We start from the raw sequence: 57671 nt of genomic DNA, 5'->3' as shown, positions 1-57671 counted from the left end.
GCGTTGGCATTGACGGAGGCTGTTACGCTGATCGCGAACCATCATGTGCCGGACGAGGTGTACCAAGAAGCTGCGAAGCACTTTGACGATAAATCATTGTCCGAGCTCATCATAGCCATCATTACCATTAACGGCTGGAACCGGATCGCAATTACAACGAGTCTAATGCCGGAGTAGATTCTGCATCATCCCTGCGACTAACACAAACAGAACCTTCACTGCCATGCGGGCAGTGAAGGTTCTTGCGGTTGCACACCAGTTATGGCGATAGCTGTCTATTGATTGCGCTCTGAATCAACCAAATCACGACTTCTTTGGCTTAGTACGGAGAGAGCTAAGATTACGCAAAATTGCTTTGCCGGTAGGCGTCTGAGCCAGGCCTCCACCCGCTGTCTCCCGATGCTTGTCCGGCATCGCAGAGCCCACTTCCAGCATCACCTGTATTACTTCATCCGTAGGGATCGCGCTTCGCACACCTGCGAGCGCCATATCAGCCGCAGCCAACGCTGTCACCGCACCAAAGCCGTTGCGTACAATACAAGGCACCTCAACTAATCCGCCAACTGGATCGCAAATAAGGCCGAGCGTATTTTTCAGCGCCAACCCGACCGCATGAACGGCTTGCGCCGGGTTGCCGCCCTGCAGCTCTGTTAGCGCGCCTGCCGCCATTCCAATGGCGGAACCGATTTCTGCCTGACAGCCGCCCTCGGCGCCAGATACAAATGAGTTATTCGCAATGACATAACCGATTGCGCCCGCTGCGAATAATCCGTACGTCATATGCTCATTCGACCAGCCGTACCGCTCCTGGCAGCTAACGAACACACCGGGAATAATGCCGCAAGAGCCTGCCGTCGGTGTCGCAATGATGCGGCCCATGGACGCATTCACTTCCGAAACCGCAAGCGCATAGGCCATAGCATCTCCTGCAACGCCTAGATTGGAAGGAAAGCTCTTATTATAAGCGTCTACCCGCTGTGCATCCAGACCCGACAGCCCGCTGCGAGAGGTTGTATCCTCTGTCAGCCCCCGCTGAACAGCGTCTTTCATCACTGTGTAATAATCGGCCATCTTCACAAATTCCTCTTCCGGCGATTGACCGGACTCGGCCGCTTGCTCCGCGAGCATCAACTCGCCGATGCTCATCCCTTCATCGGCGCATAGCCTCGCTAGCTCATTCAGATGGCGAAACCTCATCCTCCTCCACTCCCTTCGGATACTCCCCCGGACTTTGCGACTTTTTAGCCATTGTACATTTATCCGTAATATCGACTACTCGGATCGATTGAACGGCGCTAATTCGCCTCAGATGACTCAGCATAACCTCCGTAATTTCCGTATCCAGTTCGATGACGGTCAATGCATCTCCACTGCGGCTTTTCCGATCAACAGACATATAGCCAATATTGGAATGCTCCTCCTTCAGTTCGCCCGTAATGTCGGCAACAACGCCCGGATGATCGGCATGAAAAAGAACTAGGGTCGGATAGATAGCTGTCATTTTCACCCGAAAGCCATTAATCTCCACGATCTCGATGTTGCCCCCACCGATAGAAGTGCCAAGCACCTCCACACTCTCTCCCGCTGCGCTTACAAGCTTCACGCGGGCTGTATTGGGATGAGGATAAAGCCCCTTTCCTTCATGGAAGGTTACCTGTATGCCCCGCTCCTCCTCAGCCAGACGAATGGCATCCGGGATACGGGAATCATCAGTCTGAAAATCAAGTATACCGCCTATTATAGCCACATCTGTCCCATGCCCGGCATAGGTAGCGGCGAATGATCCATAGAACGCAATGTCTGCCTGGACTGGCGCATCCGCTAACAAATGTCTAGCCGAACGTCCAATACGGGCAGCTCCGGCCGTATGCGAGCTTGATGGCCCGACCATGGCCGGACCGATGATGGAGAACACATCCTTAAATCTCATCCTATACCCGCTCCCGTTGCGAAAAGTTCAATCATAAGCTACTGCCCACTATCTCATAAGCAGGAGCAAGACGATCCGGCACTACAGCACATTGCCTCATATCCTCACAGCTGGTTTTTACTGTAGTGTATGCCGACAGGAATCAGTTCAACCAAGGCGATCAAAAAAGACGGAATGGCCGCTTCCAACTGGCATAGCCAATCGGTCATCAGCGACCATTCCTTCCCTATCACCCCTCGTTGCCCTCTACAACGGCAATTATTTATATGGAAGATTGGACTGCGACAATATGCCGTTCAATCCCATTGTAATCGGTAATGATGCGAATATCGTCCCAAGCCCCCAGCTCGCGCATCAACTCCGCAACGATGACAGGCTGGCCCATGCCGAGCTCGAAGGCCACGATGCGTGGCATGGACGTGAGCAGCGACAGCTGCTCCAGCATTCGGCGGTACGGATCAAGCCCGTCCGCCCCGCCCTCCAGCGCGAGGTGCGGCTCATAATCCCGCACCTCGCGCTGCAAGCCCGGCATATCCGCCGCCGGTATATACGGCGGATTGGACACAAGCACGTCGATGCGTATGCCTCCATCGACGGCAGTGCCCCCGCGCCCTGAAGCAATGAAGGGCGCGAGCAGGTCGCCCTGCGCGAATGAAATGCGGCCCGATACCTCGTGACGGGCCGCATTCGCGCGGGCGACTTCCAGCGCGTCCGGCGACAGATCGGACGCGCATACGCGCCAGTCGTGACGCTCTGCTGACAGCGTCACGGCAATGGCGCCGCTGCCGGTGCCGACGTCGACCACCGTCGGCACCGCGGCGCCAGTCTCGGCAGCCGGAGGCCAGAGCCGATCGGCGGCCGCCAATACCGCTTCCACGAGCAGCTCCGTCTCGGGGCGCGGAATCAATACGGCGGACGTCACCGCAAAGGGACGTCCGTAGAACCACTCTTCGCCGATCACATACTGCAGCGGCTCACCTGTCGCTCTGCGGCGCACCAGCGACTCCCACGTCTCAGCTTGATCGGCAGGGAATGAATTATGCCAGGCCATGAGCAAAGCCGCGCGGTCAATCCCAAGCATATGCAGAAGCAGGCGTTCTGCATGGCTGCGGCCATCCTCCACGCCTTGTCCCTCCAGCCATACGCCGGCGCGGTCGCGCGCTTCCCTGAGCGTCATCGGCAGACTATGCCAACTTACGTCTGCCCTAATAGGATCTACCATTTTCTCTTCTCCCTCGTCCAGCCCAATATAAGCAGAAAGCCGGATCACCGCCGCTTGCACAAGGCAAAGCGCACGACAGTCCGGCATCTCTGGGACATGCAAATGCTGCATGGTTATATCCTTTTATTTCTTTACATCGACTCGCGTTCCATCATATCCGCTTGCTCTGCAATCGTGAGCGACGAAATAATGTCGGCAATATCGCCGTTCATGACAGAATCCAAGCGATGCAACGTTAGGTTAATGCGATGGTCCGTTACACGGCTTTGCGGGAAGTTGTACGTGCGAATCCGCTCACTACGGTCGCCAGTACCCACTTTGCTCTTACGCTCACCCGCATACTTCGCTTCCTCTTCTTGACGACGGATGTCGTAGATACGAGCGCGAAGCACTTGAAGCGCCTTAGCCTTATTGTCATTCTGTGATTTGCCGTCTTGGCAAGTCGCCATAATACCAGTTGGCACGTGCAGCACGCGAACAGCGGATTTCGTCGTATTGACGGATTGTCCGCCTGCGCCGCTGGAGCAGAAGGTATCGATTCGAATATCTTTGTCCGATATTTCAATTTCGACTTCTTCCACTTCCGGCATAACTGCAACGGTCGAGGTAGACGTATGAATACGTCCGCCGGACTCCGTTACCGGGATACGCTGTACACGATGCGCGCCGCTCTCGTATTTCAGCTTGCTGTAAGCGCCCTTGCCGTTGATGGAGAAGATCACCTCTTTGAACCCGCCAAGGTCATTCTCCGTAAATTCCATCAGCTCTACACGCCAGCCTTGGGAATCTGCGAACTTCGTATACATGCGATACAATTCATAAGCGAACAAAGCCGCTTCATCGCCGCCTGCCGCTCCGCGAATTTCCACGATAACGTTCTTGTCATCATTCGGGTCCTTCGGCAGTAACAGAATACGCATGATTTCTTCCAACTCAGCCTTGCGCGCAGATAGCTCGTCAATCTCCATCTTCACCATCTCGCGCATCTCATCATCCATCTTCTCGCCTTGCATGAGCTTGGCGTCTTCCAGTTGCTCCGTTACCTGCTTATATTCCGTATAGGCGTCATGCGCCTCTTGTAGATCGGACTGCTCCTTGGACAGATCTCTAAGCCGCTTCGGATCGCTGGATACGTCCGGATCGCATAGAAGCTCGCTTAGCTTCTCATATCGGTCGGCGAGTGCTTGTAATCGGTCAAACACGTTTATTCACCTCTGTTTTATTCCATTAAGATATACAATATTATAACACAACCGTAAAGGTGTATCGATATGAGGTTTTAACCACCTCACACTATTTTATCCACAGTTCATCCACATACTGTGCACATCTTGTCCACATCGTGGAAAATGTATTCAAATAAAGCGCGTGAGCGCCTAACTTTAGGTTCATCTCACGCGCTCTTTGTATGACATTAACAGCGATTTCCTTGGCCTACTTAATGCCTAAGTAAGACTCTATACATTGAAGCGGAAGTGCATCACGTCACCGTCGCGCACCACATATTCTTTGCCTTCCAGACGAAGCTGTCCTCGCTCGCGAGCCACGCCCATCGAACCCGCCGCTGCCAAATCATCGAACGATACCACTTCCGCACGGATAAAGCCGCGCTCGAAGTCGGTGTGGATGACGCCTGCCGCTTGCGGCGCTTTCGTCCCTTGGCGAATCGTCCAAGCGCGCACTTCTTGTACCCCAGCTGTGAAATACGTATACAAGCCAAGAAGCTTGTACGCACCGCGGATCAGACGATTAAGACCCGATTCCGCCATGCCCAGCTCTTGCAGGAACATTTCCTTGTCTTCGCCTTCCAGCTCTGCAATCTCCGATTCCACTTTCGCACTGATTGGTACGACTTCCGCACCTTCTTCAGCAGCGAATTTGCGCACGATCTGTACGTATTCGTTATCGTCCGTGCCGCCTGCTTCTTCTTCGCTCACATTTGTTGCATACAATACCGGTTTCATCGTCAGCAGATGAAGATCGCGCAGGAGCAGTTTCTCGTCATCAGTCAGCTCGAGGCTGCGAGCCGGCTTATCGTTAAATAGCGATTCTTTCAGACGCTCCAGTATTTCAACTTCCTGAGCAACCTTCTTGTCGCCGCCCTTCAAGTTTTTGCGCGAGCGCTCGATCCGCTTCTCTACCGTATCCAGATCGGCAAGAATCAGCTCCAGATTAATTGTTGTAATGTCGCTGATTGGATCTACTTTTCCTGCAACATGCGTAATGTTCTCATCCTGGAAGCAGCGTACAACATGCACGATGGCATCTACTTCACGGATGTGTGCAAGGAACTTGTTGCCAAGTCCTTCGCCTTTACTTGCGCCAGCTACAAGTCCGGCAATATCTACAAATTCAAATGCTGTAGGCACGATGCTCTTCGGCACGACCAGTTCCACCAGTTTATCCAGACGCTCGTCCGGCACTTCAACAACGCCTACGTTGGGATCGATCGTACAGAACGGATAGTTTGCCGACTCCGCTCCCGCTTGTGTAATCGCATTAAACAAAGTCGACTTGCCGACATTGGGCAAACCTACAATTCCAGCTTTCAAAGCCATGTATGAGACACTCCTTATTATCCGAAAAGTAAACAACTCCCGTCATTATACCCTAGCGACTTCCACTTTGAAAGGGCTAAGGCCAATCCGGGCTCCCTCGCCGCTGCACGGGACCTCAAATGCACAAAGAAGCAGGAGAATCGCAGCGCTTTCTTCCATTGGAATGCTCCTCTCCGCAAAGGCCATACTATTCATATGAAGCAACAGGAGGTGACAACCATGGAAAACCAATCCCACAAGAACAACTACAAAGGCACAACGAACATGAAAGCCAAAAATCAGGATATGGCATTTGTTAATGACACCGTAAAAGATACCAAGTCCACATCCAACTTCTCCTCTAATAAGAAGAAAACCGACTGACCATTGACTATGCCTCTCTAACCAATTCATGCCAACTCATACAGCCACGTCATAACCGGTCCTTACCGGTTACAACGTGGCTGTAGAGTTACTTATTGTTCAAGCAGACCTTTAGAGAGTAAGGAATATTGAAGATTACCCTTTTACTGCGCCTTCTGTCAGGCCCTTCTCAATGTACTTCGAAATAAACAGGTACACCAGCAATACCGGAACGACGGTCAGCGAGACTGCCGTTGCCATCAAGCCAAAGTCCGTGCCGTATTGTGAGCTGATCTCACTCAGCAACAATACGATTGGGCGAACCGCTTCTTTGTTAACAAAGATCAGCGCCGAGAACAAATCATTATACGACCACAGGAATACGAAGATCGCTGCGGACGCAAACGCGGGTCTGGAGATAGGCAATAATATTTTCACAAACAATGAGAAGCGATTACATCCGTCAATAAAGGCAGCTTCCTCCAGTTCCTTCGGGATGGTAGCCATATAGCCAGCCAAAACCAAAATGGCGAACGTAAGGTTGCCTGCTGTATGAGGGAACATCAAACCAAAATAAGTGTTGACCAATTTTGTTTTGATCAGCAGCTCGTAGACAGGAACGACCGTCGCAAATGCAGGAATAAGCAAGCTTGCATATAGGATAGAGAACAGTACTCTTCTGCCGCGGAAATTAAACCTCGACAGAACATAGGCAGCCAGACCGCCGAACAGAAGCACAAGCAACACCGTTCCGCCTGACATGATCAAGCTGTTTAAGTACCCTTTGCCGATGTTGACACGGTCGAAAGCATTTGTATAGTTAACCATGACAGGATCAAATGCGATTTTAAAAGAGTTGTTCATAACGTCGCGGGATACTTTGAACGAGTTGTTCACAATCCAGAACATCGCGTATATGGTCGATAAGGACCATCCGAACAACACTAGGTAGGAAAGAAAGGAGCCGAGGCTAATGTTGATTTTTCTCCTTGTTTTCACAGTGTTAATTTTTTGGTCTCCTCTTGCTAATTGTTGCATAAACGTACACCCCTAATACCAGCTTAGTATGTGATTTCATCTCTTTTCAGAAGTCGGTTCGCGAGCAGTGACAAAAGTACGCCGAACACTACGATATAGATTGCAATCGTCGAACCATATCCAAAGTTCCGGTCTACAATCGCTTTCTTAAATATGTAAGTACCGAGTACTTCCGTTCCATTCGCGCCTCTTGTCAAGATGTAAATGAATTCGAACACTTTCATCGTGCCCGTAATCGCCAGCGTAATGACCACCTTGATATCACTCATAATAAGCGGAATGGTCAACAGGAATGTCTTTTTCACACCTGTAATCCCTTCCAGCTTGGCCGCTTCATAAAAGTCAGATGGAATTTTGGACATAGCCGTTAGGAAGAGTACGAAATAGAAGCCGACGTAATGCCATACCGTTGGAATGGCTACAGCTTTTAGGGCCATGCTTTCGCTCAGCCAGTTAACCTTGGAGAAACCGAAATTTTGCAAAATCGTGTTAAGCAAGCCGAATTGAAAGTTGTAGAACAATACAAACAGTAATGCAATAGCTGTACCCGAAATAACAACCGGGAAGAAAAATACCGTTCGGAAGAAGCCTTTGCCCCAAGTAATGTTGTCGACCAAGACTGCCAGAAACAGCGCAATACCCACCTGGAACACGATAACATAAAACATTAATTCCAATGTATGAAGGGTGGCGGCGCCAAGTAAATTGTCTGAAAACATGCGGACATAGTTATCCAGGCCGACATACGTTTTTGTCGAAAAGCCTTGTGTTCGGAAGAAACTTAGAAATAAGCTCTTAAAGAACGGATAGTACAGGAACACTGACATAAATGCTGCCGCCGGCAACAGAAACATCACGATATACTTGCGATCGCCCTTCATCATTTATCACCTTTGATGTTTATTTTTCGTCTGCACGGTTCGGAAATGATGACGCCGCCCTTGAATCAGAGGGGCGGCGGCTATCATTTTTCCCTTGCACTACTTACAAGTTAGAAACGCTCTTATTTAGCTGAGTCTTCGACTTTCTTAGCCGCATCAATCGCTTCAGTTCCTGTTTTCTTGCCTGTTACGACAGGCTGAACATTAGCACGAAGCTCGGAGAATGTTTCAGGTGTCACTTTGGAGTCAATTGGCGAGTTAACGGAAGTTGCTTCCGATACCATTTTGAATCCGTCAAGTACAGCTTGTGTTACGCCTTCTGGCTCAACACCCGCTGCTGCTGGCGTACCGCCGTTAGCTGTAGCGATGTTTTTAATTGTTGCTGGGGAAGTCAGGTGTTTCAGCAATGCGATTGTTGCGTCTTTCTTAGCAGCGTTGTCATAAGTTGCTTTCGATACGTAGAAACCAGTACCGAAGCCGCCTACCACGTCTTTGCCAGTGCCTGCTCCGCCTGGAACTGCAGGGAAAGGAAGAACAGTTGTGTTCGCTTTTGTCTCGTCGGACAGACCGCCGATTGCCCACGATCCTTCTAGAACCATAGCTGCCAGACCTTCGGAGTAGTAGTTCGCCGCCATACCAAGATCGATTGTTGCAGCGTCCTCTGGGAATGCGCCTAGATCATATAGTTCTTTCATAGCATCCAGGCCTTTAGCCCAGTTTGGATCTACTGCGTCTTTCAGACCTTTGTTTTGGCTCTCGGAACCAGCCGCTGCCAGAATGAAGTGCTCGAGCAGGTAATGGGATTGGTCGAATGGACCGGACAAAGGAATGATGCCTTTTGCTTTCAGGCCAGAAACCGCTGCTTTCATTTTTTCCCAATCAGTAGGAAGCTCAACGCCGTTATCAGCGAAGATCTTTTTGTTAACAAGCAAACCCTCGAAGAAACCTGTCAAAGGAATTGCATATGTTTTGCCATCTTCGTGTTTAGCGAATTCTAGAGCTGCAGGAGCGAAACCGTTTTTCCACTCTGGGTCAGCATCCAGAACTTCGTCCAAAGGAACGACTTTTTCGGATTTGATAATTTCGGAAGCGTCAGTGCCGATGAAGTAGAACAGAAGGTCAGGCTCGTTGCCATTTGTCATGTCTGTATTTACTTTTGTTCTGAAACCGTCATCGTTTGCGGACATGGTGTCGTTTTCAATTTTCACATGCGGGTTAGCAGATGTGAACTCGTCAAGCGCTTTTTGGAAAGCTTCGCGAGCTGCATCAGTGCCGCCGAATGTGGAGAATACACGAAGATTAACAGGGTCTGGCTCTTTGGATGGTTCTTGTGTTTCTGTCGGTGTGCTGGAAGGCGTGTTACTTGCCTTGCCGCCATCGGTAGGCTTATTACCGCCGCAAGCAGCTAGGAACATTGTCATCACGAGTAGCAAGCTTACGATAGTCAATGCTGATTTCTTCACTTCGAAAATCCCCCTTAGTATTATTAGGACCTCAGCCGGATCATTTCACCGGTTTTGTTTGGCCTACACTCAAAATGTTAGGACATATCTACTGGGTCGTCAACGGCTTGGAGGGCGTTTTCGGGGGGACATTCCTCTAATTACAGGGGGGACATTCCTATGACCTTTAGGGGTACATTTCTCTAAAATAGGGGGAAAATTTGAGAGACCGCAAAAGAGGCGACTCGCCTAAGCGAATCGCCTTCTCTGTTGCTTGTATTCTCCTTACATCCGAAGCGGCGCTTCCTGCAGCTCCGCCCTTTTTTGCAAATAGCGAAAGAAGGCAATGGATGCTTCGGCTCTTGTCACCTGCTTCTTCGGCAGGAATTTGCCGTCCGTCAAGTTCATAATACGCAAGCCCACGACAATAGCAGCCTGCCCTGTATTGGCGATATCCTTGCTGTCTTTGAAGCTCGCCTTGAAGATATGATCGTAATTGGCCAGCGAATTATATCCCAGCGCCCTTACGATCAGCTCTGCCATCTCATCGCGAGATACGGCAGCGTTCGGATTGAACGAACCGTCTCCCAGATCAATCAGGTTTTGCTGCAGAGCGCTTTCCACGTAGGCGAAGTAGGCCGAACCCGCCGCCACATCTTTGAAGGAAGCCTTGCTCATTGCAGTGACAGAAGCCGTTTCATAGGCATACTGGCGACCTTCGCTTCTGGCCAGCACCAGCATTTTGATCAGCTCGCCCCGGGTTATTGCTGCATTCGGACGCACCTTGCCGTCAATTAGGTCTAAAGCCTTATAAGCAACCATAAGACCAAGCGACTCCTCTGCCCAATGACCTTCTGCATCTGTCGGCTTCGGTATGACCAGCTGTGTCGGCTCGCCTGTCTCTCTGTTATGCCAGTTCCCCGTCACCGCATCAAGCATAACGTTCTCCGAGCGCGGCTTAGGCACAAGACGATAGACGAGTTCCACTCTTGATTGCTGCTTGATCTCTTCAGCGCCGCTCTCGCCTGCTGCCAACAGCGTCTGGTATTTCTGAATTGAAATCGCTTGATCCTTAAAGCGGTATTCCGAGAACAATCGGTACGTCAGCTGAATGGTGTAATAATCCAGGAAACGATCCAAAACTACACTATTGTTAATCGTTGAAGGAGCTTGCTCCGGATACTTATATTCTGTTAGATTGGCGCTATAGTTCTCCACGGTTCCCGATAAAGCATTAATTCCAACCGAAATATGATCATATGTTACGACGGCACCATGAACCTTGCGAAGGAACGTGATATAGTAGGAGCCAATTTCTTCAGGCTTACGATCCTTGTAGCGTTCCTCGGAAGGCTTCTGGAGATATAGCTCATGCGTCTGCCAAGGCAACTGCCCCTTAATGACTTCAGTTGCACGCTCCACCGCCTTATCGAGCGTAATTCCGCCTCCCGCCGCTTCCCCGCCTTTGACATTCTGATAGGAATAGAACTCCGTGATGGCCCCTGTACGACCATCAACGCTCGCATGGGCGAATCCGGCAGCTTTGCCATCCTTCTTCGCGCTCCACTCCAGACTCCATCTTGCACTCGACTTATCTGCTTCATCGACATATTCGCTGAAGCTTGCGTTCTCCAGCTTGTATTCCTGCGGAAGATCAAATGCCTTCTCTACGGAAGCAGCAGCCTCCGCTTGGGTGATTGAGAGAGGTGCAGGGCGCTTAGCGGACGGCTCCGCCGTCAAAGGCACATTCGATAACTCCTGACGGCTGAACGACATATAGTCGTTGGCGGGCAAGAGCTCCCCTGTCTCTGCGTTAATGACTACGGGCTGCAATTGATATTGCAGGAAAGGCTCTTTCTTCTGTCCCGAGTAAGGAATATAGTAGGACAGTTCTGGCAAAGCATGCTTGCGGATGCTCACCGACGCGTCCTCCAGGGAGATGGGCTTGGATGATGCCGGGAATACAATCGTGTCGTCCCACTCCAGCCTGAATTGCAACACATGGCCTTCACTGTCGATCGACAATTGAATGTAGTTATCCGTATAAGGAATCCCGTTCACGATCCGGTCATAAAGAAGCTCATGACGCACCTCTCCGGATAAAGGCGGCAGTACGCGAACGCCGGCATCCTCATTAAATTTTACTTTGGAGACATAATCAGAAGCGATTTCACCGATGAAATCGGCGGCCAGCTTCTGCGCTGCATCGCGATTCACTTTAAGTGGATATACAGGCTTTACGTTCGTCCCATCAGTAGAGGATTCAAAGCTTAGCAGTTGTCCGCTGTTGGCGTCCAAGGAGGCATAGATCCATCCCAATCGCTTCCCGTTTACCGTCTTTACGAATTCCATTCCCCACACGGGGATGGAGCCCTTTTGCTTATTTATCGATGTGCTGTTGGAGCCCTGCAGCTTGTAATCGCTTGGAATGCGTATGTATTGTCTGAGAAGCTTCTCTGCTTGCGCCTTGTCAATGGAACCCTTAGCTTTCGCACTGTCCTTGTTATTCGTTTCTGCGGATGTTGAATGGCCGGAAGCCGCTTCCGTTGTTGCCGATTTGCCTGGAGCAGTGTCGGCGTATGCCACAGGCATACTGCATAGACCTGCCAGCATTGCAGTGGTAAGGCTTAATGCCAATGCTTTCTTTATTCGTACGCTCACGAATGTTCCTCCTGACCAAATGTAAATTTATTCATATTTATAACGTGCTTTCCTGTGAAACGGTTGCAGTATAAATAAAAATGAAATAAAAAACGCTACCGTTCAGGCAGCTTAATGCTGCTAGTACGGTAGCGTTCCATCCCTTCACTTGCCGTGAAGGACTTTATGCTTAGATTTGGTTGGAGATTTTTGTTTTCAATGCGTCTTTGCTTTGCAGCCCAACCATTTTGTCGACAGGCTGTCCGTCTTTGAACAGGATCAGCGTTGGAATGCTCATTACGCCGAATTGGGACGCAAGCTCAGGCTCTTCATCCACGTTGATTTTTGCGATCGTCGCTTGACCTGCAAGCTCACCTGCAAGCTCTTCTACGATTGGAAGCTGCATTTTGCAAGGCCCGCACCAAGGAGCCCAGAAGTCAACCAAGGATACGCCACTCTCTACGCTTTGTGTAAAGTTATCTTTTGTCAATGCTACTGCTGACATTGTCAATCATCCTCTCTAAGACATGGTTTATGATCAAGGGAAGTCCCGTCTCACCAATAGAAAATTTCTAGCAAGCATGGATTTGCTTCAGAACATCGCTGATCGTGATGTCGCTGAAGTGCGCCTCCAGTTGTTTCTCCGCTTGGCAGAAGATGCCGAACATGACCTGATTCATATTGGAGCCCACGACGCAATCCATCTCTGGATTACCAGAGCACCAATTCGGTATAAGCGAGCCTTGAGCCATGACACGATAAATGTCTGCAAGCGTAACGGAATCCGGGTCAAGCGTTAGACGGTAACCGCCTCCCGAGCCTTCCCTGGTTTCCACGAAACCGCCCTTGCGCAGGGCGCTCATCACCTTGCGGACACGAGCGGAATGCGTGCCCACATTATCAGAGATCATATCGCTGCTTGCCATCTTCTCTGGTAAATAAGCCAAGTAGACGAGACTGTGTACGGCAATTGTAAATTCACTGTTCACGGTAAGCGGGCCTCCCTGCTTTGTACTGTAATAATATCAGTTACAGTTGGTGTTGTCAAGCACATGACAGCCCGTTGCCCATTATGTTTTGAATGCCGCTTCTCGCTTATTCATTATACGCTGCCCACGGTCCATTAATATTTTACCCATCGCAGTCATGAGCGAATCATCATTCTGAATATATATGAAGGAAGTCTCCACAAAAGCGCGGTTAAAAGCGCAGCATAGGAGGTGAAACACGGTGGGTTTGTTCGGCAATCGTTGGGTAGCAGTGCGCACGGAAACAGGCTCAAGGGCCGACGTGATCGATCGGCTTCAGGCGTTGTTCAAAAGCCATGGCATCAAGTCCAAAATTACCTTTGAAGGAAGTGCGTTGAAACGGATTCATGTGCCTAAGAAAGAGACTGAGCGGGCAAGGGAGCTGATAGAAGCTTTCGACAAGGAACGATAGATCCATAAGCAAAATCCAAAAGCGGCGGCGCCTTCATGGCGACCGCCGTTATTTTATGGTGAATGAACAGCCAATTGTCTTTATTTTTATTGTGTAATTGCATTCTCGCAATCTTGCAAATTCCTATATGATAGTGTTACCATTTAAAGGATTTGGCCCTAATACCGGTAAGAGGAAAGGTAGGATCATGACCAATCAATCCATTGTAAAAAAAGAGCATATCCCCGAGTTGCAACTGGTACGAGCCATTGCGATTATCGGCGTACTGTCGGTGCATGCGAGCGCTGCAGCTACGGTCTACATGAAGGAATCTGCCTATTTCTTCTTTTATAATTTCATTAATATTTTCATGAAGTACGGCACGCCAACCTTTATTTTGCTTAGCAGCTTCGTCCTGTTCTACAGCTATTACGAGCGTCCGCTGGACAAGAAGCTTATCACTAGCTTTTATAAGAAGCGATTACTTTACATCATCGTGCCTTACATCCTTTTTTCAGCTATTTATTTTATTTATATCAAATGGGCGAACAACTTGCCTCTGTGGACAACAGATGCATTCAAAGAATTTTTTGAAAAACTGCTGGAAGGCAGAGTTTATTCGCACTTATATTTTATCTACATAAGCATTCAGTTCTATCTGCTGTTCCCATTGATCCTGTGGGCGGCCCAGCGCTGGCCGCGCATCGTGTACGGCTTTGTGCCGGCAGGCTTCGTCCTGCAATGGATTTTCGTCTACTTCAATTTCTACGATTGGCAATTGGCGAACAAGGGCAGCCTCGCGCTTTCGTATTTCTCGTTTTTCTTCACAGGGGCCTTTATAGGCGTCTTTTTCCCGAAAATCAAGCAGTGGCTGGCGATGACGAAGGACAACGCTACGATCAGCCGCGTCCTCTTTTGGGTTCTGTTGATCGGCGCCTGGCTGGGGCTGGCGCTATATCATGTGAACGTATACTTTAATGCACGTTCTTATGGAACTCGCTACCATGGCTTGTTGTATGAGTTTTTATGGAATTTTCATTCCTTCTTTGCCGCTCTTGTTGTCATTGGGCTCTCGTTCTTCATTTTCCGGCATATGCCAAAATGGATATCGAAGTTCATGTACAGGCTGGGACAGCTGTCGTTCGGCATCTATTTGATCCATCTCTTATTCCTGATGCTGTATGATCGCTACATGCCAACATTCGGCGCGGCATGGATGGAGCATCTCAGCTATTTCGGTAGCTGGGGAGTTATGCTTGTCGCTTCGTGGATTACCGTAGCGTTGGTCTCGCGTTTCGTACCGTTTTCGTGGGTGCTGTTCGGCAATGTGCCTCGCAAAGGATTGCAAATTCCGAACGAGCCTGCCCCTTACAGGAAAAAAATGATGATTGTCGCAACATCCGCCGTGCTTGTCTTGGGCGTTACTGCTGCAGCTGGCTATGCCTGGGTACGCTCCAATGATACGGTTAATACCAACCAAAGACAGGAGCTCATGAAGGTTGCCTATATCGAAGAGGTTCGGGACAGCTATGACGTCATTATTGCCGGCACTGACCCAGAAGGCATCACTGCTGCTATATCCGCAGCAAGGAACGGTCTGAGCGTTCTTCTCGTTGAAGGCAAAAATCGCGAAATACTGGGCGGGCTTATGACCGTCGGCGGACTGAATACGCTTGATCTGAACTACTCGCCGAAGAAGTCTTCCGTTCCGGGCAAACATAATTTTCTGAACAAAGGCATCTTCCAGGAATGGTATAACAAAGTCGAAGGCACATCCTTCGATGTGAATACCGCTGCCAATGCGTTCTATAGCATGGTAAAGGCGGAGAATAATATTGACTTGCTGATGAAGGTCCAATCCATGGTGCCTCTTGAAGAACCAGGCACAGAAGGCAATCAGGTCGTGAAAGGTCTGCGCATTGTGAAGGAAGACGGGACAAGCCTGGACATCGCTGCTCCATCTGTCATTGACGCTACGCAGGACGGCGACCTTGCGGCAGCAGCCGGCGCTCCGTTCACTCAGGGACGCTCGGACATTGGAGATCCTGATGCGCAGATGGCGGTCACACTCGTATTTGCATTAAAAGGCGTAACGCAAGAGGTTTGGGATTCATTCGATAAGATTCCGAATACGGATATTGATTCGATGAGTGCATGGGGCTTCCACGATGCTGCGAACTATGTATCCAGCGATCCCGAGCGGGTGAAGCTTCGCGGACTCAATGTCGGACGTCAGAATGACGATACGATACTCATTAATGCGATGCATCTCTTCGGAATCGATCCGCTTGATCCGGACAGCTTGCAGTCCGCTATTGAGCTAGGCCGGGCAGAAGCGCCGCGCATTGTACAATATTTGAAGGATACGTATGCGGAATTCAATAACCTCGAGCTTGCTTACACATTCGATGAGCTGTATGTCCGCGAGTCGAGACATATTCAAGGGGAGTACCGCTTGACGATGGCTGACTTGATGGCGAACCGCGACCATTGGGATGCTGTAGCCTATGGCTCATACGATGTCGATATTCAAGCGACCAGCAATACGGATACCGGCTTTGTCTTATATTCGCCGCTTCAATACGGTGTACCATTCCGCAGCTTAGTTCCGCAGAAGGTGGACGGCCTGCTTGTGGTGGGACGCGCAGCCAGCTTTGATTCGCTGCCGCACGGCAGCGCACGTGTCATCCCGCTTGGGATGGCCGCTGCTGAGGCGGCGGGACTGGCTGCCAAGATGGCGGCGGAGCACAACATCACCTTCCGAGAGCTGTCGAAGTCAACGGAGTTGATTGCGGAACTTCGCGACAGATTGACCAAGCAAGGCATGGAACTTTCGATGAATGCTTTTGAGACGCCTTATTATATGAAACATAAAGCATACAAGGGCCTTGTGGCAGCTGTCAGCATGCTTCTGACAAGCGGCAACCACGATAATATGGCTTACGATCTTGATGGCAAATCCAATATGCAGCGCATTGTCTACAGCATGAATCGCGTGAAGAAGCAGCATTCGGACTATTTCCACGGCGATCCTGCCGTAGCTATTGCCGGCGTGGATACGCCGACCGAACAGAAACTGACACTCGACCAAGCTGTCAAAACGATTGCTAATGCAATGGATAACGAAAAAGCTGAATCCCTCACGGTGGACGAGTTCTTGAATAACGGCTGGCTGAAGCAGGAGACCATCAATCAGATTACGGATCAAACTGCGATGACAAACGGGGAATTTTTCATGGTGCTTCGGGATGTTATTGAATATTACGCTGGCGTAGTATATGAATAATAGCAGCGTATAAATAAGGGGTGCCGCTTGGCCAATTGCTGGCTATAGCGGCACCCTTTTTATCTTCAAATCGATATTAAGACAGCTCTCCTACACTCTCTTTCAGAGCCGTTAGGAAGGCGTCCATCTCCTCGTCCGTTCCAATACTTACACGTAGATATTGATCAATGCGCGGGGAAGCAAAATAGCGTACCAGTATCCCCTTCTCGCGAAGCCGCAGGAACAACTCCTTCGCGGCAATAGCCGGATGCGAGATGAAGAGGAAATTCGCTTTGGAATCGGTCAGCTTGAAGCCTAAGCCCGCAACCTCTCCAGCCACTCGCTCACGCGTTTGAATGACCTTATCCGTCGTCTCGCGGAAGTACGCTTCGTCTTGCAGGGAGGCGACCGCACCATAGAGTGCCAGTCTGTCCAGCGTATAGGAATTGAATGAGTTTTTGATCCGGTCCAGCCCTTCGATCAGCTCCTCCGAGCCGAAAGCCATACCTACGCGCAGTCCAGCAAGCGACCTTGATTTGGACAACGTCTGGATGACAAGCAAGTTGGGATGACGCGGAATAAGCTCCACCGCAGATTTCCCGCCAAAGTCGATATAGGCCTCATCAATAATGACGACGCGATCCGGATTGCGCTCCAATATCGATGCTAGGTCAGAGAGCGGCAACAGCTTGGCTGTAGGCGCATTCGGATTCGGCAGAATAATGCCGGTGTGCTCCTCGTTGCCTGAGAATTGCTCCAAAGGAATCGCAAAGTCCTCATCTACCGGAATCAGCTTTGGCTGCAAACCGAACATTTTGGCATATACCTTGTAGAAGCTGTATGTAATGTCGGGGAATAAGACCGGTTTCGCCGGATCAAAAAAAGCAGCGAACGCAAAGGCCAGCACCTCGTCGGAGCCGTTGCCCACAAATACTTGCTTCTCTGTCAGCCCGTAATAGTGAGCGGCTTCCTTCACCAGAATATCGCAGGTAGGGTCAGGGTATAGCCTAAGATCGCTATTCGCAGCAGATGTGATAGCTTCAATCGCCTTAGGAGAAGGCGGATACGGATTTTCATTTGTATTCAGCTTGATATAGGATTTGTCCTTCGGCTGCTCGCCCGGCACATAGGGCTCTAGCGACCCTGCCAGCGGACTCCAATAGTTGCTCATCGCTTCTCTCTCCTCATGAATGACCGGGTCAGCATCAAACCAATCCAAGCGCCGGCCGTATTCAATATAATATCGTCAATATCAAAGCTGCCGACCCGCAGCAGCATTTGAGCTGTTTCGATGATTCCAATGATGATAACAGTAGCCGCAATTAGCATCAAGCTGCTCCGAAAGCGTGTATTCAGCAGCGGAAGGAACATGCCGATCGGGATGAATAAGACCAAGTTGCCGAACAGATTTTTGAACCAGGTATCAAAGTTAAAATGATCGCGATACACCACATAATGCTTGATCGTATCAAATGGAATAAGATTGTACGCATAGCCGTCCATCATGAAACGGTTCCGCAGAAACAACAAATTCAGCATGATCAAGGCATATAGCAAAGCAAGCAGCGTCACCGTCACGTTAAAGCCAGTATGTCTGCTGAAGGCTTTTCGATACAGCTTGACGTCGATCACCCCTTTCGTTCGTTACCGCCGCTAGACTGTGTCTATTCTTCGTCCCATAATGACGAGGTCCCGTTCTATGTCATCAAGTGTCGCCACTCGAGGCAGAAGACCGTATTGCATGAACCCGTATTTGCGAAGCAGCCGTAAACTTGGTTCGTTATGACCAAATACGAATCCGAGCAGTGTCGTCAGTCCCAGTCTCGGACATTCCGCGATCGCCCGTTCCACAAGGAAGGATCCAAGTCCCTTGGCTCGCTGTTCCTCCGCGATGTAGATACTGATCTCCGCAGTAGCCTGATAAGCTGGCCGCCCATAGAAGGACTGGAAGCTCATCCACGCGCCAATCTCCCCATCCTCCATCCGAACCACCCAGATGGGATGCTTCTCTGGAGTATGCGCATCAAACCATGCTTGCCGACTCTCTGCCGTTACAGGCTCCAAATCCGCCGTTACCGTCCGGCTTTCTATCGTGGAATTATAGATCTCGACGATCCGCTGCAAGTCTTCCTGCATTGCCTCATGAATGTTATAGAGGGGTATGTTCATGATCCATCTCTCCGCATTCTATTCAAATATTGTTGGTAATCCTCTTGCGTGTTCATATTGTACAATCCATCTGACAGCTCCGATTGTGCAGCTTCTAAGGGCAAGACCGTGGCGTTCAGCCCGCCGATGAACGACATCACACGCAGGTTCTTCTGCTGCAACGCTACTTCCAATAACGCTGTCACACGAGAATGATAAAGGGCATGAAAGGGCTGTCCTTCCGTGCAGATTACATCGGAGCCGCTTGTTCTGGCTTCCAACAGCCGTTGAAGCAATGACACGGATAGATCCGGCATATCGCATGCCGTCACGAACACATACCCTTCTTCTCGAATCGCGCAGAGGCCTGCATGCAATCCCGCCAAGGGACCCGCTCCGCGATAACGATCTTCTGCGAATTGAAGTCTCGTATCTGGGAGCAAGCCCCCGAGGACATCGCGGTACTTCTCTGTCCGGTCTCCCGAGCCAGACGCTATCGTTACATTCTCCGTTACGCCCATCAGCTTGCGGACCAACCGCCTTAACAGAGTTTCTCCTTCCATGAACAGGAGCGCCTTGTCCTGACCCATTCGGCTGCTCTGACCGCCTGCCAGTACGATGCTGTGGCGAAGCTTATCCGGCATCCTTCCCGCTCCTTCCATTCCAAACGAACAACAGCCTGCCAAGCGGAAGGCTTGACAGGCTGTTGCCTAACCGAAGCGAATTCCTCTAGGCCTTGGCAGGATCGAATGAGCTCTTCAACGAAACGATACGGTTAATAATGAGCTTCTGGGATGTGGAAACCTTCGGATCTACATTAAAGTAGCCGTGGCGGAAAAATTGAAACTTGTCGCCGCCCTCCGCCTCTTTCATGCCCGGTTCTACAAAACCTTGCTCCACTTGGAGGGAATTCGGATTAATCCGCTCCAGGAACGACGTGTTCTCTTCTTTGGACTCATCTGCAATCAACGGCTCGAACAAGCGGAATTCTGCCGGAATGGCTTGAGAAGCTTCCACCCAGTGAATAGTCCCCTTTACCTTGCGCGCATTGAAGCCACTGCCGCTCTTGGTCTCCGGGTCATACGTGCAGTGCAGCTCCACAACCTCGCCGTTCTCATCCTTGATCACATCTTGACAAGTAATGAAATAAGCATGCTTCAGACGCACTTCATTACCAGGGAACAAACGGAAGTATTTGTTCGGCGGATTCTCCATAAAGTCGTCGCGCTCGATATAGATTTCGCGGGAGAACGGAATTTGGCGGGTCCCCATAGCTTCATTCTCCGCATTATTCTCTGCATCCAGAAGCTCCGTCTGACCTTCCGGGTAATTCGTGATGACGACCTTTAGCGGGCGAAGCACCGCCATCGTACGAAGCGCCTTCAGCTTCAGATCCTCCCGGATAAAATGCTCCAGGTTCCGCTCATCCACGATGCTATTGCTCTTCGCTACGCCAATCTCCCGACAGAATGTGCGAATAGCCTCGGCTGTAAAGCCCTTCCGGCGCATACCGCTAATCGTTGGCATACGAGGATCGTCCCAGCCTTCTACGGCACCTTCGTCCACCAGCTGTTTCAAATAGCGCTTGCTCATCACCGTATTCGTTATATTAAGACGAGCGAATTCGTATTGACGCGGCTGCGAATCCATCTCGCATTCTGCAATGGCCCAGTCATACAACGGACGATGATCTTCGAATTCAAGCGTACAGATGGAATGCGTGACACCTTCAATGGCGTCGCTCAGCGGATGTGCATAGTCATACATCGGATAGATATGCCACTCGTTGCCTGTGCGATGATGGTGCGCATGAGAAATACGGTACAGAACCGGATCGCGCAACGTAATATTCGGGGATGCCATATCGATCTTGGCCCGAAGGACCCGCTCGCCTTCCTTGAACTCGCCAGCGCGCATGCGCGCGAACAAATCCAGATTCTCCTCCACGCTGCGATCGCGGAAAGGGCTCTCCTTGCCAGGTTCCGTGAGCGTTCCTCTCATCTCGCGAGTTTGCTCCGCGGACAGATCGCATACATAGGCTTTGCCTTTCTTAATAAGCAGAACGGCGCGATTATACAGTTCTTCGAAATAATCGGAAGCGAATCGCAGCTCATCCCATTGAAATCCGAGCCATTGCACATCTTCCTTAATCGCATCTACGAATTCCGTATCTTCCTTCGCCGGATTCGTATCGTCAAACCGCAGATTCGTCTTGCCCTTGAACTCGTCGGCGAGCTCAAAATTCAGGCAGATCGACTTCGCATGTCCGATATGCAAATAGCCGTTAGGCTCCGGCGGAAAACGAGTAATAACTTCCTGCACTCGGCCGCTCTTCAAATCTTCTACAACAATATTTTTAATAAAGTTCGAGGATGATGTCTTATTAGGTTCCACAGCACTCTCCATCACGACCAACCTTTCCCGTTAAATAGTTTTCTATTTATAATACACAAAAATCATTGAAATTACACGCCAGATTAGGTGTCAGAGCTTGACTGAAATGATGTATATGTCTATATTTTTGTCTGCCCGAATTGTGCTATCGTGTATATCTCGATTTGTATTATTAAAATCTACTCATTTTCAACACGAATCTACAGTTTCCATTTATTATATTGGTTAAAGATGTGAAAACAAAATTGCCTAATTCCCGCTAGGGAAACGGGGGAACCACTTTGGGTGAATTGATCTTGACGCACGGCACACCGGGCGCCTGAGAGATCATAGGGAACCTTCAACCGAACCCCACAGCTAACCTCGTCGGCACCGGAAGGAGCTTCACCAAGTTGAAGAAGAAAGTAAGCGTCATCTTGGCGGGCCTTGTACTTATGCTCGCTTTCCAGGCTGGAAGCGCCCTTGCAAGCGCGATCAAGATGGATGGCATCATTGAGGAATTGATCGGAACCCGTTATTCCTACGGCGGAACAACGACAAAGGGTTTTGATTGTTCCGGATTTACAAGCTATGTGTTCAATAAGATGGGCATTGACTTGCCTCGCAGATCAGCGGACCAAGCTAACGCTGGTACGAAAGTCGCGAAAGCCGACCTTCAACCAGGCGATCTGGTATTCTTCGACACTAGCGGCAAAAACAACGGCGGAATCTCTCATGTAGGCATCTACGTTGGAGACGGTAACTTCGCTCATGCTTCTACAAGCAAAGGCGTTATTATCGAGAAGCTGGATTCTTCCTACTACAAGCCACGCTATGTAACGGCTGCACGTGTATTGGACGAATCGCAATATGAGAAATTTATCATTGCTGCTGAGAAGCAATAATTTAACGCAAAGAGGTTGCCCCGATTAAGTGGGGGCAACCTCTTTTTCCTTGATCCGATTGAACTGACTTCGTCCGGTCATGATGAGCATAACCAATACGACAAGCAATGCTAGAACTAAGGCGGATAAATAATAGAGCGTCGGTCCCGTGGAGAAGCGATCCATGAACCAGCCCGTTAACCGAGGGAAGACCGCCCCGCCTATGCCGCCAAGTGCAACAAGCAGGCTTGTCGTTCGCTCCGTCATGCCCGGCAGCAAGCCATTCGCATACACGAGCGCGATACCGAAGACACCAGAAAAGCACAATCCGCTAAGGGCAATCAAGGCTAGCAGCAAAGCTTGCTGCTCGAAGACGATCATCCCCACAAAAACGACAGCCGCCGCTGCTGTAGTAATGAACAAATATTTCGCATAGCCGATACGATCGGCAATGATGCCGGCGAACAGCCTACCCAGCACCATCGTTCCCCAGAACAAGCTGAGCGCAGCAGTAGCCGTTGAATCGGTCATGCCTGTTCGCAAGATGAGAATCGAAGGCAAATAATTCGAGAAGCTCATCTCCATGCCTACATAGATCAAGAAAAACGCCGCACTTAACGCAAGAAAAGGAATGGACTTGGGCGCATATCCGAGCAAGCCTGTATTTGGCGACTTATACTGCGGCATGGCGGCAGCTTGCTGAACGCTGCCCTCTCCTCCGACTGCCGCCCGCTGCGGCGGACTTAAGCTATCGTCCAGACAGCCGAAAGACATCGTCAGCCACAGAACAAAAGTAATGCCGGCCATAGCAGCAAGAATAGGAAAGGAGAGCTGCCATACATGCTGCTGGATAAGCAGCGCTGCCGTTATCGGTATGAGAAGGGCACCAATCCCGAAGAAGGTCTCCAGCCGGCTCATAGCCGACGCCTTTCCCTTCATAAGATCAATAATGGTCGCACCTACAATCGCTTCCGTCATGCCAAAGCCAATACCGGCTATCGGAGCAAAGGCGAGCATCCAGCCCCAGGGCAACAGCAAGCTGTATGCAGCTTCGCTCAAGGTAAGCAGCGCCATGGCAACCAGGACGGCCCCCCGTTTCCCGATCCTGCTCGTCAGAGCGGGAGCCAGCAGAACACCGAACATAAATCCGATAAATTGGTTCATGATCCATTGTCCGCCATCTTTATAGGTAATACCATAATGAGTAATCAATTGCTCCAGCAACGTTCCGCCGATCACATGCGCAATACCAATGACCAAATACGAGAGGCAGCCCATCCACAGCAGTTTCTTCATTACTACCGACTCCCTATCCTTACGCCCGATCGACGTCATCTGCTATAATCTAATGTATGATAAACCATAACCATAACACCTTCTATTATAAACCAAACCAGCCGTTAATGACCATTCAGACCATGACCGAGGAACATGCCCGAGAACTATGCGAGTGGCGATATGCCCCTCCATGGGATATCTACAATTGGGCTTCATGGGAGAGCATGAAGAAGGACGGGGTCGAATTGGGCGATCCCGTCCTTCGTACGACGCAATATGGGGCTGTAGTGGACGAGCGTGGCTCACTTTTCGGATACGTCCAATTTTTCCCGTTAGGTCATGTCACCAGACTGGGCCTTGGGCTTCATCCCGATCGGTTAGGCCAAGGATTAGGCGCGCTTCTTGTTCGAACCATCGTCGAAGAAGCGCTCCGCCGGTCGCCCGGTAATGAGGTCGATCTGGAGGTTGCAAGCTGGAATACACGTGCCATCCGCGTCTATGAAAGCGTAGGATTCCGCATTGATGAAACGTATGATCGGCCTACTTCAAATGGAGAGGTTGAATGTCACTGCATGATCTATGATCCTTCACTGCCATGTCCATAAACCCCTGTCGCTCCTGTATAGAGCGGCTCCACAACCATCCCCCGGTCTCCAGATCCATATATGTTCTGGAGACTCTTCATGAAAACATCTATTCAATTGTGATGGCTTCCCCTTAAACTAACCGTATAATTTGAATTACATTGTCACCCTGTGACACTTCAATGACATGATGCTTGTTATTATACGCAATGGCTCCGCCGCCAATGGCGATAACGGGATCTTCTCCCAGCCCAAAAAAAACATCGTCCGCAAGAGCTTCCATTACTTCTTGGCGCTCCTCTGCGGCAAGTGCCGCCCATTCCTCCGGCTCCATCTCGAAGAACGAGTAGCTTCCTTCGATTTCCCCCACTGCTACTGTCAATTCCTTCAATATATCCGCGTACTCGCGCGCGTGACGAACTCCCATCTCACATACAGCTCCTTAAATTTAGTGAACACTTTTGTTTACTATAATCTCAGAATACCCTTTTGACGATATAAATAGAAGTAGACCAGCGTAAACGGCCGAAGCTAATTCTAATAGCGTCAGCTCGTCTCGCGTAGAAATCCAAAAAACGCTATGGGAGACATTGTCCATATAAGCTTGGATTTAAAGCGAAAACGACCAAACCAGCCATAAGGGCTGAAGTTCGTTTTCGCAGGACAGATGGATTGGTGAATATGAGACGGGCATACGCATCAGGCTTATGTCTTCTTATACCATAAACTATTGATAACATGGACGGGGTGTATGATGAAGAACTCAACTATTATTGGTCTCGTGGTAGGTCTAATCGCTGTGCTTGGCGGTATGGTGATCAAGGGCGCAAGTCTGACATCTTTGTTAAATCCCGCAGCCTTTATGATCATCATTCTCGGTACGGTAGCCTCGGTTTTGATTGCATTCCCGATGGCAGAACTGAAGAAGATTGGCGCCTTGTTCAAAATCGTCTTCTCCGAGCAGAAGCTTACGTCTCGCGAGGAGCTTATCAGCAAATTTATGGAGTGGGCATCCATTACGCGCCGCGAAGGCTTGCTGGCGCTTGAAGCCCGTGTTGAAGAAATCGAAGATTCATTCCTGCGCAACGGAATGCGCATGATCATTGATGGCAATGATCAGGATCTTGTCCGCGATGTGCTGCTTGAGGATATCGCCGCTACAGAAGAGCGCCATAAGGCAGGCGCCCTGATCTTCACTCAAGCCGGTACCTATGCGCCTACGCTTGGTGTACTCGGTGCCGTCGTCGGTCTCGTAGCTGCATTGTCCGATATGAGCGAGATGGAGAAGCTTGCCCACGCGATCGCTGGCGCATTCATTGCAACGCTGCTCGGTATCTTTACAGGTTATGTATTATGGCATCCGATTGCCAATAAGCTAAAACGGATTTCCAAACAGGAGATTCAAATCCGTCTTATGATGCTGGAGGGCTTGTTATCCATCCAGTCGGGCGTCTCTACCATCGCGATTAACCAGAAGTTGTCCGTCTTCCTAACACCGACAGAGCGGAAGAAGCTGAGAGAGAAGGAGGAAGGGGACGTTGAGCAAAAAGCGCAAGCATGAGGAACATGAAGAGCATGTAGACGAATCCTGGCTGATTCCTTACGCTGACCTGCTGACCCTTCTGCTCGCTTTGTTCATCGTTCTCTATTCCATGAACTCTGTGGACGTGAAGAAGTTTGAGGATATGTCTCGGGCTTTCAGCGTTGCCCTGAGCACCGGAAGCGGCGTACTGGATCTTCCTTCCGTTGTCCAGAACGGAAACGATCCGGACAAGAAGGATCAAGATGCCGACGACAAGGAAAATGAACAAGACAAAGAAGATGAGGGCAAGCTCTCTGATGCCGAGCTTCAAGAGTTAATCAAGCGCGAGGAAGCAGAACTTGAGGATTTGAAGAAAAAAATTGATGACTATATCGACAAAAAAGGTCTAACTAGCGATCTGGAAACCCAGATGAATATGTCCCAGCTGCTCATAACAATCAGCGATAATGCCTTATTCGCGCCGGGACAAGCTACAGTCAAACCTGAAGCAAAGGAACTGGCTACAGCTATTGCGACTATGCTCCAGCAGTATCCGAAATACGATATTATCGTTGCCGGGCATACAGATGATACACCGGTGAACCGTGCCGAATTCCGCTCCAACTGGGATCTCAGCTCCATGCGCGCTGTTCGCTTCATGGACATCATGCTTGAGAATCAGGATCTGGATCCGAAACGCTTCACTGCCAGTGGATATGGGGAATATCATCCGGTTGCCGAGAATACAACGGCTGACAACAAAGCCAAAAACCGACGTGTTGAAGTATCCATTATTCACACCTATGTGAATACATCGAATCCACAAAAGCTAAAAGCCCAATAGCGAAGGCAGTATGCTTCGCAACTATAGGAGGAGCCGCCGGGCTGTAGGCCGGGCGGCTCTTCTCTTTTTGAACCTATACGAACTTGCACTACTGCGGCGTATAATGGAGCATATCGAACAGCTCCCTGCGCTCGCCTTCCGTCAAATCCCGCCACTTGCCAACCGGGAGCTCGTCCAATCGAATATTCATGACGCGAACACGCTTCAGACGGCGGACATGAAAACCGAACGCCTCGCACATTCTGCGAATTTGCCGGTTGCGGCCTTCGGTCAAGATAATACGAAACGTCCGCTCCGCCACTCTTGTCACTTTGCATGGAAGTGTCATGCTGCCCAATATTTTAACCCCTTGGGATATTCCCTTTACAAAAGCTTCCGTAAGTGGCTTATCTACCGTCACGATATATTCCTTCTCATGCTTTCCTTCGGAACGCAAGATTGGATTCACGACATCGCCGTCATTCGTCAATAGAATGAGTCCCTCTGAATCCTTGTCCAGTCGGCCAATAGGGAAAATTCGCTCCGCATGTCCCACGAAATCGACGATATTTCCTCTAATATGCCGTTCTGTCGTACTCGTTATGCCGACTGGTTTATTAAGGGCTATATACACATGACGCTTCTGCGCGCCAATGCGTTTGCCGTTCACTCGAACATCATCGCCCTGCTCAGCTTGGCTGCCAAGCTCAGCTTTGAGACCGTTAATCGTCACTTTCCCGCTCTCGACAAGCTTATCGGCCTCTCGCCGGGAGCAATATCCTGTCTCACTAATAAATTTATTGATCCTCAACTGTCATTCACCCCGCTGTAGCGTATCCTACACGATCAAGATCTCTCGCGCAACCGTCTTGCCTGCTCCGCGATGACATGCGATGATAGGATGCTCTCGTCCGCTTCTTCCGCAAACAGAGCTACATGCAGCATCCCCTCCGCTATCTCGCGTGCGGTTATCGGCCTATATTTGCTCTTTGGTCCTCCGAACAAGAAAGGCAACTTGGCATAGAGCTTCACTGCCGCCGATTCTCCTAACCGATGTTCTTGCCTGTCTCCCAGGATAAGAGAAGGTCGGAAAATATGCAATCGACTTAATTGAAGTCGCTGCAAGTCTTTCTCCACCCTCCCTTTTACCTTACTGTAAAAAAAGATGGAGGCTTCATCCGCGCCCATAGCCGTTATAATCAGCAGTCGAGCCGCATGATATCGCTTCGCCAATCGTCCTAGCGCCATGGGATAGCCATAATCCACCCGTTCGAATTGCTCCTTGGAGCCGGCCTTCTTTCTTGTCGTTCCGAGCGCGCAGTATACATCACTGTTCTCGAACAGGACACCCGGCAGCTCTTCCAAGCGCTCATACTCGACCACAAGCTGCTCCAGCCGTTCATGCGCAATAGGCAGCTTGCGCCGGACCAACACTGTTACTTTGCTGTAATCCTCACGGCTCAGCAACAGCTTCACCAATTCTCCCCCAACCAAGCCCGTCGCTCCCGCAATGACCGCCTTTCGTTCCACTCGCTTTCTCAGCTCCCTTGACGATGACCCTCTGATTCCAGTATATCTCCCTTCCCTTCCCCTTTCAAAGCGGGCAGCGTAACCTTCACGGAAGTGCCCACATTGACCTGACTCTGAATATCAAGTGTCCCTTGATGACTGTGAATGATCCGCTGACTAACCATAATACCAAGTCCCGTACCCGTCTCCTTGCCCGTAAAGAAAGGATCGCCGATCTTGGAGATCATCTCCTCCGGAATGCCGACGCCTTCATCTGTAATCGAGATCGCAATACTGCTGCCTTTCTTCTGTATCGAGATATGAATGGGCCCCCCTTGAGGCATCGCTTCAATTCCATTCTTCAATAGATTGATAAACACTTGCTTCAATTGGTTCTCCTCGCAAGAGATCAAGCAAGGCTCTTCCGTAATGACTGTGCGGAATACGATATTGTGCAAATGAGCTTCACTGTCTAGAAATCGCAGCACATCCTGAAGCACATCCCGGACATCCTTTGTTACAAACTTGGTTGCCTGCGGCTTGGCCAAAATTAGAAACTCACCTACGATCAGATTAATCCGGTCCAGCTCGGACAACATCAGGGTCACATGGGATAAGTTCAAAGCCTTGCTCTGGAGCTGCAGCTGCAGGAAGCCTCTAAGCGTAGTAAGCGGATTCCTAATCTCATGGGCAACGCCTGCGGCCAGCTGCCCCACTGTCGTCAGCTTCTCAGAGCGCCTTAGCAGCTCTTCCATACGGTTCCGGCTGCGCATATCCCTGCAGGTGCTGGCGAAGGCCCGGATGGTGCCGTCGGAATCGCGTATGGGCGATACGGTCACGCTGACAGGAATAATTTCACCCGTTTTTGTGACGCGGAGCGTCTCCTGCGCCGGCAGTTTCTTGCCCGCCAGGAGCAAGCCAATCATCTGGCGTTTCTCCATGCGATGAGTCTCCGGCGTAGTTGGATATTTTTTGCCCAGCACCTCGGCCTCCTCGTAGCCGAACAACTGCTCGAACGCTCGATTGACCTGGATGACCTTGCCCTCCAGATCCATTAGATGAATCGCGTCGTTAGAATGATTAATGAAAGATTCCAGATGTTCCTTCATCCGGCGATTTTCTTCGAATGCCTTGCGAAGCTTGCTCATATAAATACTCAAGTTCTGGGACATGGCGTTAATCTTGAGGGCGAGCAGGCCGAATTCGTCCTTCCGCTTAATCTGTATTGGCTTATGAAACCTGACGGAGGACACCTCATTAACCTTCCACAAAATATCCTTGAGCGGACGAATCATCAGGCCGACAAGCCAATAGATCACCACAATCATGAGCAGCAGAAAAAGTCCGGTATACATAAGTGTATAGTCTCGCTTCATCCCGACCAAAGCCGTAATGCTGGTCCGATCGTATACCATGCTCACAACATAATCGTTATCACTTAGATTCTCGCTCATATAGAAGCTTCTTAAGTACTCATGACCCTCGAACGTCAAGTCACGCAGGTCATAGCTGCCCGGCCTCGACGCTTGCACAAACGGCCGATCGTTGTTAGCATCAAGATAAGTATAAGAACCATACACAACACGAGCTGTTTCTTTCTCGAATACCGTTATTTCCTTAATATCAGGATTGATGGTATGAAGCATATTGAAGAGGAAAGCCGGAGCATGCGCTGTACCGTCCACATTCACTGCTTCCGATTTCTCGTAAGCCATGATGTATTCGGCTGCATGGACAGACGTGCTCTCCATGGAATCAACCATCAAATCTTTTATTCCATTGACCATCGAATATTCGCTTAACAGATGGTATAGAATGACTACAGCAAACAGCATGAGCGAAATAACAAGGGACAGCTTCGTCTTAATCGACAATGAACGACACACCCTTTTTGCAAGATGATCGGTTGGACGTAGATCCAAATGACTATTCACATTTCATTCACACAGTCAACAGAAGTTATACACAGCAGTGGATGGATTGTGAATAATTATGTGAATATCAAATTAGTTATCCACAATTTTATCAACAGTATGTTAACAACGGAATATTTGTTCGTTGAATAAATCTATAAGTAGAACAAGGAGTCTAGTTCATCATGAAGAGAGAAGAAGAAGATCGTCGTTGGATGCTGGAGGCGATCGCCGAAGCCCGGAAAGCTGAGCAAATCGGTGAGGTACCTATTGGAGCAGTCGTTGTACGCGGCGATGAAATCATTGGCCGCGGTCATAATTTGCGTGAAACCAGCCTCGACCCTACCGCACATGCCGAGCTGGTCGCGATCAGAGATGCCTGCGAGCAGATTCAAGCATGGCGCCTGCTGGATTGTACGCTGTATGTCACGCTGGAGCCTTGTCCGATGTGTGCGGGCGCCATCGTGCAGTCCAGGGTCAAGAGAGTCGTCTACGGTACGACAGACCCCAAAGCAGGATGTGCCGGAACGCTCATGAACCTACTACAAGAGCCCCGTTTCAATCACGAAACGGAGCTCACAAGCGGCGTCCTTCAATCGGAATGCGCTGGGCTGCTTACCCAGTTCTTTCGTCGACTCCGCGGCCGGTAACACTTATCTATGTTTTTCTCGATGTGCGGAAGTTAATTCGAACTCGGTCCGCTGAATATGTTGGAGCGCAACAATAAGCTGATCCGCTTCCTCGCTGATCGCTAAGACGGCCGGATCGGTCAAACTGCCTCGCACTTCGGCGATCTCATGAAGCTTTTGCCGAAGCGATTGCAACTGTCTAAGCAAGTGATTTTTATCCATGGTCGCTTCGAGGCACACTCCTTATCTAGTAATCATGTGGCAATAGTTCCATTATACTCCGTGAAAATCGAAGAGTTTGTAAAAACATGTCGACGGATGACTACAATTTTTAGGCATTATTCGACAAATAAAGGCTATTGGTTCCATATAATAGTACTGTAGTCCCAATGCGCTTGCAAGCCCGCTTTCTCCTGAAGGTGTGCAATTGTATTATAAGAAGCGATACAGTAAAATGACTTCATACCACTATAGAATAGCGGGTTGATCATAATGTGCGCAAAAGCAGTCATTCTTGGGTGCAACTATTATATCGGCTTAAGTGCCCTCCGCTGTTTGGGCCAATTCGGCATACATACCGTAGCTGTGGATTATTCAGAGGAACGCGCCTATGGCGCGCTGTCCAAATATACGTCGGAACGCTTGATTTCACCGCATTACAAGCAGGATAAAGACGCCTTCATCACGTTTTTGAAAAATTATGGCCGTATGCAGCAGGAGCCTCCCGTATTGATTCCTTGCCACGATTCGTATGTAGAGGTCATCGATGAGCATCTGGAGGAGCTGCGGGAGCTGTACCGCATTCCTCAAACCGAGCAAGGTTTATATACGAAAGTGATGAACAAGGAATCGCTTCACCGTATAGCTCAACAATATGGAATGAACGTCCCTGAGACCTTGAGTCCCGACGATGAGGGGTTTCTGGATCGGGTCGAGAAGGAGCTCAAATACCCTTGCATTGTCAAGCCCGCTGACTCGCCTTCGTTCGTCGCCGTATTCCGCCATAAGCTCTTCAAGGTGCATAATCAAGCTGAGCTGGAGAAAACGCTGACTAAGGTGCGGGAGGCAGGACTTGAGGTCATCGTGCAGCGGATTATACCCGGATTCGATGATCATATGTATACCTTTGATGCTTATTTGAATCAACACGCTAAAGTTACTCATTGGGTCACCTGTCAGAAGTATCGGCAGTTTCCAATCAACTTCGGCGCATCCGTCTATACCGGACAGAAATATGTGCCCGAGCTTCGCCAGATTGGCGGGGCATTCCTGGAGAACATCGGATGGAAAGGTTTTGCTGAAATCGAGTTCAAAAGGGATGCAGAGACCGGGACCTTTTATCTCATTGAAGTAAATGTCCGGATGACCAATCTGAACGAGCTGTTGCGGCAAGTAGGCATCAACTTCCCTTATGTGACTTATCGGGAGATGACAGGCACCCCCGTAGAGCCTCATGCCATTACGAAAGATATGAACCGAGTGTTCTGGTACAGCTATGAGGATATGCTGGCGATTCGCGACTACATAAAGACCAAGCAACTGACAGTGTGGCAAGTGATCCGGTCGTTGCTTAGGCCGAAGGCCTATGCGATCTGGTCCTGGAGCGATCCCAAGCCGGGGCTGGCCTTTGCGTCGATGACGCTGGGCAAGATATGGAGCAAATTTCGAAGAAGATAGTTTATAAGAATGGGGCGGATAGCATGCTGCTGACTTCCTTGGTTGAAAAACTTGATTGTGCCACCCTGCAAGGTGACTTGAATATTGATATTACCGACATTGCATTTGATTCGCGAGAAGTGACGAAGGGCAGTCTGTTCGTTGCTGTTACCGGTTTTACGCAAGATGGACATCACTATATACAAAAAGCGATAGAGCTTGGGGCTGTCGCCGTTGTCGTAGAAAAGGACGTCGCTGCGGCAGACTCCGTAACGGTGCTGAAGACAGCCGATACCCGAATAGCGCTTGCGCTGCTAGCAGCCCGCTTCTACGACCACCCTTCCGAGAAGCTGAACCTGATCGGCATTACGGGCACCAATGGCAAGACATCCACTACCTATTTCCTTAAATCAATATTGGAGCAAGCCGGCCGTAAGACTGGCGTAATCGGCACCATTGGCGCTAAGGTTGGCAACCAATCACTAAAGACAAAATCGACGACGCCGACAACGCCAGAGTCGCTTCATCTTCAGCATATGTTCGCCGATATGGTAGAGTCGGGTGTACAGGATTGCGTCATGGAAGTGTCCTCCCATGCCCTGAGCCTGCATCGCGCGGCGGCCTCCCGATTCAAGATCGGCGTCTTCACGAATCTGACGCCCGATCATCTGGAGCTGCACCGGACGATGGAAGAATATTTTGAAGCAAAGTCGATGCTCTTCGACCTGACGACCGATTTCAACCTTATTAATCTGGACGATGAATTCGGACGCAAGCTTTCTCAGAAAGTAGCCGGCTATGATACCAAGCTTGTGACATATGGCATTACAGATGAGGCTACGATCTATGCAACGGATATCCGCTATGGTCCCGACTATACGACGTATACTGCCCATACGCCTGCAGGACACGTTGACATTCGCGTCAACTTGCCAGGACTCATCTATGTCTATAATAGTTTGGCGGCTGTTGCGTGCGCCTATTGTAGCGGCATCGATTTGGAGCTGGCCGCGGCAGGTATTCACGCCGTAGAGAGCATCAAGGGGCGGCTTGAGGTCGTCTATCAAGATGAAGACCGGAAGATCATCGTAGACTTTGCGCATACGGAAGACAGTCTGGAGAAGGCGCTGTCTACACTGCGTCCGTTCACCAAAGGACGGCTGATTCTTGTATTCGGCGTCTACGCAGCCCCGGGTCAGCTCGGCAGCGGCAAACGTGAGTCAATGGGCAAAATTGCAGCACAGCATGCTGACTTCTGCGTCGTAACCACCGATAATCCGAAGGATCAGGATCCCGACACGATTATTGCGGAAGTATCCTCTGCTGTTAGAGCTGCTGGCGGACAATATACCGGCATCGTGGACCGCAAAGAAGCGATCCGATATGCTATTGATATGAGCCAAACCAATGACGTCATTCTTATTGCCGGCAAAGGCCATGAAACAACGCAAATTATCGGCAAGACGGAAGTCCCGTTCAATGAAGCAGAAATCGTGGGCGAGATCATGGCCGAACATACTAATTCAACTTCAAAGAAGGTTTGATCATGGAGAATAAAAGCTTAGGCGTAATCGGAGGCATGGGACCGAAAGCTACGGCTGTGTTCTTCGACAAGGTGATCGAGAATACGGTCGCGCAATGCGATCAGGAGCATGTCGACATGTTGATAATGAATCATGCGACCATTCCGGATCGCACAACAGTCATCATGGAAGGAACAGAGCAGCGCTTTTTAGATGCGGTTGCCCGCGATTTGAAACTAATGGAGCATGCAGGAGTCGCACATATCGCCATTCCGTGCAACACGTCCCACTATTTCTACGACGATATGCAAGCTATGACTTCAATACCGATTATCCATATGGTGGAAGAAACGATCCGTCTAATCCACGATCGGTACGGCGCAGGGATTAAGGTCGGAGTGCTGGCTACTTCCGGCACTATGAAGACCGGGGTCTACGCCAAGGCCTGCCAGAAATACGGCATAGATCTGCATATCCCGAATGAAACCATGCAAGCCCAGACGATGAAGATCATCTACTCCAACGTCAAACGAGATATGGATTTCTCACCGGAGGAGTTGGAGGTGCAAATCGATGAGCTTCGCACAGAGCATGGCTGCTCATGCGTCATCCTCGCCTGCACCGAGCTGTCTTGTATTACGCTTGGGCCGGACTATAGGCTCGACGTGATCGATGCGATGCAAGTTCTCGTAGAACGATCTATTATCCTATCCGGCAGGACACCTAAATCTACAGTGTGATTCTTGTAAGGCAGCGATGCTTCTTCTAAAAGCAAAAGATTAAATACTAGCGCGCCGCATGGCTCCTACGATAAAAACCTCCTGCAATCTGGCCCGAAGGTCAGTCTGCAGGAGGTTTTTTGAGCTTAAGTTATGGAGATGATCTCTAATTATAGCCGAAATTAATGAATAACCAAGGCATGAGTACCTAACGCATCGTAAGAAGCAAAAAATTCGTCTGCATCATATGTAACTTGTCCTTCGAGCGGATTCATAACATGAACCCGATTGCCCGGCCCGTAGCCATTCAACACGACACAATGAAGATTGACTGGCGCTTTGAACAGCTCGCCCGTATCGCTGAAATACCAGGAGGACGTAATTTGCGGCGGCGACAGATCGAGCGTCACCCAGATGACGACGGGATTGCCGCGATCAAGCTCGGCGTATATCTCTTCACGCGTGCTGCCGCTAATATCGACAGGCGTATGATCGCCTCCGAATTCGTCGAATACTTTGTTGGCGGCATCGATAATCGGCGGAGCATACGAGAACCAGGCAATTTGATCACGAGGGTTGCCGGCATATGCCTTGTACGGATTAGCCCCGTACAGTTTGCCGTCCTTCCGATAGAAGGACTCCTTCGGAAGATACTCGTCTGCCATTACTTCTTTGGTTAAATCATAACCCATGCCATTAAGCACGCTTGTGAGTGAAGTAATCTCACAGCCATTCGGCAGCTCAGGCTTCTGCATCACTAGCGGAACGTCGATATAGATCTCTGATACATCGAGCTCCCCGTTCTCTGTCCACTCATAACCTTTCACATAAGCAGGTATCGTGCTGGAGAAAGTCACTTCGCGATTTTCCTGATTAACGGCACCGCCGACAGCTTGATTATCCAGCTCGAACGGCTCCATAATGCTGCTTTGCTTGATCAAATAGTTAGTACCATAATTCAGCTTGGAAGATACGGCTCTTCCATCCGTTCCTGTCGTCACTTTCTCAATAACGGCATCCGTGCTGCCATTCACAATGGTGAATTCCGTGCCTGTGATCGGCAGGGTCGTAGTGCTGTCCGTGTGAACAATCGTGATGACGCCCTGCTTGACCTTCTCGACAACTGCCGGAGTGCTCTCCGCTTGCTCGCCGTCATTCGTGACTGGTTTGCTTATGCCATCGCCTCCCCATTGGAACCCGCTCTTCCCAATAAGAACAACCAGCACCACCAATCCTGCCGTCATAGCAATCAATAAAAGCCTCTTCAATCGTCTGTACCTCCATGCTTCTGTCTTTTTTCAGATTGATATGTTTCTACTTGCTCGTAAATGTTCGATAAGCTTCCTCATTCAGCACACGATCGATCTCGCCGATGTACTCCGTGTAACGGTCCGGATGGCAGAAGCCTTCCTTGAACCTGTACAAGCCATCCGATTGATCGAGTTTGAATACGCCGCCAAAATCATACCGGGCCTTGCCTTGCTCTACAGCCCATTTGATCATTTCCCACTGCAGCAGATGCGGGGCCATCAAGTTGCGTTTCTCATTGGCGCTTGCCCCGTAAATGTACCAGGTCTTGTCTCCATAGCTGATTGCGACCGCTGCGGCAATCGTATCTCCTTCATGCTCCGCCAGATAGATGCGCGTATAATCCCGGTAAGCTTCCAGCATGCGTGCAAAATAAGGGTAAGGACGATACGAGATGCCATGGCGATTGCTCATCACCACGTACAACTGGTGAAATAGCTCCAAATCGGCAGACTCTGAGCTGAAGCGCGTCGTTACACCTTTACGTTCCGATAGGCGGATGTTGTAGCGTGTCTTGGAGTGAAAGCCCTCCAGCAATTCGCTCTCCGTCTTCCCCTTCAAATCCAGCACCATGTTGTAGCGCGGCTGCGTCGTATCCTTGGAGGATACATTGCGATTGCGCAACACATAGCCGAGTTCCGCATATTGCTTGTGCAGCTCTTTATCGTACGCCGTCTCCGGATCCATCCGCAGCACGAAAGCTTGATGATCACGTGCGGCCGCTTCAGCTTCCTGAATTAGACGATCCACAAGTGCCGTATCTTTCGGATCGCATACAGGTCCTTTGCAACAATAGGCCAGCTTCTGCTCCCCTACCGCATTCACCATCAGCACCGACATCGCAGCGATGATTTCTCCCGCTTCCTCCAAATAGACGTACAGCGGAATCCAGTTATTTTTGACCTCGGACCAGCCTGTATCCTGCGTGGTTGTTGCGAATGGAGAGGTTCGCAAGAAGCGCTCGTAACGTGACATTTCCGCTTCATTCGTGATGTCTACGATTGGCATTACAAATTTCCTTTCTGCTCGTAAAATTGTTTGAATCTGTCCTCGTAGCTTTTGTAATACTTGCGCACATGCCACCAACGCTTAATCGCTTTATCGGCATCGTATTGGAGCGTCATGCAGTACTTTTTCTCCTTGATGAGCTGTTTCATATAAGTGACAGCTTCTTTGTCCTCTGTATAGCTGAGTGCGACTTCCTTCGGCACACCGAGCCATAAATGCTCCGTCTTCGCATAGACGACAGCCTCATGCTTGCCGTAGACCAGATTGTCCACGATAAACTTGGCCAGGTTGTAGCCACTGCCCGTCGTAAAGAAGCTGCTTCGGCCTTGGCGAAGATTAATCTCGAAGATTTTATACTTGCCGTCTCTCGCATCATATTTCATGTCGAAGTTAGCCAGCCCCGTATAACCTATTGCCTCAAGAAATTGCTGATATTGCTTGTAGATGTCCTCATTGTATTCGTTAACAATCGCGACATAGTTCCCTACAAGAGAGGGGGTACAATCCTCTAGAAGCGGTCTTCCCAAGCACATAAGGCGAACCTTGCCGGTCTGATCCGAATAAGCGTTCAAGACGCGCATATGGGAGTCATCGCCTGGAATAAAGTCCTGCACGATCATCTTTCCTGCATATGAAGAAGCATAGATGGCCTGGAGCGTGCGCTCCAGTTCAGCTTGTTCTTTAATGATATAGGCTTTCTTCTTCCCTTCGAACGACGCTTCGAGATAGGCAATGCTGTCTGCCGGTTTCAAGGCGACCGGGAAGCCGAATGGCAGCTCTACCCCATCCTTGTTCTCCTTCGTCACGATATAGGTAGCCGGGAAATCAAGACCGTACTGCTCGCATAACGCATAGAAGCGGTCCTTGTACAACAGCTCGTCGATCCACTTCTCAGCAACGAACGGCAGCTCGTAATGCGCTGCCAGCTTATCCTGATTGCGGATAACAAGCTCCGCATAGCTGTCACTGCTGGCGATTAATATGAGCTTCTCCGCCTCTTGCTTCAGCTCATTAGCGAAGGCAATGAGTGCATCCGCGAACACGTCCGGCTCATCCAAGTTCTCGACAACCTTAATGGTCGTAATATCAGAGAAGTTCGTCATGAACAAGCGGCCCTTGCCGATGCAGCGGCTCGTTACGCCGTATTCCATATGGAAGGAACGCGCCATCCCGTACGCGTTAATATCCGTGCCTAAGATGACCGGGATGAAATCCTGCTTTGCCACGAGATCGAACCCCTTTTCCTACATATCAATGAAAAATCGCTTGTACCAGACCAAAAATACATATGTCGTCCACACATACCGCGCACGGTTCTTGCGGCCATGATAATGCTCGTCCAGATAGCCGATCAATACGTCGGTATTAAAGAAAGCTTTGGCATATTCCGCCGAGAACGTTTCCTTCACCAGCTTGTAATACCGCTCCTCGCGCAGCCAGTGACGGACCGGAACCGGGAAGCCCAGCTTCGGACGGTTCGCCCACTCCTCCGGCAAATCCTTCAGCGCTGCCTGACGCAGCGCGTACTTGGTATCGATTGAATTGACCCGGTAGCGTGAAGGCAGCTTCTTGCCAAGCTCCATCACTTGCTTGTCCAGAAACGGTACACGCAGCTCAATAGAATGAGCCATGCTCATCTTATCCGCCTTCAGCAAGATATCGCCCGGCAGCCATAGATGAAGATCCAGATACTGCATCTTCGTAACGTCGTCTGCCCCCTTCACCTTCGCATAGATCTTGCCGGTCACGCTGGCAACGGAAGGACCCTTGCTGAATTCAGGTGTCAGAACGCCGAGCGCGTCTTCTTCACTGAAGATGACCGCTTCACCAATGAAGCGCTCCTCGACCTTCTGTCCGCCTTTGACCAGAAACTCGGTAATCCGATTCTTAGGCAGACTCTTGCCGAGATAGTAAGCCGCACGCCGAATGCCATATGGCAGCTTCTCGTACTTCTCCATTTTTGGCGAATTCTGATACCATGGATAACCGCCGAAGATCTCGTCGGCGCCCTCGCCAGACAGCACAACCGTTACGTGCTTGCGCGCCAGCTCCGCCAGGAAATAAAGCGGCAGCGATGACAGATTGGAATGAGGCTCATCCATATGATATTGAATCGTAGGAAGTGCGTTAAAGCATTCTTCTGCCGTGACCATCTTGCGTTCATTCTGCACATTCAGCTGTTCCGATAAATCCTTCGCCAGGTTCGTCTCATTGAACATCGCCTCATAATCGGCGAAGCCGACAGAGAATGACTTGTTCGGACGAAGCAGAGAAGTAATATAGCTGGAGTCGATTCCCCCGGATAAGAAGGAACCTACCTTCACGTCACTAATCTTGTGTGTCGCTACCGATTCTTTCATCGTCTCATGGATTTCGTCGACATAATGCCCCAGCGTGTTCTCTTCCTCGCGGAACGACTTATCCCAGTACTTCTCGATCTGGACATCGCCGTTCTTGATAACCATGTAATGGGCTGGCGGCAGCTTGTACACGCCCTTGAAGAAGGTCTCGTCCATCGACGAGTATTGGAACGTCAAATAAGGGCGGAGCGCATCCTTATTCAATTCCTTCACGAAAGAAGGATGAGGAAGGAACGACTTGATCTCCGAGCCGAAGATGAACGTGTTGTCCACCGTATTACGTGTATAATATAACGGTTTGATGCCGAAGCCATCACGCGCGATAAACGTTGTGTTGTTGCGCTTGTCCCAGATGCAAAAGGCGAACATGCCGCGCAGACGCTGCAGCATCTCCGTACCGTAAGCCAAATAACCGTGAAGCAAAACCTCTGTATCCGAGGATGTACGGAAGATATAGCCTTGCGCTTGCAACTCCTCGCGAAGCTCCTGGAAGTTATAGATCTCTCCATTGAAGACAAGCACGATATTGCCATCATCGCTATATAGCGGCTGGTTCGCTGCTGTAGACAAGTCGATAATGCTCAGTCTGCGGAAACCGAGTACGATGTCCTCATCCTCGTGCACGCCGCCGCTATCCGGACCGCGATGAATAATGGTCTCAAGCATATGTTCAATTGTAGCTGAATGATCAACTGCATTTTTTCCTTTTATATATCCGACAAAACCGCACATATTATTTCACCTCTATGTTCATATCCATACCATTTTACCATAGGCGGCCCCATTCCCCTACTAAACCGAGGGCAAAAGGAAAACCAAGCCATTTCTTAAGGCTATTGGCCCTCTTCCATGATACCTTCTTGCCGGAAGGTTGTCGACTTGTGGCGGTTAGAATATCTTCATAATTTCACCAGCCGTTCATCTTTCTTTCAGCCGTGATCCAGATCAGCCTGCATGGCTTCATTACGACCTCAAAGTTGTTTCATCTCACTTCAATTCTGTTCCAGATTCCGGAAAAACCAGGCCTTAAGTCTAGTACCATTCACCGTCGGAGGTCTGTTTTGACTAGAGCTTTTTTTCCCTATAATAAAAGACAGAAGTTAAATTATGGATGAATTGAGGGCGCAGGCTCTTAAATATAGTGATTACTACACGGAATCGAAAAGGGGAGCAACCATGAAAAACTATCAAAAAATAAGTCTGCTTGTTACAGCCACGATGCTGGCCATTACACTAACGGCATGCAGCGGAACCGTCAACAAATTTACGGATAAAACCATCATTGGCGAAGGATCAGGTTCGGGCGAAGTCGTATCGAAGGGCAAGCATTCCTTTGAGGCTGATGAATTCGGAAGCTTGAAAGTCGTGACGGAAGCGATGTTAATTGATATCGTACGCAGCCAATCGGAGAAGGCTGAAGTTGAACTACTGACTGACAGCAAGGTCGTGAAGGATATTACCTTTAATGTCGCAATCAAAAAGGATGTGCTTGAAATTGAAACAAAAGAAAAGAACAGCAAAATTATCGGAGATAACCGTGGGGAACGCCGGTTGATTATTGCGTTACCTGAGAAACAATACGATAAAGTAACGATCAACAATAATTTCGGCGCTATCAAAGGTACTCAACTGCACGCCAATTCACTCCATGTCAAAATCGATGCAGGCTCAATCCGATTGAGCGATGTTGCGGGCGCTATCAAAGCCGAAACGGCAACGGGGGATATCGAGTTGAATGGCATTAACTTGGATAACGACCTTGTGGCTAAAACAGAGGTAGGCACGATTCGGGTGAAGCTGAATGAATCTCCGGCTGCCGCTAGCGTGAGCCTGAAAAGCGAGGTCGGCAGCGTCACCAGCCATCTGGAGACGCTGGAGTACACCGCTAATACCAAGCGAGAGATCACCGGAACAATCGGAACGAACGGGCCTCGCCTGGAAGCATCCGTGGCCGTCGGTTCTGTAACCATAGATGTATAATTTCAATCAAAGAGGGGTTGGCCGCGATGGCCAACCCCTTATCTGCACTCTATCATAACGCGCCAACACTGGCGGCCCCGAGATGAATCGAACATCCGACACCACGTTTAGGAAACGTGTGCTCTATCCGCTGAGCTACGGGGCCACAGCAATATTTATTATAACATAAGTAAGGGGTACAGCCAAAAGGGAAATACCCCGATTTCTTTAACGAAATAGACACCAAAATACATTTCTGATATTACGAACGACAGTACCGCGACCTAGGAAATTATGGTATTATTTATATCGATATACATCTGCCCCAATCGGCTACTACCTATCTCCATATCCAATATCCACGAGGTGCTCAAGATGAAAAAAGCTTCTATCCCTGCCGCAACTGAGACTTCTTTGCATTTCAAAACGGCCAAACGGCAATCAAGCTACGATCGCAAGTATCAAGAAAGTTTGTTGAACTGGCCAGTCCCGTTTATCTCCTTTTTTGTGCCCACCCGCTTCGGATCCACTCATATTCTTTCCTGTGGCCCAGAAGATGGAACACCGCTTGTGCTCTTGCATGCGATGGGATTCAGCTCTACTGTCTGGTACCCCAATATTGAAGTTCTGGCGAAAAAGCACCGCATTTATGCCATTGATTATATTGGCGATTTGAACAAGAGTTTGCCGACAGCTACTCCGGCAAGCCGTGAAGAATGCGGGCAGTGGATGGATGATGTTCTTCGTGAGCTGCAACTGGATACGGTCTCGCTGGGCGGCATATCGTATGGCGGCTTTCTCGCTTTGAACTATACTCTTTATGCTCCGCATCGGATCCTTAAGCTGTTCTTGCTCAGCCCTGCTGCTACCTTCGTAGAGCTTCACCCAACCTTTATTCGTCGAATCATCTCTATAGCTGCCTTGCCGATGAAATGGAATATACGTAGGTTTCTGGGCTGGCTATCCAAGCACAAGCTGAATTCATCAATGGTCAATCAATTTCATGCCGCTTTCCGGTACGGCTCGCTCTCGCTGAAGGTTGCTCCTGGTGTGTACAGCGACGATGAGCTTCGCCAGCTGCAGCCTCCGCTCTTGCTGCTTCTCGGTGATCAGGAAGTCATCAGTGACTCTGGCCAAGCTTATGTCCGTGCGACCGAGCTTTGCAAAACGATACAGGCTGAATTGCTTCCAGGCCTGGGTCATATGTTGAATTTGGAGAATCCCGCCGAGGTGAATAAAAGACTGGAACAGTTTTTGCATAGTTAATATCATAACTGTACGTAAGCCCCCTACAAAAAAGCATCCACAATATACGAGGCAGCTTTGCTGAATGATTACCTATTCGCCTAAGACAAAACATTACCGCTCTCGTCTAATGCTTGAATCGTACAATCAAAGGCATCGCTCTTATTTGTCGGGAAGTAGTGAACAAAGAATCGATCCCCTTGCTCATTCGTCATAAATGGCAGATCTAATGGCTCACCCTTCGGATCCATTAATTGCAGCTTCGCCACTTCAGCGTCGCGAATAAACCCAAATACAAAGGCATGCTCATACAACGCTCCCCAAGCATAATGGAAAAACTCATTGCCTTTACCCGCAAGTGATCCATCTGCAAAATTCACGTTAGCACTTACACCCAGCGATGAGGGGATTACTATTTTATTTGAGTCGTGCTTGCTCTCTTCCCTTAAATTTACCACGTATATTTTGTATGTCTGGACGGGCGTAATCCTATCATCATCGACCATCAACAGCATTTGAGAACCATCTTGCATGTTGACTTGGTTCAGTATTTCTAAGTATGGATGACTGAGCGCACCACTTGCAATCTCACGCCACTCCTGCTGAGATAGAGCACTAAAACTGTTCATGTTTTGAACGTTCTTACTGTACCTGTGCTTGATCCGGCCATCCGTTTCGATTAGCATCAGGTCTCCGGTAAGACTATTAAGAGCCTCAATCGTAATGGGTCCCTCGCTTAATTCGGATGACAATACCTTGAACCATAGGCGTTGACCGTTCGACTGACTAAGCTGCAACGCAGACTCTTGCTGCCCCGCTTTGTTGGAAAAACGGACCTCCGTCAGCCGCTCGTTCAGCACAAAACCAAATGCGAACCTGATCGTATGACCATCTTCATTCCGGAAAGAACCCCAATTGTACGTCATCCAGTCATTGTCGGCCTGCTGCTCATACGTCTTCGGTCCCTTAAGCGGAATCGCAGAGAAGGAGGTCGACACCTTGTAGGCTTCGCTTTGGCCTTTCTTTATCTCTACCGTAAGAAGCTCATATAGGTAATCATCTCCGCCCTGCCTGGTCATGAAGAGCAACTGACGATCTTCATTGATAACCTCTCGATGCAACAATTCGAGTCCAGCCACCTTCGTACTCCCCTCCAAAAACCCGTTCCAATCCAGCTCCGCTAATTGTGCGTCCATCTCCTGATCAGGCTGCAGCTCGCCAAGCGCCGTCGCTTCTTTCTCCTTCATCGGAAAAGTCCGGTTATCCTCGTTGTTCGACGCATGATAGCCCTCATGTGGAGGCACCGTACCCATGTCTGAGCCCGACATCCATACATCCTTGGACAAAAAGATAACCGAAATCACAACTGCACAGGCCGCAAAAGCGTAAATGATCCGTTTTCGCCATGCTGTAGTTCTTTCCCTCGGCGCCAATATGCTCTCCACGGATATCGACACCTGCTTGCCTGGCACAGGACGCCTTCGCAGCGCCTGCTCCAGATCAACATTATACTCCCTCATGCTTCATACCTCCCCTGTACCGCTCAGCCAGCTTCAATCTGGCATGGTGCAATCGTGACTTGACCGTGCCTAGCGGAAGATGCAGCAATTTCGCAATCTCCTCCTGCGTCAATTCATGATGAGCATGAAGCACCAGCACCTCACGCTGCTTGACTGGAAGTCCTAGCACAAGCTGCCAGGCTTCTGATGTCTGCAAGCGATCCATCGCTTGCTTCTCCGCCGATGGGGCCCCCGCTCCAGCTTCTCTCATCTCACCCATAAGCAGCACCCGCCGAAAAAATCCGCTTTTCATCCGGTTGAAGCTAACGTTACGTGTAATACGCAGCAGCCAGCTTTTGATCGAGGCTTCTCCACGGAACGTATGCAGCTTCTCATACACTTTCAAGAAAACGTCCTGTGCAATATCATCGGATAAGTCCACACTGCGCGTAATCGAGAAGGCATAATCCCACACATCATGGCGATAGGCATGAATGAGATCATGCAATACCTGCTCCCGATCATAACCGCCCGCCAGTGTATTCAAATAGGTAAAATCCAACTCCTGCTCACCTCCACCTCTATACAGACAACCTTGTCGCCGATATCGTTCAATTTTTCCATAAAAAAAGGAACCTTACGGTCCCTTTCCTTATTCGCTTATCGCAACGGGTCTCCATAGGCTACGTGCCAATGAAGATGTTTGGAATCCTGATATTGCCCCAAATTGGTCAGCACCCTGCTTGCGCCATATTGCTCCGTCACCTTGGCAGCCACTTGCTTAATGACGCCGATTAACTCCAACAGCAGATCATCGTCGCTCTCTTCCAATGTAAGCAGGGAAGGGATATGTCGCTTCGGAATGACGACGATATGAACCGGATAAAACGGCCTCGTGTGATGGTAGGCCAATACGCGCTCCGTTTCCAAAACTCGATTCACTTCTGTTCGTCCGCTAAGTACTTCTTCGCAATAAAAGTCTTCCGACATAAAAACCTCCAAATGATGGAATTATTCCTAAATAGAAACTATTCGACGCCATTCCACGCTTCCCTGCACGAAAAAAAACAGCCCTTTGCGACTATGCCGCATTCAGACTGCCGATTATTGAAAGATGGTGAATTTCAGCTCTTGCTTCTTCAAAAATTGGATAATATCGGGCAATGCCTCAAGCGTCGCTTTCTTCTCATGTAGGACATAGATCCCGCCCGACGCCTCTGTTTGTTTAAAATATTGCATAATATCGCTCGCTTCATTCGTACGCCAATCCTCGGGATCGCGATTCCACATCAGCATTTTCATTCCCAGATCCTCGACTGTATCCGATAATCGATCGTTCAAAGACCCGTATGGCGGGCGAAACAGAGATATTGGCTGGCCGATGAACAGCTCCAGCTTTTCATTCGCTGCTATAATATTGTTTGCCATTTTATCGTTTTTCAGTGGAGCCAAATTGCTATGATCCCAAGAATGGTTGCCTACAGCCATACCTTGTTCACGTGCATAAGCCACAGCTTCCGCATCCTTGCTTGCATTTCTTCCTACAAACAGGAATGTCGCCAACACTTCATGCTTAGTTAATTGATCCACGATGTCCTTGGTATAGATGGAAGGGCCATCATCAAAGGTCAACGCCACGTATCCCTTCGGCAGGCTGTAATAAGGCTCACCTACTGTCAGCTCGATGATCTCCGGTGTGACTAACTGAGCCCCAGCTTCTTCGGGCTTGGCTGAGCTATCCGGCTCTGCCTGGAGATTTGCCGTGACGACAATCCCGCTCCCCGCTTCGCCTTGCGCCTGAACGAAATGATCATTCGGCCACGAAGACGTCCCCTCCTGAATGGTGTCAACCGCTGCGGTCATTGGGGGATGCAGGTCTCTTACCGCTTCCCCTTGGTTTGCCAAGAAGCGACCTTCCAGTTCGATCCAGGATACATAAATCACGCCTGTCACGACGAGCAAGCGCAAGGAAGCAGTCAGAAACCGTGTTATCTTCTTTATATATGTATTTGTGCTTACGAGTGAAGCCTCCCGATCTATCAGCATAGTCTGCTGATTGTGATCCACTGCCACTTGTTCAGGCAAATCACCCTTTCGAATCTGCTCCATGAGATCCGCATACAGCTTAGAACAAGTGAAATAATGCGTCTCACTCTGTTGACCTTTCGACTTGATCACCGAGCTATACTGGACCTGCCGATAAGGATCCCAGCTGGTATAGAGTGACAATCTGGCCCGCTCTTCCTCTTTAGGAGCGAGTGGAAATACTTGCTGACCCGTGTCCTCATCCACCTCCAGCATGACCACATTACGTTGGCCATTCCGTTCAATCGCCAGCCGCAGTTCATGGCGACCATGATTGACTTCCAGCGACAACAGCTCAATCGTCTGCAAGGCTTCCGTACTCATCATTGGTTGTCTCTACCTAACGGCGCAGACATGCGATTGGTGAAATCACTGATCATATTCGCCAAATACACTTTCTCCTGATGCGTCGCCTCGTACTTCTGCTTGAGATGCTGATTCTCAACTTCCTGTCTGCCAATCTTCTCCTCGAGCTCGTGAATGCGCTTATTCTTTTCACCAAGCGTATCGTTATGTTTCTGAAGAAGACCTTGATACTTCTGCTGCTCCAGTTCAATAACGCTCTTGAGCTCTTCAATCTCCGCAGACAACTTCCGTTGCAGCTCGCTGTAATCCTCTACGACTTGGTCCACTTTCATGTTTTTATCTACGATCTTCTGTTCCAGCTCGAGAATGCTCTTCTCACGCTCTTCAATGACCTTGTTCAGATGGCGCGCATCTCGGTTCAGCCGATCAATATTCCCGCTGGCATGAGTCAGTCGGTCTTGAAGCTCATTCACTTGAAGCTCTGTATGCTGCTTGGCCTGAATCATTTGTTCTACTGCGAAGATCAGATCCAGCGACTTTTTATCCATTTTTGACTTGTTCGGAACATTAGCCCCATAAGCTCTGTCCTCGTTCCCTGCATCAGCGGCAAGGTCCGTCTGATCAGGCAGAGATCCCGGAACTAGGTCTTGCGGCTGGTCGCTTGGCTTCTCCGATGTTTCTTTTTTCTTGAAAAAAGGAGAAATCATGTCGTCTGTCACCTCTTATCGGTTCATGTAAAATTTTGTCGAAGTTAATTAGTTCTATTATAAATAAAATTTCCACAATTTAAGTGGGACTTTGTGTCTACCTGCGAAAAACAATTCTTTTGCACTAGATTTGAGTAGTTAGGACTACAGGCTCCAAAGCTGTGCATATATTGCTTATTGAATGCTTCATGATGAGACTTTATTTTGATGAGGAGGGAATTTGCGTGTACGACCGGAATCCTGTATCGAGGGATGATCAAACGTTCGGTATGCTATGTCATCTGCTGGCCTTCAGTACCTTCATCATTCCTTTTGGCTCGATTATCGGCCCTCTTGTCATTTGGTTGATCAAGAAGGATCACTCCCCTTATGTCAACGAACAAGGCAAAGAATCGCTTAACTTTCAAATCAGCATTATGATCTATTGCATCATCTCCTCCATTCTCATTATTTTATTTATTGGCGTCCTGCTCCTCATAGCTATCGGCATTGCATGGTTCATCCTCGTCATTCTTGCTTCCATCAAAGCGAACGAGGGCAGCGTCTATCGGTATCCGGTGACGATTCGATTCATCAAGTGAAAAAATCCCCTCCTAACAGCTCTCAAGCCGGTAGGAGGGGATTTCTATCATTAATATGGATTACAGGCCGGCAGCTGCTCTGAACAGCTCTGTAAGCTGATCTTTGGTCAAGGCATCGGTCGGAAGTTCAGGGAACTCGACCTTCTTATTCAGTTCAGAATACTGAGCGGAGAAGGTCCCTCCGAACTTCGAGTCCATACCGCTCTCTGGATTCGTTTTTTGAACAGATATCTTGCCGCCCTGGTACACCAAATATTTGTCCTTAATGCCGCCCGTTAGTTCCAATGCATTAAACTTCAGATCATTTTGAAGCAGATTAAGCAGTTCTGTCTTTTTGGTATCCAGATTCGCCTTCATCTCTTCCAGATCAGCCTTTTCAATACCGGCCGCTTGAAGGTATGCTTCATTGTTCATCAATATATCCAAAATTTCCGGAAGCGCCTTGATGATCGTCTCTACCGTCTGCGGATATTGATCCTCATCAATGGCGAATTTCACTATTTGGTCAACCTTGAGATCTTTGGGCAAACCCGCTTCCTCAGCCTTTACATTGCTGAAATAGGTCTTCTCATCAGCGTGCTTCATCAGTGTGGAAAATAAATCCTGCATCATCTTCAGCAAATCGACAATATTCAGGTTCAGCTTGTCTGCACCTTCCTGCTTCGCTAGATCATCCAGGTCGAACTGCAAGTACTTGCCCACGACGGAATCCGGAATCCCGAACAAGGGAAGGGCTGGTACTTGAATATACAGCTTCTTCTCCGTAAGTATCATGGGTACCACCAATTTCATATCCATCATGCTAGGCAAAATAACTTCAAGATTAACGTCTGCCCGCATAGGTTCCGATGCATACGTCACGTCTGCTTTTATCGTTGCGTCCTTTACGATACCTGCAATCTGTGTGGGCGTAAATAACCATATATTAGAACCACCCGTATCGGGGAAATCCAGCTCGTCGAGCTGCAAGGTCATGGACAGTTTATAGGACTCGGCTGCCATTGTTTTCGCCGTCGCGGCTTCCAGGGCTGCCTTTGGTGGCGCTGAACTGCTGCATCCTGCAATAATCATCGTCAGAACAATTATCATGATAAGGGCAACTTGTTTAGCTTGCTTCATCAATCGTTGTACCTCCACTTTCTGTTTTGTAAGCAACTCCATTCTAAACTATATTGAGGGGATTGGATAGCTAGAAGTCAAAAAACGCCCCGTGTCAGCGATAGACACGGGGCGTTTCCTAACCTTCCGGATTGTTGTGGGATACATGGTTCTGTTTCTTCGTTTTTTTGGAGCCTGACAGCGGCTCCTGCAGGCCGTTATCGTGATCCTGCCGCTTCTTCTCATTATGTGGCACGCTCTCGGGAACAGGCATGCTCTTCGGCTTGCTCATTGCATTCCCCTCCTTCATCCATGCTGCTGTAAATGTGGATCCGACAAACTAACGTTGATTTTTCATATCTACGGGCTGATCGAAGTTCAGTGAATCCTGGTGACGACGATCATTCTTGTCTTGCTGAAGCTGCTGAGCTTGATGGCTGTTTACCGGTTCATTCTCCAGAGCATCCACAACATTAGATAAATTTTTATCGGCCGTTCCCTTTGCTTTCGACAAGCTCGTCACCCCTTAAGCATGAGTCAACTGCAGCAGCGCTTGGGCGCATTCATGCAGATGTCTCTTGTAATCATGGATCAATTGTTGAATCATATCCGTACGCTCGTCCACAGCCACGTTGTCCTTCTCTACATCGATAAGCTCGACAGACACTTCGCGGCTGCCTATATAAGTGACTTTAAAATCAAATTCATACATTTGATGACCTGCGGAATGTATCGTTACACGCAATGTCTTGTCGTCCGCCTCATCCTGCTGCACCACGCATCGATCCGAGCTATTGATAGTCTCCGGCAGCGTGCGCTGCCATGCGTCTGCAAGCTGCTGAGGATCTATTCGAAGCTCATCAGATTTCGCCATAAGTAAAGTAACACCTCCACAACGTTAAGATGCGATGCGGAGACGCTTTTTATACGACTCATTCCGCTTCTGGCTGCTGTGTATTCATCAAGAAATTGGGCAACGTCTGCTCTTTGTGTAACCTCACAACAAAAAGCGCCCGAACGCTTCTGCGTTCGGACGCTGGATATACGTATAAGCTGGCGGAGAGGAAGGGATTCGAACCCTTGTGGGCTTGCACCCTAACGGTTTTCAAGACCGCCCCGTTATGACCGCTTCGGTACCTCTCCACGTAAAATCATATCATCACTTAATCGTGACAAAGCTCATTGTACCACAGGTCAAAATTGATTTTCAAGTTATTTCGACCTGTGGTTATAAGCAAATTCGGATTATTTGATAATAAACCGGATTATTTTGCCGGGATAGCTTCAATTCCACCCATATAGGGACGAAGAACTTCAGGAATAATAACCGATCCGTCCGCTTGCTGGTAATTCTCCAGAATAGCAGCTACTGTACGGCCTACAGCCAATCCTGAGCCATTCAGTGTATGCACAAACTCCGGTTTGCTCTTCGCTTCTCTGCGGAAGCGGATGCCCGCACGACGTGCCTGGAAATCCTCGAAGTTGGAGCAAGATGAGATTTCACGGTACGTATTCGCACTTGGAATCCATACTTCCAGATCATAGGTTTTCGCTGATGTGAAGCCCATGTCGCCCGTGCACAGAGTCAGAACGCGATATGGCAAGCCTAACAATTGAAGCACCTTCTCCGCTTCGCCTGTTAGCTTCTCAAGCTCCGCGTAAGAGTCCTCCGGCTTCACCAGCTTCACAAGCTCAACCTTGTTGAACTGATGCTGGCGAATCAAGCCGCGCGTGTCACGACCCGCTGATCCCGCTTCAGAGCGGAAACAAGCGCTGTATGCCACGAAGTTTTTTGGAAGGTCTTCGTTATCCAAAATTTCATCGCGATGAATGTTCGTCACCGGTACTTCAGCTGTAGGGATCAGATAATAATCGGTATCCTTGATCTTGAACAAATCTTCTTCGAACTTCGGAAGCTGTCCCGTGCCGATCAAGCTATCGCGATTAACAATATACGGCGGCAGAACCTCTTCATAGCCGTGCTTGTCACTGTGCAGATCCATCATGAAGCTGATCAGCGCGCGCTCCAGGCGTGCCCCAAGACCGCGGTAGAACGTGAAGCGAGAACCCGTTACTTTCGCCGCGCGCTCAAAGTCAAGAATGCCAAGCTCATGAGCGACATCATAATGCGCTTTTGGCTCAAATTCAAAAGTTGGCACTTCGCCGATACGGCGAATCTCCACATTCTCTTCCTCCGAAGCGCCTACAGGAACGCTTTCACTCGGAATGTTCGGAATATTAAGCGTCAGCTCTTCGACCTGGACATCCATCTCACGCAATTGGTCGTCCAACTCTTTAATCCGGTCGCCTACTTCACGCATCTCCAAGATAAGGCTGTCGGCGTCGCCGCCAGACCTCTTCAGCTTCGCTACCTCTTGGGATACCGTATTACGGCGGTTTTTCAGTGTTTCCGTTTCTTGAATGAGCTCGCGGCGCTTTTGGTCAAGCTCCGGGAAACCGGCAATGAGGTCCAGCGAAGCGCCGCGATTGCGAAGCGCCTGCTCCACCTTTTCAAATTCGGTACGCAGTAATTTTACGTCTAACACGTTTCTATGGGCCCCTCTCTCGTGAGAGTATTAGTTAGTTCTTGGTTTAGTGCGTCATGCTTGGCTTATGCCTTCGCAGCAGCGGCTTCCTTCACCATCTCCAGGAAATAAGCATGCAGACGGAAATCATCTGTCAGCTCCGGGTGGTAGGATGCTGCCAGCAGCGTCCCTTGTCTAGCGGTCACGATCTCATCATTGTATGTCGACAATACCTCTACGTCAGCACCAACCTCCTTGATGAGTGGCGCACGGATAAATACCGCGCGGATCGGCTCGTCAATGCCCTTTACATCCAAATCCGTCTCGAAGCTCTCGCGTTGACGGCCGAAGGCGTTGCGCGCTACAGTCATGTCCATCAGCTTCAGATGAGCTTCCTCGTTTCCATCTATACGATCAGCCAGAACGATTAGTCCCGCGCAGGTACCGAATAAAGGCTTGCCTTGAGCCGAAAATTGACGGATTGCATCCATAAATTCGTACTTCCGCATCAGCTTGCCAATCGTCGTACTCTCGCCGCCAGGGATGACCAGGCCGTGCAGCTCATCAAGCTGCTCTACACGCTTAATAGCGACCGCTTCCGCGCCCGCTGCTTCCAAGCTTCGAATATGCTCTGCTACTGCGCCTTGTAGCGCAAGTACGCCTATCTTCATCTTTATATTCGCCATCCTTTTAAAAGACCGGCCTCCCCCGAAGGCTTGGCCGGCTCATCTGATCTCTTAAATTCCGCGATCTTGCATACGCTCGGAAGCGTTCAGCTTCGAAATTTCGATACCTTTCATCGGCGTACCCAAGTTTTTGGATACTTCGGCAATCAGCTTGTAATCTTGGTAATGAGTTGTCGCTTCTACGATTGCACGAGCGAACTTCTCAGGGCTGTCCGATTTGAAGATACCGGAGCCTACGAATACGCCGTCAGCACCAAGATGCATCATAAGCGCTGCATCAGAAGGTGTCGCTACACCGCCTGCCGCAAAGTTAACGACCGGCAGCTTGCCTGTTTGGTGTACATCAAGCAGCAGATCGTAAGCAACGCCAAGCAGCTTCGCTTCATTATACAGCTCGTCTTTCGACAAGCCTTGAATTTTACGAATTTGACCATTAATCAGACGAAGATGACGAACAGCTTCTACGATGTTGCCTGTTCCTGGCTCGCCTTTCGTACGCAGCATCGCTGCGCCCTCTTGGATACGACGAAGCGCTTCGCCCAGATCCTTCGCACCGCATACGAATGGGATCGTAAAATCATTTTTGCTAATATGGAAGACTTCATCCGCTGGCGTCAATACTTCGCTCTCGTCGATGTAGTCAACACCCATGGATTCCAGTACTTTCGCTTCAACGTAGTGGCCGATACGAGCTTTCGCCATAACCGGAATGGAAACCACTTTCATAACTTCCTCTACGATCGTCGGGTCAGCCATACGGGCTACGCCGCCTGCCGCACGAATATCGGAAGGAACACGCTCAAGCGCCATAACTGCCGTAGCGCCTGCCGCTTCTGCTACTTTCGCTTGCTCGGCGTTCATAACGTCCATGATAACGCCGCCTTTTTGCATCTCTGCCATACCGCGTTTTACGCGCGATGTACCTGTTTCCATCGTTTAGTTCCTCCTATTATTCATCCCTTGGAATGTTGATCATTACCGCAGTGTTCTAACCATTGATTTTACAGGAATGGCGTCTAATCGACAAGCCTAGATTCCTTGTAGTTTGCTCGGAATTAGAATAAATCGAGAATGCTATTGAATAAGTTCGAGAAGAAGTCACCGATTGCACGGAAGAACAGACGGAACCAGCCCGCCTTCTCCGCTTCTTCAGTCGTTACAAGGTTTACGGTATAATCCAGATCTTTTCCTGTTGCGTTGTCCGCATAGGTGTACGTCACCGTACCGACCTTCGTACCGGCTTCAATAGGCGCTACCAATTCAGTCTCCGGTATAAGCTCGAAGCCTTTCATCTCAATCTTAGGCTCAACGCCCTTCATGATCATAAACGTAATGTCCTTGTCTGTTACGACAGGAATAGTCTTCTTCTTGCCCTTCTTAATCTTGACCGTTTCCACAGTTTCTACCACAGATTTTGGCGGCAGCACCGTCTTTTTCTCAAATGTAGCGTACGCGTAATTGTACAATTTCGCTGTTTCATAGAATCTCATATCTTTACTGCTTGTATCCATAACAACGCTAATAAAACGCATATCGCCTCTCTTTACCGTACCGGTAAAGTTGTAACCTGCTGCTTTGATAAAGCCGGTTTTCATGCCGTCAACGCCTTCATAAGCTAGATGCTTAAGCGAAATTTTGTTGACGTTGGAACCCAGCATGTAGTTGAAATTAATCATTGGAGCCGTATCGCGCTCACGGAACTTATAATCCTGAATATTCGAGAATTCCAGAAATTCAGGAAACTCCAGCAAAATATGACGGGCTAGTCTTACCACATCGCTTGCCGACATAACGGTCGTATCCTCGAATCCGGATACACTTGTGAATATAGCTGTTTTCAAGCCCAACTCGTCAGCTGTCGCGTTCATTTTATCGATAAAAGCTTCCAGACTGCCGGATACTTCAATTGCCAATGCCTTTGTTGCATCATTGGCCGAGCCAACCGCCATTGCTATATATAAGTCTCGGACTGAATGCTGATCGCCAGCTGCCAGAAAAATTTGCGATTCCGAACGATCGGTATCGGCCGCAACAGGATCTACCGTCACGACATTTTCCCAATTCATACGCCCGTTTTTAATCTCCTTAAGTACTATGTACTCTGTCATCAACTTGGTCATGCTTGCAATCGGCAGTGCCTCGTCCGGATTAACCTCGAACAACACCTGTCCCGATTCTGCTTCGATGAGGATGGCGGATTTCACTTGCAAGCCTAGCGAATTTTCTGTACTAGGCCTATTGTCGAAACCGACTGCCAGAGCGCTCGTAGCGCTAAACGACAACACAGCCAACCACAACGCCAAACTAGCAGCTATGACTGACAACATCCGAACCGGTCTTCCCTTTACCTTCAATGTCGTTTCCCCTTTTCCCATTGATTTGTCCAAGCCTAATTGTAACATAGGAGAACACTACAATTAAACCTTTTAAAGGTTACAATCAAATGAGAGATCCTTCATTCAAAGTGGTACATTTGACATCATTTTAGTATTAAATTACATCTCAAGATACGGAGAACAGCATTAGCATGATTTACGGATTAAACGAGGTTGTAAGCATAATATCCTTAGTCTTGTAAGTTTCAATATCGTGTCGAAAAAATAGTGGAATCATGGAAATAGATCGCTTACTTGGCATCAAAAAACCAGACAACAACGGCCGATGTCGGCGAGTCACTGTCTGGCATATATCCCGTTAGTCGGGTCTACATCTATTTGATTAAAGCGAGTAATTTGGCGCTTCTTTCGTAATTTGCACATCATGCGGATGACTCTCGCGAAGACCCGAACCTGTGATCCGAATAAATTGCGTATCGTTTTTCAGTTCCTCCAAGGAAGATGTTCCACAATACCCCATGCCGGAACGTAAGCCACCAAGCAATTGGTGAACGGTATCTGCAAGAGGTCCCTTGTAAGGAACGCGGCCTTCGATACCTTCCGGAACGAGCTTATTCTCGTTCTCTTGGAAGTAACGATCCTTGCTGCCTTCTTTCATCGCACCAAGCGATCCCATACCACGGTATACTTTGAAGCTCCGGCCTTGGAAAATTTCAGTCTCGCCCGGGCTCTCCGCCGTACCTGCGAACAAGCTGCCGATCATAATAGCACTTGCTCCAGAGGCGATTGCTTTCGTAATATCGCCGGAATACTTAATGCCGCCGTCTGCGATAATCGGTACATTGTATTCTCTTGCAACCGTTGCACAGTCGTAAATTGCTGTGATTTGCGGTACGCCAATACCAGCGATAACGCGCGTTGTACAGATCGAGCCTGGTCCAATGCCGACTTTGATGACAGAGGCGCCTGCTTCGATCAGATCACGTGTTGCGTCGCCTGTCGCTACGTTGCCAGCAATGATCGTCAGATCCGGATAAGCTGTACGAAGCTTGCGAACCGCTTCAAGAATATTGATATGATGGCCATGAGCGGAATCAACGACAAGCACGTCGATACCTGCGTTCACGAGCGCTTCAGCACGGTCCATTGTATCCTTCGAAATACCTACAGCTGCGCCGCAAAGCAATCTGCCCTGTGCGTCTTTCGCAGCATTCGGGAATTGGATTGCTTTCTCGATATCCTTGATCGTAATAAGACCCTTCAGCGTGTTTTCATCATCCACGAGAGGAAGCTTCTCGATCTTATGCTGTTGAAGCAGACCTTCCGCTTCTTGCAGTGTAGTGCCGACCGGAGCCGTTACGAGATTTTCACAGGTCATGACTTCACTGATTTTAATGGAGAAATCGTGGACAAAACGAAGATCGCGATTCGTAAGAATGCCTACCAGCTTCTTGTTTCCATCTACAATAGGCACACCGGAAATACGGTATTTGCCCATAAGCTCTTCCGCATCGTACACATGATGGTCACGTGTAAGTGAGAACGGATTCGTAATAACACCGCTCTCCGAACGCTTCACACGGTCTACTTCTTCAGCTTGCTGTGCGATGGACATGTTCTTATGGATGATACCGATACCGCCTTCACGAGCGATTGCAATCGCCAAAGCAGATTCCGTGACGGTGTCCATGCCTGCGCTAATAAGCGGGATGTTGAGCTTGATGCTGTCGCTTAACCGAGTCGAGATATTAACCTCTCTTGGAAGCACTTCTGATTTGCGCGGAACAAGCAGTACGTCGTCGAACGTTAGCCCTTCTTTAGCGAATTTCGTTTCCCACACGAGTATGTTCCTCCCTTATTTTCATAGCCTCGATCGTATATTATTAGCAATATTAGCAGAGGGGGTAGGGGCTGTCAAGGCTAGTCCAGTGCCTATAAATACCGCGTTTTCCTGCATTTAAGAAGCCTGAAATTTGGCAATCTTCAGAAAAAATCAAGAAGGTACGTTGTTCGTTCGGGAATACGACGATGTAAGCGATTTATTGCATGAAGCGGTCCGCGAATACGATTCAAAGACGATAATTGAGCCGTTGTCCGATAGCCAAGCATAAGGGTACTTAAATCTCCAATTTCGAGTTCAAGAGCATTATCTGGCTTAAATAATTGCGGATCGCGACTTACGTTCACTTCGCCTTTGACATCTATATGGATCATATACTCTCCTGTATTCCACGGGGCATACGTGTCCGTTACCTTAAGATAGAACTGTTCTTCTTCGCCGCCTGTAAACGGATATAGCTTGATGAATGCTTCTACATCCACAATACGTGCCATAAAGTAAGGCACAATCTCTTGCTTAACCCTCGGATCGGGGAGAAGATCGGTTAACATATCATCAACTGGCGCATTGACAACGACACGCTCAATCATCGAATCATGCTGACCTACAAAGCTCCAGAGTGCAGAGCGTGCTTCCTCATTTAAATATATAAACTCATGGATGTTAAGCTCTCTTTTCGCCACCTCATATATGAGGTAACCTTGACCGTTTCCATCAATGTCGGTAAATAGAGCAATCTGTCCCGGTTTTCGCTTGCTGACTCGTCTCTCCCACCATAGTGGCGAACGCTGAAGCGAGCCGTTGAATTGACTGGCATATACTTCATAGATTTCAGCCACGCGTTCATATCCACTGACTCTTTCAATTTTGCCAGAATACGTCGTTCTTTTCGGCAGTTGGTTAACCAATAGCGTGTAAGTTTTCGCATCTGTATAGGTGCCCCACCCGAATTTGCGATAAAAACCAAAGGCGAATGGTGCTAGGAAGGACAGGGTTTGTCCTTTTACTCTCATCTCTTGTAGGGCATGAACCAACAGTTTCCCAACTAAGCCTTGGCGCCGATACTCCGGCCATGTGGCTACTCCGGCAACGCCACCCATTTGAAAGGGGCGACCTGCAATATACGTCTGCAAGTTAAGCACCGCAGCCTGTGCCGCCAGTTGGCCATCGATGAGCACTGCCCAGCGATCAGCCGGCTCGTGAATAAAATTATATTTAATTTCCTCTAGTTCCGATGTTGACCGTTTAAACTGAAATGCAAATTGAGACAACGCCATACTCTCTTCAAATCTCTCTAAGTCCAGGCTAACAATCTGTTCATCTGCCGACATTCCTATCGCCTCCATTGCATCTTAAAGGGTATCATCTGAACATCAAGTAACAAAATCGAAAAAAATCACTTTACTCTATGGCAACCATAACATGGGTGATGTAATGAAGCAAATTCGGAGGGTTCTACACTTAGGTAGAGGCACGTCGCCGGGGATTTTGGGATAGGCGAAGCCCTTCATCCCAAAGTCCCCGAACGCACAAAAAACCTGCCGCAATGATTCTGCGACAGGCCATTTTGTGCTTGGCGACGTCCTACTCTCCCAGGACCCTGCGGTCCAAGTACCATCGGCGCTGAAGGGCTTAACGGTCGTGTTCGGTATGGGAACGCGTGGTTCCCCTTCGCCGTCATCACCAAACGATCAAGGGTTTGCACCTTGAAAACTGGATACGAAAGTAGCTGTTTTGTACTTTAGCTTGTCTGTGGCTTGTATGAACCACAAACGATTAGGATAAGCCCTCGACCGATTAGTATTCGTCAGCTCCACACATTGCTGTGCT

At 49.3% G+C, this 57671-nt stretch carries 57 protein-coding genes, 2 tRNA genes, 1 rRNA gene and 1 riboswitch (1 of these 61 running past the window's edge); of the genes, 15 read left to right on the top strand and 45 right to left on the bottom strand.

Annotated elements, in window-relative coordinates; all coding sequences use genetic code 11:
• Positions 1-177, top strand: partial view of a carboxymuconolactone decarboxylase family protein gene (locus DX130_RS23570; RefSeq protein WP_116049564.1) — the end only. It extends 261 nt beyond the left edge of the window; 177 of the gene's 438 nt are visible here — the last part of the coding sequence; its start codon lies beyond the left edge, outside the window; the stop codon is at positions 175-177.
• Between the two features lie 126 nt (positions 178-303).
• Here DX130_RS23570 and sdaAA read toward each other — a convergent pair whose 3' ends face one another.
• From sdaAA to ychF, 6 genes are all read right to left on the bottom strand, one after another.
• Positions 304-1197: an L-serine ammonia-lyase, iron-sulfur-dependent, subunit alpha gene (sdaAA, locus tag DX130_RS23565; RefSeq protein WP_116049562.1), complete on the bottom strand. Its 894-nt coding sequence runs from the start codon at positions 1195-1197 to the stop codon at positions 304-306.
• Complete coding sequence (gene sdaAB / locus DX130_RS23560) at positions 1175-1930, bottom strand: L-serine ammonia-lyase, iron-sulfur-dependent subunit beta (protein WP_116049561.1); 756 nt, start codon at positions 1928-1930, stop codon at positions 1175-1177. Before sdaAB ends, sdaAA begins: the two co-directional genes overlap by 23 nt.
• A gap of 104 nt (positions 1931-2034) precedes the next feature.
• Positions 2035-2163, bottom strand: a complete 129-nt coding sequence (locus DX130_RS27290) for a hypothetical protein (protein ID WP_276310910.1) — start codon at positions 2161-2163, stop codon at positions 2035-2037.
• A gap of 29 nt (positions 2164-2192) precedes the next feature.
• Positions 2193-3152, bottom strand: coding sequence for a peptide chain release factor N(5)-glutamine methyltransferase (gene prmC, locus DX130_RS23555; protein ID WP_116049776.1), 960 nt, complete (start codon positions 3150-3152; stop codon positions 2193-2195).
• Positions 3153-3283: 131 nt separating this feature from the next.
• The gene (prfA, locus tag DX130_RS23550) at positions 3284-4354 is read right to left on the bottom strand and encodes a peptide chain release factor 1 (protein WP_116049559.1); all 1071 of its coding nucleotides are present in this window, start codon (positions 4352-4354) and stop codon (positions 3284-3286) included.
• Between the two features lie 255 nt (positions 4355-4609).
• The gene (ychF, locus tag DX130_RS23545) at positions 4610-5710 is read right to left on the bottom strand and encodes a redox-regulated ATPase YchF (RefSeq protein ID WP_116049557.1); all 1101 of its coding nucleotides are present in this window, start codon (positions 5708-5710) and stop codon (positions 4610-4612) included.
• Positions 5711-5929: 219 nt separating this feature from the next.
• Between ychF and DX130_RS26620 the strand changes: the two genes are divergently transcribed.
• Positions 5930-6073, top strand: a complete 144-nt coding sequence (locus tag DX130_RS26620; protein WP_165861432.1) for a hypothetical protein — start codon at positions 5930-5932, stop codon at positions 6071-6073.
• Between the two features lie 135 nt (positions 6074-6208).
• Here the strand turns inward: DX130_RS26620 and DX130_RS23540 are convergent, their stop codons facing one another.
• From DX130_RS23540 to DX130_RS23515, 6 genes are all read right to left on the bottom strand, one after another.
• Positions 6209-7090, bottom strand: coding sequence for a carbohydrate ABC transporter permease (locus tag DX130_RS23540; protein ID WP_116049556.1), 882 nt, complete (start codon positions 7088-7090; stop codon positions 6209-6211).
• Positions 7091-7113: 23 nt separating this feature from the next.
• Positions 7114-7974 (bottom strand): carbohydrate ABC transporter permease, encoded by an 861-nt coding sequence (locus DX130_RS23535; protein ID WP_240644676.1) that lies wholly within the window; start codon positions 7972-7974, stop codon positions 7114-7116.
• Between the two features lie 119 nt (positions 7975-8093).
• Entirely contained in the window at positions 8094-9434 is a 1341-nt protein-coding gene (locus tag DX130_RS23530) for an ABC transporter substrate-binding protein (protein WP_116049553.1), read from the bottom strand.
• Between the two features lie 264 nt (positions 9435-9698).
• Complete coding sequence (locus tag DX130_RS23525; protein WP_116049551.1) at positions 9699-12074, bottom strand: S-layer homology domain-containing protein; 2376 nt, start codon at positions 12072-12074, stop codon at positions 9699-9701.
• A 169-nt stretch (positions 12075-12243) separates the two neighbouring features.
• Positions 12244-12558 carry a thioredoxin gene (gene trxA / locus DX130_RS23520; protein WP_116049549.1) on the bottom strand — a complete coding sequence of 105 codons (315 nt, stop codon included), beginning with the start codon at positions 12556-12558 and terminating at the stop codon, positions 12244-12246.
• 67 nt (positions 12559-12625) lie between these two features.
• Positions 12626-13042 (bottom strand): RrF2 family transcriptional regulator, encoded by a 417-nt coding sequence (locus DX130_RS23515; protein ID WP_116049547.1) that lies wholly within the window; start codon positions 13040-13042, stop codon positions 12626-12628.
• Between the two features lie 241 nt (positions 13043-13283).
• Between DX130_RS23515 and DX130_RS23510 the strand changes: the two genes are divergently transcribed.
• The gene (locus DX130_RS23510) at positions 13284-13493 is read left to right on the top strand and encodes a hypothetical protein (RefSeq protein ID WP_116049545.1); all 210 of its coding nucleotides are present in this window, start codon (positions 13284-13286) and stop codon (positions 13491-13493) included.
• 187 nt (positions 13494-13680) lie between these two features.
• Positions 13681-16758 carry an FAD-dependent oxidoreductase gene (locus DX130_RS27135; RefSeq protein ID WP_240644675.1) on the top strand — a complete coding sequence of 1026 codons (3078 nt, stop codon included), beginning with the start codon at positions 13681-13683 and terminating at the stop codon, positions 16756-16758.
• Between the two features lie 76 nt (positions 16759-16834).
• Here the strand turns inward: DX130_RS27135 and hisC are convergent, their stop codons facing one another.
• The 5 genes from hisC to DX130_RS23475 form a co-directional block, all read right to left on the bottom strand.
• Positions 16835-17908, bottom strand: coding sequence for a histidinol-phosphate transaminase (hisC, locus tag DX130_RS23495; protein ID WP_116049543.1), 1074 nt, complete (start codon positions 17906-17908; stop codon positions 16835-16837).
• The gene (locus DX130_RS23490) at positions 17905-18369 is read right to left on the bottom strand and encodes a VanZ family protein (RefSeq protein WP_116049542.1); all 465 of its coding nucleotides are present in this window, start codon (positions 18367-18369) and stop codon (positions 17905-17907) included. Before DX130_RS23490 ends, hisC begins: the two co-directional genes overlap by 4 nt.
• 21 nt (positions 18370-18390) lie before the next feature.
• A complete protein-coding gene (locus tag DX130_RS23485; RefSeq protein WP_116049540.1) occupies positions 18391-18906 on the bottom strand; it encodes a GNAT family N-acetyltransferase in 516 nt (171 codons plus the stop codon).
• Complete coding sequence (gene mobA / locus DX130_RS23480; protein WP_165861431.1) at positions 18903-19529, bottom strand: molybdenum cofactor guanylyltransferase; 627 nt, start codon at positions 19527-19529, stop codon at positions 18903-18905. Before mobA ends, DX130_RS23485 begins: the two co-directional genes overlap by 4 nt.
• An 85-nt stretch (positions 19530-19614) precedes the next feature.
• On the bottom strand, positions 19615-21291 hold the full coding sequence (locus DX130_RS23475; RefSeq protein WP_116049536.1) for a glutamine--tRNA ligase/YqeY domain fusion protein: 1677 nt from the start codon (positions 21289-21291) through the stop codon (positions 19615-19617).
• Between the two features lie 224 nt (positions 21292-21515).
• A riboswitch (cyclic di-AMP (ydaO/yuaA leader) is annotated at positions 21516-21666 on the top strand.
• A gap of 5 nt (positions 21667-21671) precedes the next feature.
• On the opposite strand from DX130_RS23475, the gene DX130_RS23470 reads away from it, so the two are divergent.
• Positions 21672-22163, top strand: coding sequence for a C40 family peptidase (locus tag DX130_RS23470; protein ID WP_116049535.1), 492 nt, complete (start codon positions 21672-21674; stop codon positions 22161-22163).
• Between the two features lie 24 nt (positions 22164-22187).
• Here DX130_RS23470 and DX130_RS23465 read toward each other — a convergent pair whose 3' ends face one another.
• Positions 22188-23438 carry an MFS transporter gene (locus DX130_RS23465; protein WP_116049533.1) on the bottom strand — a complete coding sequence of 417 codons (1251 nt, stop codon included), beginning with the start codon at positions 23436-23438 and terminating at the stop codon, positions 22188-22190.
• Between the two features lie 56 nt (positions 23439-23494).
• Here DX130_RS23465 and DX130_RS23460 point away from each other — a divergent pair, with 56 nt between their 5' ends.
• Positions 23495-24025 (top strand): GNAT family N-acetyltransferase, encoded by a 531-nt coding sequence (locus DX130_RS23460; protein WP_338068659.1) that lies wholly within the window; start codon positions 23495-23497, stop codon positions 24023-24025.
• 112 nt (positions 24026-24137) lie between these two features.
• On the opposite strand, the gene DX130_RS23455 is transcribed toward DX130_RS23460, so the two are convergent.
• Positions 24138-24431: a hypothetical protein gene (locus DX130_RS23455; RefSeq protein WP_116049530.1), complete on the bottom strand. Its 294-nt coding sequence runs from the start codon at positions 24429-24431 to the stop codon at positions 24138-24140.
• A 327-nt stretch (positions 24432-24758) separates the two neighbouring features.
• Here DX130_RS23455 and motA point away from each other — a divergent pair, with 327 nt between their 5' ends.
• Positions 24759-25565: a flagellar motor stator protein MotA gene (gene motA / locus DX130_RS23450; protein WP_116049773.1), complete on the top strand. Its 807-nt coding sequence runs from the start codon at positions 24759-24761 to the stop codon at positions 25563-25565.
• Complete coding sequence (locus DX130_RS23445; RefSeq protein ID WP_116049528.1) at positions 25543-26370, top strand: flagellar motor protein MotB; 828 nt, start codon at positions 25543-25545, stop codon at positions 26368-26370. Before motA ends, DX130_RS23445 begins: the two co-directional genes overlap by 23 nt.
• Positions 26371-26458: 88 nt before the next feature.
• Here the strand turns inward: DX130_RS23445 and rluF are convergent, their stop codons facing one another.
• From rluF to DX130_RS23430, 3 genes are read right to left on the bottom strand one after another with little or no spacing between them, the layout of a single operon-like run.
• The gene (gene rluF / locus DX130_RS23440; protein WP_116049527.1) at positions 26459-27160 is read right to left on the bottom strand and encodes a 23S rRNA pseudouridine(2604) synthase RluF; all 702 of its coding nucleotides are present in this window, start codon (positions 27158-27160) and stop codon (positions 26459-26461) included.
• A gap of 35 nt (positions 27161-27195) precedes the next feature.
• Positions 27196-27879, bottom strand: coding sequence for an NAD(P)H-binding protein (locus tag DX130_RS23435; RefSeq protein WP_165861430.1), 684 nt, complete (start codon positions 27877-27879; stop codon positions 27196-27198).
• 8 nt (positions 27880-27887) lie between these two features.
• The gene (locus DX130_RS23430; RefSeq protein ID WP_116049523.1) at positions 27888-29732 is read right to left on the bottom strand and encodes a PAS domain S-box protein; all 1845 of its coding nucleotides are present in this window, start codon (positions 29730-29732) and stop codon (positions 27888-27890) included.
• 224 nt (positions 29733-29956) lie between these two features.
• Here DX130_RS23430 and tadA point away from each other — a divergent pair, with 224 nt between their 5' ends.
• Positions 29957-30421, top strand: a complete 465-nt coding sequence (gene tadA / locus DX130_RS23425; protein ID WP_116049522.1) for a tRNA adenosine(34) deaminase TadA — start codon at positions 29957-29959, stop codon at positions 30419-30421.
• Positions 30422-30424: 3 nt separating this feature from the next.
• On the opposite strand, the gene DX130_RS23420 is transcribed toward tadA, so the two are convergent.
• Positions 30425-30607 carry an aspartyl-phosphate phosphatase Spo0E family protein gene (locus DX130_RS23420; protein ID WP_240644674.1) on the bottom strand — a complete coding sequence of 61 codons (183 nt, stop codon included), beginning with the start codon at positions 30605-30607 and terminating at the stop codon, positions 30425-30427.
• Positions 30608-30892: 285 nt separating this feature from the next.
• Here DX130_RS23420 and DX130_RS23415 point away from each other — a divergent pair, with 285 nt between their 5' ends.
• The 3 genes from DX130_RS23415 to cuyB are packed head-to-tail and all read left to right on the top strand — an operon-like array spanning position 30893 to position 34319.
• Positions 30893-32077, top strand: coding sequence for a carboxylate--amine ligase (locus DX130_RS23415; protein ID WP_116049518.1), 1185 nt, complete (start codon positions 30893-30895; stop codon positions 32075-32077).
• A gap of 23 nt (positions 32078-32100) precedes the next feature.
• Positions 32101-33600, top strand: a complete 1500-nt coding sequence (locus DX130_RS23410; protein ID WP_116049517.1) for a UDP-N-acetylmuramoyl-L-alanyl-D-glutamate--2,6-diaminopimelate ligase — start codon at positions 32101-32103, stop codon at positions 33598-33600.
• 2 nt (positions 33601-33602) lie between these two features.
• The gene (cuyB, locus tag DX130_RS23405) at positions 33603-34319 is read left to right on the top strand and encodes a cysteate racemase (RefSeq protein WP_116049515.1); all 717 of its coding nucleotides are present in this window, start codon (positions 33603-33605) and stop codon (positions 34317-34319) included.
• A 161-nt stretch (positions 34320-34480) separates the two neighbouring features.
• Here cuyB and DX130_RS23400 read toward each other — a convergent pair whose 3' ends face one another.
• Genes DX130_RS23400 through asnB form a run of 4 tightly spaced genes read right to left on the bottom strand, consistent with a single transcriptional unit; the run spans position 34481 to position 39706 of the window.
• A complete protein-coding gene (locus DX130_RS23400) occupies positions 34481-35566 on the bottom strand; it encodes a C39 family peptidase (protein WP_116049513.1) in 1086 nt (361 codons plus the stop codon).
• Between the two features lie 46 nt (positions 35567-35612).
• The gene (locus tag DX130_RS23395; RefSeq protein WP_116049511.1) at positions 35613-36614 is read right to left on the bottom strand and encodes a lipid II:glycine glycyltransferase FemX; all 1002 of its coding nucleotides are present in this window, start codon (positions 36612-36614) and stop codon (positions 35613-35615) included.
• Positions 36614-37840: a carboxylate--amine ligase gene (locus tag DX130_RS23390; RefSeq protein WP_116049509.1), complete on the bottom strand. Its 1227-nt coding sequence runs from the start codon at positions 37838-37840 to the stop codon at positions 36614-36616. Before DX130_RS23390 ends, DX130_RS23395 begins: the two co-directional genes overlap by 1 nt.
• A gap of 18 nt (positions 37841-37858) precedes the next feature.
• Complete coding sequence (asnB, locus tag DX130_RS23385) at positions 37859-39706, bottom strand: asparagine synthase (glutamine-hydrolyzing) (RefSeq protein WP_116049508.1); 1848 nt, start codon at positions 39704-39706, stop codon at positions 37859-37861.
• Positions 39707-40150: 444 nt separating this feature from the next.
• On the opposite strand from asnB, the gene DX130_RS23380 reads away from it, so the two are divergent.
• Entirely contained in the window at positions 40151-40954 is an 804-nt protein-coding gene (locus DX130_RS23380; RefSeq protein ID WP_165861429.1) for a DUF4097 family beta strand repeat-containing protein, read from the top strand.
• Positions 40955-41023: 69 nt separating this feature from the next.
• Here the strand turns inward: DX130_RS23380 and DX130_RS23375 are convergent.
• A tRNA-Arg gene (locus DX130_RS23375) sits at positions 41024-41099 on the bottom strand.
• Between the two features lie 209 nt (positions 41100-41308).
• Between DX130_RS23375 and DX130_RS23370 the strand changes: the two genes are divergently transcribed.
• The gene (locus DX130_RS23370; protein WP_165861428.1) at positions 41309-42199 is read left to right on the top strand and encodes an alpha/beta fold hydrolase; all 891 of its coding nucleotides are present in this window, start codon (positions 41309-41311) and stop codon (positions 42197-42199) included.
• 80 nt (positions 42200-42279) lie between these two features.
• Here the strand turns inward: DX130_RS23370 and DX130_RS23365 are convergent, their stop codons facing one another.
• The 5 genes from DX130_RS23365 to DX130_RS23345 all read right to left on the bottom strand — a co-directional run bounded on the left by DX130_RS23365 (position 42280) and on the right by DX130_RS23345 (position 46775).
• A complete protein-coding gene (locus tag DX130_RS23365; RefSeq protein ID WP_116049502.1) occupies positions 42280-43698 on the bottom strand; it encodes a hypothetical protein in 1419 nt (472 codons plus the stop codon).
• A complete protein-coding gene (locus tag DX130_RS23360) occupies positions 43685-44239 on the bottom strand; it encodes an RNA polymerase sigma factor (RefSeq protein ID WP_116049500.1) in 555 nt (184 codons plus the stop codon). The genes DX130_RS23365 and DX130_RS23360 overlap by 14 nt, the downstream gene beginning before the upstream one ends.
• A 98-nt stretch (positions 44240-44337) precedes the next feature.
• Positions 44338-44667 (bottom strand): HIT family protein, encoded by a 330-nt coding sequence (locus DX130_RS23355; protein WP_116049498.1) that lies wholly within the window; start codon positions 44665-44667, stop codon positions 44338-44340.
• 114 nt (positions 44668-44781) lie between these two features.
• On the bottom strand, positions 44782-46089 hold the full coding sequence (locus DX130_RS23350; protein WP_116049496.1) for a polysaccharide deacetylase family protein: 1308 nt from the start codon (positions 46087-46089) through the stop codon (positions 44782-44784).
• Positions 46086-46775 (bottom strand): hypothetical protein, encoded by a 690-nt coding sequence (locus tag DX130_RS23345; protein ID WP_116049494.1) that lies wholly within the window; start codon positions 46773-46775, stop codon positions 46086-46088. Before DX130_RS23345 ends, DX130_RS23350 begins: the two co-directional genes overlap by 4 nt.
• Positions 46776-46999: 224 nt before the next feature.
• On the opposite strand from DX130_RS23345, the gene DX130_RS23340 reads away from it, so the two are divergent.
• Entirely contained in the window at positions 47000-47356 is a 357-nt protein-coding gene (locus tag DX130_RS23340) for a DUF4870 domain-containing protein (protein ID WP_240644673.1), read from the top strand.
• A 60-nt stretch (positions 47357-47416) separates the two neighbouring features.
• Here DX130_RS23340 and DX130_RS23335 read toward each other — a convergent pair whose 3' ends face one another.
• The 12 genes from DX130_RS23335 to rrf all read right to left on the bottom strand — a co-directional run bounded on the left by DX130_RS23335 (position 47417) and on the right by rrf (position 57529).
• Positions 47417-48475: a hypothetical protein gene (locus tag DX130_RS23335; protein WP_116049491.1), complete on the bottom strand. Its 1059-nt coding sequence runs from the start codon at positions 48473-48475 to the stop codon at positions 47417-47419.
• A gap of 118 nt (positions 48476-48593) precedes the next feature.
• A complete protein-coding gene (locus DX130_RS23330) occupies positions 48594-48746 on the bottom strand; it encodes a small acid-soluble spore protein P (RefSeq protein WP_116049489.1) in 153 nt (50 codons plus the stop codon).
• A gap of 48 nt (positions 48747-48794) precedes the next feature.
• A complete protein-coding gene (locus DX130_RS26615; protein WP_165861427.1) occupies positions 48795-48968 on the bottom strand; it encodes a hypothetical protein in 174 nt (57 codons plus the stop codon).
• A gap of 12 nt (positions 48969-48980) precedes the next feature.
• Positions 48981-49328 (bottom strand): hypothetical protein, encoded by a 348-nt coding sequence (locus DX130_RS23325; protein ID WP_116049487.1) that lies wholly within the window; start codon positions 49326-49328, stop codon positions 48981-48983.
• A gap of 180 nt (positions 49329-49508) precedes the next feature.
• A tRNA-Ser gene (locus DX130_RS23320) sits at positions 49509-49597 on the bottom strand.
• 122 nt (positions 49598-49719) lie between these two features.
• A complete protein-coding gene (serS, locus tag DX130_RS23315) occupies positions 49720-51000 on the bottom strand; it encodes a serine--tRNA ligase (protein ID WP_116049485.1) in 1281 nt (426 codons plus the stop codon).
• A 65-nt stretch (positions 51001-51065) separates the two neighbouring features.
• Entirely contained in the window at positions 51066-51650 is a 585-nt protein-coding gene (gene pdxT, locus DX130_RS23310) for a pyridoxal 5'-phosphate synthase glutaminase subunit PdxT (protein WP_116049772.1), read from the bottom strand.
• Between the two features lie 66 nt (positions 51651-51716).
• On the bottom strand, positions 51717-52598 hold the full coding sequence (gene pdxS / locus DX130_RS23305; RefSeq protein WP_116049483.1) for a pyridoxal 5'-phosphate synthase lyase subunit PdxS: 882 nt from the start codon (positions 52596-52598) through the stop codon (positions 51717-51719).
• Positions 52599-52720: 122 nt separating this feature from the next.
• Complete coding sequence (locus DX130_RS23300; RefSeq protein ID WP_240644672.1) at positions 52721-54019, bottom strand: D-alanyl-D-alanine carboxypeptidase family protein; 1299 nt, start codon at positions 54017-54019, stop codon at positions 52721-52723.
• 364 nt (positions 54020-54383) lie between these two features.
• On the bottom strand, positions 54384-55841 hold the full coding sequence (gene guaB, locus DX130_RS23295; RefSeq protein WP_116049479.1) for an IMP dehydrogenase: 1458 nt from the start codon (positions 55839-55841) through the stop codon (positions 54384-54386).
• A 143-nt stretch (positions 55842-55984) separates the two neighbouring features.
• Positions 55985-57172 carry a GNAT family N-acetyltransferase gene (locus DX130_RS23290; protein ID WP_165861426.1) on the bottom strand — a complete coding sequence of 396 codons (1188 nt, stop codon included), beginning with the start codon at positions 57170-57172 and terminating at the stop codon, positions 55985-55987.
• A 240-nt stretch (positions 57173-57412) separates the two neighbouring features.
• A 5S ribosomal RNA gene (gene rrf, locus DX130_RS23285) occupies positions 57413-57529 on the bottom strand.
• Between the last annotated feature and the right edge of the window lie 142 nt (positions 57530-57671).

It is taken from the genome of Paenibacillus paeoniae, from assembly GCF_003388735.1.
Classification (GTDB): domain Bacteria; phylum Bacillota; class Bacilli; order Paenibacillales; family Paenibacillaceae; genus Pristimantibacillus; species Pristimantibacillus paeoniae.
The sequence above is the reverse complement of the archived record's forward strand: the minus strand, read 5'-3'. Positions and strand labels throughout refer to the sequence as shown.

Excerpts from the sequence above, each read along its gene's own strand:
- sdaAA (WP_116049562.1), bottom strand. The coding sequence starts at position 1,197 with ATGAGGTTTCGCCATCTGAATGAGCTAGCGAGGCTATGCGCCGATGAA.
- sdaAB (WP_116049561.1), bottom strand. The coding sequence starts at position 1,930 with ATGAGATTTAAGGATGTGTTCTCCATCATCGGTCCGGCCATGGTCGGG.
- prmC (WP_116049776.1), bottom strand. The coding sequence starts at position 3,152 with ATGGTAGATCCTATTAGGGCAGACGTAAGTTGGCATAGTCTGCCGATG.
- ychF (WP_116049557.1), bottom strand. The coding sequence starts at position 5,710 with ATGGCTTTGAAAGCTGGAATTGTAGGTTTGCCCAATGTCGGCAAGTCG.
- DX130_RS26620 (WP_165861432.1), top strand. The coding sequence starts at position 5,930 with ATGGAAAACCAATCCCACAAGAACAACTACAAAGGCACAACGAACATG.
- DX130_RS23540 (WP_116049556.1), bottom strand. The coding sequence starts at position 7,090 with ATGCAACAATTAGCAAGAGGAGACCAAAAAATTAACACTGTGAAAACA.
- DX130_RS23535 (WP_240644676.1), bottom strand. The coding sequence starts at position 7,974 with ATGATGAAGGGCGATCGCAAGTATATCGTGATGTTTCTGTTGCCGGCG.
- trxA (WP_116049549.1), bottom strand. The coding sequence starts at position 12,558 with ATGTCAGCAGTAGCATTGACAAAAGATAACTTTACACAAAGCGTAGAG.
- DX130_RS27135 (WP_240644675.1), top strand. The coding sequence starts at position 13,681 with ATGACCAATCAATCCATTGTAAAAAAAGAGCATATCCCCGAGTTGCAA.
- hisC (WP_116049543.1), bottom strand. The coding sequence starts at position 17,908 with ATGAGCAACTATTGGAGTCCGCTGGCAGGGTCGCTAGAGCCCTATGTG.
- DX130_RS23485 (WP_116049540.1), bottom strand. The coding sequence starts at position 18,906 with ATGAACATACCCCTCTATAACATTCATGAGGCAATGCAGGAAGACTTG.
- mobA (WP_165861431.1), bottom strand. The coding sequence starts at position 19,529 with ATGCCGGATAAGCTTCGCCACAGCATCGTACTGGCAGGCGGTCAGAGC.
- DX130_RS23475 (WP_116049536.1), bottom strand. The coding sequence starts at position 21,291 with ATGGAGAGTGCTGTGGAACCTAATAAGACATCATCCTCGAACTTTATT.
- DX130_RS23465 (WP_116049533.1), bottom strand. The coding sequence starts at position 23,438 with ATGAAGAAACTGCTGTGGATGGGCTGCCTCTCGTATTTGGTCATTGGT.
- DX130_RS23460 (WP_338068659.1), top strand. The coding sequence starts at position 23,495 with ATGATAAACCATAACCATAACACCTTCTATTATAAACCAAACCAGCCG.
- DX130_RS23455 (WP_116049530.1), bottom strand. The coding sequence starts at position 24,431 with ATGGGAGTTCGTCACGCGCGCGAGTACGCGGATATATTGAAGGAATTG.
- motA (WP_116049773.1), top strand. The coding sequence starts at position 24,759 with ATGAAGAACTCAACTATTATTGGTCTCGTGGTAGGTCTAATCGCTGTG.
- tadA (WP_116049522.1), top strand. The coding sequence starts at position 29,957 with ATGAAGAGAGAAGAAGAAGATCGTCGTTGGATGCTGGAGGCGATCGCC.
- DX130_RS23415 (WP_116049518.1), top strand. The coding sequence starts at position 30,893 with ATGTGCGCAAAAGCAGTCATTCTTGGGTGCAACTATTATATCGGCTTA.
- DX130_RS23410 (WP_116049517.1), top strand. The coding sequence starts at position 32,101 with ATGCTGCTGACTTCCTTGGTTGAAAAACTTGATTGTGCCACCCTGCAA.
- cuyB (WP_116049515.1), top strand. The coding sequence starts at position 33,603 with ATGGAGAATAAAAGCTTAGGCGTAATCGGAGGCATGGGACCGAAAGCT.
- DX130_RS23395 (WP_116049511.1), bottom strand. The coding sequence starts at position 36,614 with ATGCCAATCGTAGACATCACGAATGAAGCGGAAATGTCACGTTACGAG.
- asnB (WP_116049508.1), bottom strand. The coding sequence starts at position 39,706 with ATGTGCGGTTTTGTCGGATATATAAAAGGAAAAAATGCAGTTGATCAT.
- DX130_RS23380 (WP_165861429.1), top strand. The coding sequence starts at position 40,151 with ATGAAAAACTATCAAAAAATAAGTCTGCTTGTTACAGCCACGATGCTG.
- DX130_RS23370 (WP_165861428.1), top strand. The coding sequence starts at position 41,309 with ATGAAAAAAGCTTCTATCCCTGCCGCAACTGAGACTTCTTTGCATTTC.
- DX130_RS23365 (WP_116049502.1), bottom strand. The coding sequence starts at position 43,698 with ATGAGGGAGTATAATGTTGATCTGGAGCAGGCGCTGCGAAGGCGTCCT.
- DX130_RS23355 (WP_116049498.1), bottom strand. The coding sequence starts at position 44,667 with ATGTCGGAAGACTTTTATTGCGAAGAAGTACTTAGCGGACGAACAGAA.
- DX130_RS23350 (WP_116049496.1), bottom strand. The coding sequence starts at position 46,089 with ATGATGAGTACGGAAGCCTTGCAGACGATTGAGCTGTTGTCGCTGGAA.
- DX130_RS23345 (WP_116049494.1), bottom strand. The coding sequence starts at position 46,775 with ATGATTTCTCCTTTTTTCAAGAAAAAAGAAACATCGGAGAAGCCAAGC.
- DX130_RS23335 (WP_116049491.1), bottom strand. The coding sequence starts at position 48,475 with ATGAAGCAAGCTAAACAAGTTGCCCTTATCATGATAATTGTTCTGACG.
- DX130_RS23330 (WP_116049489.1), bottom strand. The coding sequence starts at position 48,746 with ATGAGCAAGCCGAAGAGCATGCCTGTTCCCGAGAGCGTGCCACATAAT.
- DX130_RS23325 (WP_116049487.1), bottom strand. The coding sequence starts at position 49,328 with ATGGCGAAATCTGATGAGCTTCGAATAGATCCTCAGCAGCTTGCAGAC.
- pdxT (WP_116049772.1), bottom strand. The coding sequence starts at position 51,650 with ATGAAGATAGGCGTACTTGCGCTACAAGGCGCAGTAGCAGAGCATATT.
- pdxS (WP_116049483.1), bottom strand. The coding sequence starts at position 52,598 with ATGGAAACAGGTACATCGCGCGTAAAACGCGGTATGGCAGAGATGCAA.
- DX130_RS23290 (WP_165861426.1), bottom strand. The coding sequence starts at position 57,172 with ATGTCGGCAGATGAACAGATTGTTAGCCTGGACTTAGAGAGATTTGAA.